The organism is Nostoc favosum CHAB5714 (assembly GCF_020829495.1).
Classification (GTDB): Bacteria; Cyanobacteriota; Cyanobacteriia; order Cyanobacteriales; family Nostocaceae; genus Nostoc; species Nostoc favosum.
Genome location: NZ_JAIVFQ010000048.1, coordinates 1 through 55,041, shown reverse-complemented (window position 1 = coordinate 55,041; position 55,041 = coordinate 1). Strand labels below are relative to the sequence as shown.

General features: G+C 42.0%; 54 protein-coding genes and 2 pseudogenes. 31 read left to right on the top strand and 25 right to left on the bottom strand.

Going from position 1 to position 55,041, the window contains the following annotated elements:
- Positions 1-449: 449 nt before the first annotated feature.
- The 4 genes from LC586_RS24890 to LC586_RS24875 all read right to left on the bottom strand — a co-directional run bounded on the left by LC586_RS24890 (position 450) and on the right by LC586_RS24875 (position 6,051).
- Positions 450-1,427: a hypothetical protein gene (locus LC586_RS24890; RefSeq protein ID WP_229487340.1), complete on the bottom strand. Its 978-nt coding sequence runs from the start codon at positions 1,425-1,427 to the stop codon at positions 450-452.
- A 263-nt stretch (positions 1,428-1,690) separates the two neighbouring features.
- Positions 1,691-2,926 (bottom strand): MFS transporter, encoded by a 1,236-nt coding sequence (locus LC586_RS24885; RefSeq protein ID WP_229487338.1) that lies wholly within the window; start codon positions 2,924-2,926, stop codon positions 1,691-1,693.
- Between the two features lie 810 nt (positions 2,927-3,736).
- The gene (locus LC586_RS24880; RefSeq protein ID WP_229487336.1) at positions 3,737-4,546 is read right to left on the bottom strand and encodes a hypothetical protein; all 810 of its coding nucleotides are present in this window, start codon (positions 4,544-4,546) and stop codon (positions 3,737-3,739) included.
- 272 nt (positions 4,547-4,818) lie between these two features.
- Positions 4,819-6,051 (bottom strand): calcium-binding protein, encoded by a 1,233-nt coding sequence (locus LC586_RS24875; RefSeq protein WP_229487334.1) that lies wholly within the window; start codon positions 6,049-6,051, stop codon positions 4,819-4,821.
- Positions 6,052-6,672: 621 nt separating this feature from the next.
- Between LC586_RS24875 and LC586_RS24870 the strand changes: the two genes are divergently transcribed.
- Both LC586_RS24870 and LC586_RS24865 read left to right on the top strand, forming a co-directional pair.
- The gene (locus LC586_RS24870) at positions 6,673-6,906 is read left to right on the top strand and encodes a hypothetical protein (protein WP_229487332.1); all 234 of its coding nucleotides are present in this window, start codon (positions 6,673-6,675) and stop codon (positions 6,904-6,906) included.
- Entirely contained in the window at positions 6,899-7,177 is a 279-nt protein-coding gene (locus tag LC586_RS24865; RefSeq protein WP_229487330.1) for a hypothetical protein, read from the top strand. Before LC586_RS24870 ends, LC586_RS24865 begins: the two co-directional genes overlap by 8 nt.
- Before the next feature lie 205 nt (positions 7,178-7,382).
- Here the strand turns inward: LC586_RS24865 and LC586_RS24860 are convergent, their stop codons facing one another.
- The 4 genes from LC586_RS24860 to LC586_RS24845 form a co-directional block, all read right to left on the bottom strand.
- Positions 7,383-8,600: a glycosyltransferase family 4 protein gene (locus tag LC586_RS24860; protein WP_229487328.1), complete on the bottom strand. Its 1,218-nt coding sequence runs from the start codon at positions 8,598-8,600 to the stop codon at positions 7,383-7,385.
- 511 nt (positions 8,601-9,111) lie between these two features.
- A complete protein-coding gene (locus tag LC586_RS24855; protein ID WP_229487326.1) occupies positions 9,112-9,744 on the bottom strand; it encodes a response regulator transcription factor in 633 nt (210 codons plus the stop codon).
- Positions 9,741-10,577, bottom strand: coding sequence for a S1C family serine protease (locus LC586_RS24850; RefSeq protein ID WP_229487324.1), 837 nt, complete (start codon positions 10,575-10,577; stop codon positions 9,741-9,743). The genes LC586_RS24855 and LC586_RS24850 overlap by 4 nt, the downstream gene beginning before the upstream one ends.
- Positions 10,578-10,892: 315 nt before the next feature.
- Positions 10,893-11,795, bottom strand: a complete 903-nt coding sequence (locus tag LC586_RS24845; protein WP_229487322.1) for a S1C family serine protease — start codon at positions 11,793-11,795, stop codon at positions 10,893-10,895.
- 287 nt (positions 11,796-12,082) lie between these two features.
- Here LC586_RS24845 and LC586_RS24840 point away from each other — a divergent pair.
- Both LC586_RS24840 and LC586_RS24835 read left to right on the top strand, forming a co-directional pair.
- Positions 12,083-12,646: pseudogene (locus tag LC586_RS24840) on the top strand (uroporphyrinogen-III synthase); the annotation flags it as partial.
- A 145-nt stretch (positions 12,647-12,791) separates the two neighbouring features.
- The gene (locus LC586_RS24835; RefSeq protein WP_229487320.1) at positions 12,792-13,091 is read left to right on the top strand and encodes a 2Fe-2S iron-sulfur cluster-binding protein; all 300 of its coding nucleotides are present in this window, start codon (positions 12,792-12,794) and stop codon (positions 13,089-13,091) included.
- A gap of 228 nt (positions 13,092-13,319) precedes the next feature.
- Here LC586_RS24835 and LC586_RS24830 read toward each other — a convergent pair whose 3' ends face one another.
- Positions 13,320-13,769: an Hsp20/alpha crystallin family protein gene (locus tag LC586_RS24830; RefSeq protein ID WP_229487318.1), complete on the bottom strand. Its 450-nt coding sequence runs from the start codon at positions 13,767-13,769 to the stop codon at positions 13,320-13,322.
- A 456-nt stretch (positions 13,770-14,225) separates the two neighbouring features.
- On the opposite strand from LC586_RS24830, the gene LC586_RS24825 reads away from it, so the two are divergent.
- Positions 14,226-14,549, top strand: a complete 324-nt coding sequence (locus LC586_RS24825) for a DMT family transporter (RefSeq protein WP_229487316.1) — start codon at positions 14,226-14,228, stop codon at positions 14,547-14,549.
- A 554-nt stretch (positions 14,550-15,103) separates the two neighbouring features.
- Here LC586_RS24825 and LC586_RS24820 read toward each other — a convergent pair.
- On the bottom strand, positions 15,104-17,311 hold the full coding sequence (locus LC586_RS24820) for a PAS domain S-box protein (RefSeq protein WP_229487314.1): 2,208 nt from the start codon (positions 17,309-17,311) through the stop codon (positions 15,104-15,106).
- A 524-nt stretch (positions 17,312-17,835) separates the two neighbouring features.
- Between LC586_RS24820 and LC586_RS24815 the strand changes: the two genes are divergently transcribed.
- Genes LC586_RS24815 through LC586_RS24805 form a run of 3 tightly spaced genes read left to right on the top strand, consistent with a single transcriptional unit; the run spans position 17,836 to position 19,952 of the window.
- Positions 17,836-19,179, top strand: coding sequence for an adenylosuccinate synthase (locus tag LC586_RS24815; protein WP_229487313.1), 1,344 nt, complete (start codon positions 17,836-17,838; stop codon positions 19,177-19,179).
- A gap of 3 nt (positions 19,180-19,182) precedes the next feature.
- Complete coding sequence (locus LC586_RS24810) at positions 19,183-19,320, top strand: histidine kinase (protein WP_229487311.1); 138 nt, start codon at positions 19,183-19,185, stop codon at positions 19,318-19,320.
- A 32-nt stretch (positions 19,321-19,352) separates the two neighbouring features.
- Positions 19,353-19,952 (top strand): 50S ribosomal protein L25/general stress protein Ctc, encoded by a 600-nt coding sequence (locus LC586_RS24805; protein WP_229487309.1) that lies wholly within the window; start codon positions 19,353-19,355, stop codon positions 19,950-19,952.
- Positions 19,953-20,174: 222 nt separating this feature from the next.
- On the opposite strand, the pseudogene LC586_RS42755 reads toward LC586_RS24805, so the two are convergent.
- The 3 genes and pseudogenes from LC586_RS42755 to LC586_RS24785 form a co-directional block, all read right to left on the bottom strand.
- A pseudogene (locus LC586_RS42755) lies at positions 20,175-23,264 on the bottom strand (CHAT domain-containing protein).
- Between the two features lie 342 nt (positions 23,265-23,606).
- Positions 23,607-24,200, bottom strand: coding sequence for a hypothetical protein (locus LC586_RS24790; RefSeq protein ID WP_229487303.1), 594 nt, complete (start codon positions 24,198-24,200; stop codon positions 23,607-23,609).
- A gap of 20 nt (positions 24,201-24,220) precedes the next feature.
- Positions 24,221-24,385: a hypothetical protein gene (locus LC586_RS24785; protein ID WP_229487302.1), complete on the bottom strand. Its 165-nt coding sequence runs from the start codon at positions 24,383-24,385 to the stop codon at positions 24,221-24,223.
- Between the two features lie 350 nt (positions 24,386-24,735).
- On the opposite strand from LC586_RS24785, the gene LC586_RS24780 reads away from it, so the two are divergent.
- From LC586_RS24780 to LC586_RS24750, 7 genes are all read left to right on the top strand, one after another.
- Positions 24,736-25,656, top strand: coding sequence for a hypothetical protein (locus tag LC586_RS24780; protein ID WP_229487300.1), 921 nt, complete (start codon positions 24,736-24,738; stop codon positions 25,654-25,656).
- 197 nt (positions 25,657-25,853) lie between these two features.
- Positions 25,854-27,383, top strand: coding sequence for a bifunctional aminoglycoside phosphotransferase/ATP-binding protein (locus LC586_RS24775; RefSeq protein ID WP_229487299.1), 1,530 nt, complete (start codon positions 25,854-25,856; stop codon positions 27,381-27,383).
- A gap of 210 nt (positions 27,384-27,593) precedes the next feature.
- Positions 27,594-28,100 (top strand): hypothetical protein, encoded by a 507-nt coding sequence (locus LC586_RS24770; protein ID WP_229487298.1) that lies wholly within the window; start codon positions 27,594-27,596, stop codon positions 28,098-28,100.
- A 344-nt stretch (positions 28,101-28,444) separates the two neighbouring features.
- Positions 28,445-29,452: a mechanosensitive ion channel family protein gene (locus tag LC586_RS24765; protein WP_229487297.1), complete on the top strand. Its 1,008-nt coding sequence runs from the start codon at positions 28,445-28,447 to the stop codon at positions 29,450-29,452.
- Positions 29,449-30,798 carry a DUF2254 domain-containing protein gene (locus LC586_RS24760; protein ID WP_229487296.1) on the top strand — a complete coding sequence of 450 codons (1,350 nt, stop codon included), beginning with the start codon at positions 29,449-29,451 and terminating at the stop codon, positions 30,796-30,798. Before LC586_RS24765 ends, LC586_RS24760 begins: the two co-directional genes overlap by 4 nt.
- Before the next feature lie 79 nt (positions 30,799-30,877).
- Positions 30,878-31,669, top strand: coding sequence for a YdcF family protein (locus tag LC586_RS24755; protein WP_229487295.1), 792 nt, complete (start codon positions 30,878-30,880; stop codon positions 31,667-31,669).
- 169 nt (positions 31,670-31,838) lie between these two features.
- Positions 31,839-32,060 carry a hypothetical protein gene (locus tag LC586_RS24750; protein WP_118165772.1) on the top strand — a complete coding sequence of 74 codons (222 nt, stop codon included), beginning with the start codon at positions 31,839-31,841 and terminating at the stop codon, positions 32,058-32,060.
- A 5-nt stretch (positions 32,061-32,065) separates the two neighbouring features.
- Here LC586_RS24750 and LC586_RS24745 read toward each other — a convergent pair whose 3' ends face one another.
- The 4 genes from LC586_RS24745 to LC586_RS24730 all read right to left on the bottom strand — a co-directional run bounded on the left by LC586_RS24745 (position 32,066) and on the right by LC586_RS24730 (position 35,044).
- Positions 32,066-32,287: a ferredoxin-thioredoxin reductase variable chain gene (locus LC586_RS24745; protein WP_229487342.1), complete on the bottom strand. Its 222-nt coding sequence runs from the start codon at positions 32,285-32,287 to the stop codon at positions 32,066-32,068.
- Positions 32,288-32,923: 636 nt separating this feature from the next.
- On the bottom strand, positions 32,924-33,460 hold the full coding sequence (pyrR, locus tag LC586_RS24740) for a bifunctional pyr operon transcriptional regulator/uracil phosphoribosyltransferase PyrR (RefSeq protein WP_229487294.1): 537 nt from the start codon (positions 33,458-33,460) through the stop codon (positions 32,924-32,926).
- Between the two features lie 102 nt (positions 33,461-33,562).
- Entirely contained in the window at positions 33,563-34,534 is a 972-nt protein-coding gene (cbiB, locus tag LC586_RS24735) for an adenosylcobinamide-phosphate synthase CbiB (protein ID WP_229487293.1), read from the bottom strand.
- A gap of 69 nt (positions 34,535-34,603) precedes the next feature.
- A complete protein-coding gene (locus LC586_RS24730) occupies positions 34,604-35,044 on the bottom strand; it encodes an Rrf2 family transcriptional regulator (RefSeq protein ID WP_229487292.1) in 441 nt (146 codons plus the stop codon).
- 388 nt (positions 35,045-35,432) lie between these two features.
- Here LC586_RS24730 and LC586_RS24725 point away from each other — a divergent pair, with 388 nt between their 5' ends.
- Entirely contained in the window at positions 35,433-35,846 is a 414-nt protein-coding gene (locus tag LC586_RS24725; RefSeq protein WP_229487291.1) for an AbrB family transcriptional regulator, read from the top strand.
- Between the two features lie 69 nt (positions 35,847-35,915).
- On the opposite strand, the gene LC586_RS24720 is transcribed toward LC586_RS24725, so the two are convergent.
- Positions 35,916-37,820, bottom strand: coding sequence for a chloride channel protein (locus LC586_RS24720; protein ID WP_229487290.1), 1,905 nt, complete (start codon positions 37,818-37,820; stop codon positions 35,916-35,918).
- 316 nt (positions 37,821-38,136) lie between these two features.
- On the opposite strand from LC586_RS24720, the gene LC586_RS24715 reads away from it, so the two are divergent.
- Together LC586_RS24715 and LC586_RS24710 are read left to right on the top strand one after the other, a co-directional pair.
- Positions 38,137-38,316 (top strand): hypothetical protein, encoded by a 180-nt coding sequence (locus LC586_RS24715; protein ID WP_229487289.1) that lies wholly within the window; start codon positions 38,137-38,139, stop codon positions 38,314-38,316.
- Entirely contained in the window at positions 38,313-38,702 is a 390-nt protein-coding gene (locus LC586_RS24710; protein ID WP_229487288.1) for a hypothetical protein, read from the top strand. The genes LC586_RS24715 and LC586_RS24710 overlap by 4 nt, the downstream gene beginning before the upstream one ends.
- A gap of 178 nt (positions 38,703-38,880) precedes the next feature.
- Here the strand turns inward: LC586_RS24710 and LC586_RS24705 are convergent, their stop codons facing one another.
- Positions 38,881-39,285, bottom strand: a complete 405-nt coding sequence (locus LC586_RS24705) for a hypothetical protein (protein ID WP_229487287.1) — start codon at positions 39,283-39,285, stop codon at positions 38,881-38,883.
- Positions 39,266-39,718 (bottom strand): Panacea domain-containing protein, encoded by a 453-nt coding sequence (locus LC586_RS24700; RefSeq protein WP_229487286.1) that lies wholly within the window; start codon positions 39,716-39,718, stop codon positions 39,266-39,268. Before LC586_RS24700 ends, LC586_RS24705 begins: the two co-directional genes overlap by 20 nt.
- 220 nt (positions 39,719-39,938) lie before the next feature.
- Between LC586_RS24700 and LC586_RS24695 the strand changes: the two genes are divergently transcribed.
- Entirely contained in the window at positions 39,939-40,550 is a 612-nt protein-coding gene (locus LC586_RS24695; RefSeq protein ID WP_229487341.1) for a hypothetical protein, read from the top strand.
- Positions 40,551-40,676: 126 nt separating this feature from the next.
- On the opposite strand, the gene LC586_RS24690 is transcribed toward LC586_RS24695, so the two are convergent.
- Complete coding sequence (locus tag LC586_RS24690) at positions 40,677-41,042, bottom strand: Dethiobiotin synthetase (protein WP_229487285.1); 366 nt, start codon at positions 41,040-41,042, stop codon at positions 40,677-40,679.
- 211 nt (positions 41,043-41,253) lie between these two features.
- On the opposite strand from LC586_RS24690, the gene LC586_RS24685 reads away from it, so the two are divergent.
- From LC586_RS24685 to LC586_RS24670, 4 genes are all read left to right on the top strand, one after another.
- Complete coding sequence (locus LC586_RS24685; RefSeq protein ID WP_229487284.1) at positions 41,254-41,490, top strand: hypothetical protein; 237 nt, start codon at positions 41,254-41,256, stop codon at positions 41,488-41,490.
- 557 nt (positions 41,491-42,047) lie between these two features.
- Positions 42,048-42,293, top strand: a complete 246-nt coding sequence (psaC, locus tag LC586_RS24680; protein ID WP_015175986.1) for a photosystem I iron-sulfur center protein PsaC — start codon at positions 42,048-42,050, stop codon at positions 42,291-42,293.
- A gap of 381 nt (positions 42,294-42,674) precedes the next feature.
- On the top strand, positions 42,675-44,564 hold the full coding sequence (glmS, locus tag LC586_RS24675; protein ID WP_229487283.1) for a glutamine--fructose-6-phosphate transaminase (isomerizing): 1,890 nt from the start codon (positions 42,675-42,677) through the stop codon (positions 44,562-44,564).
- Between the two features lie 102 nt (positions 44,565-44,666).
- Positions 44,667-45,242 carry a Uma2 family endonuclease gene (locus tag LC586_RS24670; protein ID WP_229487282.1) on the top strand — a complete coding sequence of 192 codons (576 nt, stop codon included), beginning with the start codon at positions 44,667-44,669 and terminating at the stop codon, positions 45,240-45,242.
- Between the two features lie 268 nt (positions 45,243-45,510).
- Here LC586_RS24670 and LC586_RS24665 read toward each other — a convergent pair whose 3' ends face one another.
- Together LC586_RS24665 and LC586_RS24660 are read right to left on the bottom strand one after the other, a co-directional pair.
- The gene (locus tag LC586_RS24665) at positions 45,511-46,824 is read right to left on the bottom strand and encodes a hypothetical protein (protein ID WP_229487281.1); all 1,314 of its coding nucleotides are present in this window, start codon (positions 46,822-46,824) and stop codon (positions 45,511-45,513) included.
- A gap of 13 nt (positions 46,825-46,837) precedes the next feature.
- On the bottom strand, positions 46,838-47,308 hold the full coding sequence (locus LC586_RS24660; protein ID WP_229487280.1) for a hypothetical protein: 471 nt from the start codon (positions 47,306-47,308) through the stop codon (positions 46,838-46,840).
- Positions 47,309-47,692: 384 nt separating this feature from the next.
- On the opposite strand from LC586_RS24660, the gene LC586_RS24655 reads away from it, so the two are divergent.
- Together LC586_RS24655 and LC586_RS41955 are read left to right on the top strand one after the other, a co-directional pair.
- On the top strand, positions 47,693-50,200 hold the full coding sequence (locus LC586_RS24655) for a caspase family protein (RefSeq protein WP_229487279.1): 2,508 nt from the start codon (positions 47,693-47,695) through the stop codon (positions 50,198-50,200).
- Entirely contained in the window at positions 50,107-50,331 is a 225-nt protein-coding gene (locus LC586_RS41955) for a hypothetical protein (RefSeq protein ID WP_369010540.1), read from the top strand. Before LC586_RS24655 ends, LC586_RS41955 begins: the two co-directional genes overlap by 94 nt.
- Positions 50,332-50,520: 189 nt before the next feature.
- Here the strand turns inward: LC586_RS41955 and LC586_RS24650 are convergent, their stop codons facing one another.
- Positions 50,521-50,703: a hypothetical protein gene (locus LC586_RS24650; protein ID WP_229487278.1), complete on the bottom strand. Its 183-nt coding sequence runs from the start codon at positions 50,701-50,703 to the stop codon at positions 50,521-50,523.
- An 82-nt stretch (positions 50,704-50,785) separates the two neighbouring features.
- On the opposite strand from LC586_RS24650, the gene LC586_RS24645 reads away from it, so the two are divergent.
- The 6 genes from LC586_RS24645 (at position 50,786) to LC586_RS24620 (ending at position 53,301) form a co-directional block, all read left to right on the top strand.
- The gene (locus LC586_RS24645; RefSeq protein ID WP_100897293.1) at positions 50,786-51,022 is read left to right on the top strand and encodes a type II toxin-antitoxin system Phd/YefM family antitoxin; all 237 of its coding nucleotides are present in this window, start codon (positions 50,786-50,788) and stop codon (positions 51,020-51,022) included.
- Positions 51,009-51,389, top strand: a complete 381-nt coding sequence (locus LC586_RS24640) for a type II toxin-antitoxin system VapC family toxin (RefSeq protein WP_229487277.1) — start codon at positions 51,009-51,011, stop codon at positions 51,387-51,389. Before LC586_RS24645 ends, LC586_RS24640 begins: the two co-directional genes overlap by 14 nt.
- Positions 51,370-51,639 carry a hypothetical protein gene (locus LC586_RS24635; RefSeq protein ID WP_229487276.1) on the top strand — a complete coding sequence of 90 codons (270 nt, stop codon included), beginning with the start codon at positions 51,370-51,372 and terminating at the stop codon, positions 51,637-51,639. Before LC586_RS24640 ends, LC586_RS24635 begins: the two co-directional genes overlap by 20 nt.
- 96 nt (positions 51,640-51,735) lie before the next feature.
- Positions 51,736-51,951, top strand: coding sequence for a hypothetical protein (locus LC586_RS24630; RefSeq protein ID WP_229487275.1), 216 nt, complete (start codon positions 51,736-51,738; stop codon positions 51,949-51,951).
- Between the two features lie 6 nt (positions 51,952-51,957).
- Positions 51,958-52,362: a type II toxin-antitoxin system VapC family toxin gene (locus LC586_RS24625; protein ID WP_229487274.1), complete on the top strand. Its 405-nt coding sequence runs from the start codon at positions 51,958-51,960 to the stop codon at positions 52,360-52,362.
- A 558-nt stretch (positions 52,363-52,920) separates the two neighbouring features.
- Positions 52,921-53,301 carry a hypothetical protein gene (locus LC586_RS24620; protein WP_229487273.1) on the top strand — a complete coding sequence of 127 codons (381 nt, stop codon included), beginning with the start codon at positions 52,921-52,923 and terminating at the stop codon, positions 53,299-53,301.
- A gap of 642 nt (positions 53,302-53,943) precedes the next feature.
- Here LC586_RS24620 and prmA read toward each other — a convergent pair.
- Entirely contained in the window at positions 53,944-54,864 is a 921-nt protein-coding gene (gene prmA / locus LC586_RS24615; protein ID WP_229487272.1) for a 50S ribosomal protein L11 methyltransferase, read from the bottom strand.
- Between the last annotated feature and the right edge of the window lie 177 nt (positions 54,865-55,041).

Genomic DNA, 55,041 nt, shown 5'->3' with positions numbered 1-55,041 from the left:
AAGTACCTCAACACGACTTTGAAGTACCTCAACACGACTTTGAAGTACCTCAACACGACTTTGAAGTACCTCAACACGACTTTGAAGTACCTCAACACGACTTTGAAGTACCTCAACACGACTTTGAGGTATCTGTTGCTTATATAGCAGTCCTAAATCATTCGTGAGAATTTGAGATCGTTTTAACCCCCCTGTAGTCCCCCCTTGGTAAGCTACGGTGTATAAACAAGTCGAATTACCCCCCTTAATCCCCCCGATATATTGGGGGGAAACAAGAAATCCAGTTCCCTCCCCTTTCTAAGGGGAGGGTTAGGGTGGGGTAAAACCCAGATTTATCAGCTACTTCCGACTTGTGTGTACACTGTAGCCAAGGCATCGGGGGGACGGCTTAGACATTGAAATCAAAAGTGCGATGCCTGCTCTGGGCTACGCCATCGCCTGATATCATATTACGTCTTGATAGGTAAACGAGAAATTGTCCATAAGATGAGCAGGAAGATTAAGTAAATTACGCCAACTAGCCCAAACTCAATCAGAGGAATATAGGTTACTTCGTAAATTCTGCCCAAGCCGCGTTCAGTCAATCCATAAACGGCCATTACACTCACTAAAAAGGCTCCGTAGATAGTACGTTTAGTCAAGATATTCACAGGTAGACCGTGGAGTTGAGTGAGTACTAAAATGCCAAGAAAACCAAAGAGAAATGTTGGCCACTTGCTTTGTCCTAACATCAAAGATACAACTAAACTATGTAAAACCACCGTAATTTCCAAAGTGAATGTCCACCAACGATTTACATGGCTGCGGTTAAATATCAACGACGATTGGAGCAGAAGCAAGAACATATAGAGAAAACCAATCAAGTGCCCCAAAGTCGCTTCCATTGGATGATACCAAAAGGTGTAGATAGCGGCAAAGGAGAAAAAGTAGCCGTGGTACAGCTTGATAATTTGCAAAAACTGTTGATGGAATGGAACAGAATTGCCAAAAAACAAACCGCGTCGAGGCGTTTCCAAAATTAGTACGAAGACTAGTAGCAGGACAACCGCACCTTGAGAAGCCCAAATTGAGGTATCTTGAGCTAGAGCATCGTACCAAATATAGGTCTGGAGGAAGTGTAAAGCGATGAATACACCATTAATAGCAAGCATGAGGTAATTAATTGGGTGCAAGGCTGATTTGTATTTCAACTGCGATCGCTGCGCCCACCAGATACACCCCCAAATGCTAAACTGATGCCCAAGGTACATACCCCAAGCCGTCGCTCGACTCCAAAAGGTTGGTTGGGGAAGCTTCCAGTAATACCAGTTTAATCCTTGGTCAGGAAGTTTAGTGATGCTTGCAGGAATGCTCCCACCTACCCAAATTGCATAAGTGAGAAGGATGCTTACAAAGATGCCTAAAAACAATACTCGGCGACCTGTCATATTAATTCGTAATTCGTAATTCGTAATAAAAAGGGGGGAATAATTTTCTCAAAGTTCTCCAATTTATCGGAGGATCTAAAGTTTTAGATACATCAGCCATCAATACGCTTGGGTTAAGCCCAAAAAATAAAAATGTGTAGGTTGGGTTGAGGGACGAAACCCAACATTTTCGGCCATTTGTTGGGTAACACTAAAGTTCAACCCAACCTACAATTATCCTTAACCCAAGCGTATTGCATCAGCCATGACTTTTAAAAGATCCTCTAAGACCTAGATTGTAAGGCTAGACGTTCTGTCTTTTGTTCAGATGCGCTTGTAGTCACTCGCAAACTAAGAGTCAAAGCTACCAGCATTACTAAAGAGCCGCTTAAAAAAGGAGCAGAACTCCCAAATTTCATAAAACTAACCCCTGCCCATATTGGCCCACCGATGCGTGCCAACGCAGAGCAAGAACTAGCAATACCTAATATTTGTCCTTGTTCTTCTGGGGCTGTCATTTGGGAAATCAGGCTGTTCAATATTGGTTGGCTAAGACTAATTCCCCATGCTACAAACGTGGTAGCAACCAACACTAAAATTAAGCTTTGTGAAAAGCCAATTAGCAGTAATCCTAAACCTAATCCTAATATCCCCAAAATCAGTAACTTGATTTCACCGAAGTATTTCTTGAGGAATCCGATGAGTCCTCCTTGAATGATTGTGCTGACAATTCCCATGAAGGCAAAAAGATAACTAGTTTGTTGAGGGCCCCAGTTTAATTGCTGCTTTGACCATAAAGCCAATGTAGAGTCCATAGCTGCAACAGCAAAGGTAACAAAAAAGTAGATGCCAACAAGCAAGCCAAACTGTGGACGTTGTGACAGCTGTAGCAAATTCAGCCGTCGCTGACGGTGGCGATGAACTTGAATTTTAGCTTTAGTCTCAGAATTTAGAGATTCTGGAAGTAACATCAAAGCACAAAGCAATGCTAATAAAGATAATCCGGCTGCGAACAACGAGGGTAGATGAAAGTTAGCATTGTTCGGATCAGACCCGATCAGAAGACCGCCAATAGCTGGGCCGAGAATGAAGCCAAGACCAAAAGCTGCTCCGATTATGCCCATGCCACGAGATCGATTAGCTGGCGTGGTAATATCTGCTATGTACGCCTGAGCAGTACTAATATTCCCTGCCATAATCCCGGCAAGACTACGAGCAATAAACAAAATCCATAATGAGTTGGCAAAGCCTAACCCTGCGTATGCAATTACAGAACCTAATAAAGTAAGTAATAAAATCGGACGACGACCGTAGCGATCGCTAAACTTGCCCCATAATGGTGCAAATAAGAACTGCATTAAAGAATAAATAGCTACAAGTAGTGTCGCTTCATTAGGTTTTGCGCCGAATTGTTCAGCATACAAAGGCAGTATCGGCAGGATAATTCCAAAGCCGAGCAAGTCTATAAATACAGTCAAAAATAAGACGAATATAGCCCTGCTATTATTTTTACTCTCCATAGTGCAATTCACTTTTATCAAAATATGTGTAATATCGATTACCAGAGCTTAAGACTCAAGTCTGACCAAGCCTGATTTGATGCAGCTTCTTAGAGAATTGGTATAACTTGGATTAATTTTATGGACATTAGGGAATGCTTGATAATCAAGAGCAATTAAACGCAACCAGTAATCATCTTAAGCAATATGATTGAATTTGAGTGTGGTTGAGCAAAATAGCATGGAACAAACCCACTATAAAAATCAAGCCAATAATACTACTAATAAAAGCAACTATGACTTCGTGCTTCCGTATAGCTTTTTGTATCTTAACGTCTATGATGTGTTCTAATTCTTTGTATGACATTGACTTTAATATTGCTAAAAATAAAAATTATGTTGAGCTTACGTTTGACAGAAGTTTGAGTATGCTCGAAACCTCGAATTTATTCAATGACGAATTATTTCGACGCTCGCTGTGGGAGTGTCAAAATAATTCCTCAGTGATAATACTCGCCTCTGGCGAACAATAAGCTAAGTAATTGTTTACTACAATCACTCTTAGGCGATTTCCGGAAAATAAATTATTTGATATAGGATTTTTATTTGATTGCGTAAAAAAACTCGCCCTCTACTTGAAAAGTCTGATTTCCTACTCCCTGCCTAACGAAAAAGCAAGTTTGCGTACCCCTACGACAATCTTGCTAGCCAGAGCGTCTCGTAGAGAGCGTTTTCCAAACCACCCAATTCAGAGATTTTGGTGTGGGCTGCTGTACCCTCTTCAATTACGAATTAGGTAGCTTGCTTCTCGCTGGAGGTGAGTATTACGAATTAGCAATTATTTGGCCAAGAGCGTTGGCGTAGTTTTAAAACAGCACCTGAAATACCAAAAGCTAATATCGCTAAGGTAAAACTTGGTTCAGGAGCTGCAACAATACTTACCTTATTAATAGCCAAGCCGTATTGTGGAGCAGAACTGCTAAAAACGAGTCGTGAGATGTTTGGAGTGTCACTACGAACCCCCAAGAAGACTGCTGAGTTATCTAATGCTAGCGACGAAGTACTGAGAACTGAGAAACTACCCAACAAGTTATTGCTGCTATCAAAAGCGTTGATAAAAGTTTCAACTTCTAAATTACTAATATCTACAGCTATCTGAGTACCAGCGCCATAAACAGGCTGGGCAAAACTAATGCTCAAAGGGCCTCCGTTACCCTGAGTACGAGGATCAGGAGAACCAGGAGGAAGAGGTTGAAATCCTGTTGGGTTTATACCTCCGAAGAGAATAAAGTCTCCTTGGGCGAAGTTAGTCCGAATGCCAGGTGGAGGTAACGTTTGAAAGATAAACGGTGGAGTAATCTGAGGATTATTAGTTGGAGTTATATTTACATCTAAGCCTAAACCACCTTGGGATGTTGCTAAAAAAGAGTTAGGTAAAAAAACAGAAAAGTCAGGCGCAGAGGGATTGAATACTTTACCTAAACTTCCCCAATCAACTTCATCATTACCTCCTAAAAGAGCGCGTTCATTTACTAAAAACGTAGCTGCTTGAACTGGTAATGAAAGAACCGTTATTATGGCTGTAATTGCTGGTAAATACTTAACAGATAACTTAAATAACTGATTGATCGTAAATGCCACAAGGTTTACTCCTTAATTTTGTAGAATAATATCATCAAAATGGAATAATTCAACACCCAGGATGAGGCAGTGCGTTGCTCTGATCGAGAGAGTTAAAGCAACTGTTGTGTTCAATGGTTAGGTTGCAAAAAAATTTTGAGGTCTAGCTGCTGGTAGCTGATATAATTCATACTTTGATCAGCCCAACCTATTTTTTTTGCAACCTAACTTTTACCCTGATAACAAACTGCAAAAAGCTTTAACTTATGATGGAGTTGGGAATTTTAGGAATTTTACACCAACTGAATACTCACATTGGATGAGAGATTTTCAACGAAGGCAAATTGATTTCCTAAGAAAGACAACTTCCCGCTAGAGGTGTCGTATAAAAAGTCGCTACTATTAGTAGTACCAAACCCTACTTTAGAAACTTGGATTACGTCGCCCTGAGCAAAATTGTAATCTTTGATGATGTCAAGACCCTCCTTAGCAGTGTTGAAGATAAACTTATCTGCACCAAAGCCACCTGTGAGAACATCGTTACCTTCTCCACCGATGATGGTGTCATTACCTAAGCCACCGATGATGGTGTCATTGCCTAAGCCACCGACTAATCGGTTATCTTGGCTATCCCCAGTAATGCTGTCACTTTCATTTGTACCGATCAGATTGTCAAAGTTCACTACATTGAATGTTAATGTTCCCAAACCAGGAACGTTACTGGCAGAGATCGTTTGGGCTTCTAGGTTAGCGGTGGCAGATACGCCAGACAAAGATTGAGACGCATCTATGGTATTGTCGGCAACACTAGCATCAGCAATAACTGTTTCTACTTTAAAGACTTGATCTGTTCCAAATCCATCAGCTTTGATAATTGTCCCTACACCTGAGAGGGTGATGGCTTTACCTAGTTTGCTGTAGTCTGCTTTATCAAAGCCATCCCCGCCATTGATGCTGTCGTTACCGCGACTGCCATTGAAGGTGTCATCGCCTGCACCACCTATCAACGTGTCATTGCCCAGTCCACCATCAATCACGTCATTGCCACCTCTACCATCAATTAGGTCATCACCAGCCAGACCAGTTAATTGATTATTTTGACTATCGCCCTTAATGCTGTCAGCCTCATTTGTGCCAACGACATTGGCAATGTTGGCTATTTTGAATGTTAATGTTCCCAAACCAGGAACATTATTGACAGAGATAGTTTGGGCTTCTAGGTCAGCGGTGATAGATACCCCAGACAAAGATTGAGACACATCGATGGTGTTATTAGCATCTTCACCATCGATTACGTTATTTTCCTGCTCAAGGAAGATATTACCATTGTCTCCATCAAAAATATTACCACTATTGATTACGTTGTTTCCCTGGTTAAGCAAGATATTGCCATTGCTTCCATCAAAAATATTACCACTATTGATTACGTTGTTTCCCTGGTTAAGCAAGATATTGCCATTGCTTCCATCAAAAATATTACCACCAACGATGGAGACAGAATTTTCAGGAGTTAGAACCGTGAGCATAATATATACCTTTGTAGTTTTACAGATCAAATGTATTTGACCGTTGTAATACTTGCATGATAAAAGCCCTTAAATTATAAAATTCTGATGAAATCATCTTAAACATAATTAATGTTCTTTTATATATCTGATCAACGAAAGATGCATAGGGATTTAAATTTCCCAAAAATGCGTTCTTACATCGAAAATCTTGAGAATTAATAACATTAGGGATTATATACTTTAGGCTTTACGCATTGACAATAAATATCAAATATGGATTAAGGTTAAAAACCATATCTTTCGTAAGGGCTAAGCATTGCTGTGCCCCTACAGCATGGTCTATTTGCGATCGCAGATAATTCAGAAAAGCCTGAAAACTTCCTATGCATTTGTATAGTACCTAAGTCACGCGCTTGTCTTATTTACGACACACTGCGCAAAGAAAGACACCCAAAGGGGTACGCCAACGTCTTCTGGTGCATCTGCTCGCATCTCAGACTTATTTGCCTAATTTCGGATACATTACCGCAAATGCGCTGATACTTTGTTTTCGCCTCTTCATAAAATCCGCAAAAACACCGTTACGCTATTTGAACTTGTGATCAAAACTTAGAGCATCCAGTTTATTAGGGCGTGTTTATGACCAACCCTGTAAAGACGGTTATCCAAGTCAATCTGGAGATGGCTCTAGAAGTAGCTCAAGAATTGGAGCAAGCTCCATACACTCAACTCGGTGCTTATTGTTTGGAGATTTTGCGGGAGATAGGATGTGCTGGTACTGAACTCCCACTTAACTTACAAACTCGCAATCAGCAGCTAAACTTTATCACAGGCTTTGCGTCTTATGCTTTTGGAGAGGTACAAAATGTATAAAGCATTAATTGAAGATATATTTTCTGATCCAGAAGAGGCAGAAGAAACTATTCCTGCTACAGATAAAGATTTGTTAATTTTAACAGAAAAATTTTTAGGATTTGAAATTCCTTCAAAGGTTTTCTTACAAGCTATAGCCATTGCTGATTACGATGGTGCAGCTGCTTTCCGCTACGTTAATAATTATTTGACTACTCTCAAAAATAAAAATAAGCGTAAGCATAAGAAATTACTTGTGTTAGGTGCTTCAACTAAATACGACAATAATTGATGTGTTTCTTTACAAGCTAACCCTGAACCAATCCGATTTAGATAAGATAATTTGTATAGCCGATGTAGAGACTTTGCATTACAACGTCTCTACACACATTTGTCCCACACCGACAAGAAAGAAGAATTAGAATTTATCTAGAAGCTAGTGGTGGGATCTCTATTAAATCAAGCATTTTTATGTGTGTGCTAATTACAAATTAGTATTAATCTTTTTTAAGACACACTTGTTCATAACTTTTACCAGCAATATCCCAAGTGAATTCTGTTTCTACCAGTTGTCTGCCGTTGTGAGACAATTGTGAACGCTGATGTGGATGCTCAAATAGTTGACTAATAGCGGTGACGTACTCTGCCGGTTTGTTTGCTCGTAATGCCCGTAATGGATGACTAGCACCATCTACGGCTAATCCTTCTAAGCCGCGATCGCTAGCCACTATAGGTACACCAGATGCCATTGCCTCTAAAGTTTTATTTTTAATGCCAAACCCAGTCCGCATCGGTACAACGCAGATGGTGGCTTGATGTAAATATTTTACCATCGAAGGCACACGCCCAATCACATTAATTCCTGGTTTTTGCTCAAGTGCTAAAACTTCTGACACCGGATGAGAACCGACAATATCGAAAGTTGTATCAGGATACAATTTTTGGATTTCTGGCAAAACTTCGTTGCTGAAAAAGCAGACAGCATCAATGTTTGCCAAATTATCCATTGCACCAATGAAAATTAAATTGTGTCCACCTGGATCGGTGGTACGGTTGGGGAAAGAAACTAAATCTACACCATTGGGAATAACTGTAATTTCACTATTGGGGTTAAACTCTTGTAGTTGAATTTTATCTTCTTCTGTTGTCGCAACAATTGCCGAAAATTTAGCACAGTAGCTTTGCTCATAACGCCGCAAAAGTGGCAGATTAATTTTGTCTCTGAGAGAATTTTCGGAAATGCCCGTTGATAGTTGGTTGCGACAAGTAGCGTAAACTGAACTATGAATATTAACTATAGTTTTTAGTTGTTTGGGAAAATGCGAACGTACATAAATTTCATTGACGCTATGTTCGCAGGTAATTACATCGCATTTCCCCGCTTCCACCCAGTTATCAACCCATGTTTGCATCTCAACTGAGTAGCGGTTGAGTACGCTTGGTGGTGTTCCCTGTTGCAAAAATTTACTAAATCGCTGTATTTTATTCAATATTCCGGTGGTTGCAGAATCTGGCGGGCGTTCAAAAATGGCTAGATGATCCACACAATCGCGTAATTCTGCTACTTCTGCGTCTGTAACATCGCCCTCGCGTTGAGTCACCAGGGTAATACTATGGCGTTGACTAAGGTATTTAAGTAAATTAAATGTCCTGACTTGGGTTCCCCCGCGCGTTGGTGGGTAGGGAAAGGTGGAAGAGAGCATTAAGATGTTCATATAAGTGATGAATCAAATGTGATATATACAGCATCACCTCATTGGAGATGTATGTCATTACTTGATATGAATAGACCTCTCTCCTTAAAGGAGCTACGGTGTACACACAAGTTCTGTCCCCATACGTTTCAACTCTTTTACCCACATTTTTGTCAGAGTTAAACTGTCACACTTACTGACATCCCGCCCAGAACTAAAGTTCAGGGCTAATAGCTTAAGTCCACTTAAGTGGACTGAATAATCAATTTAGTCCACTTAAGTGGACTTCAGCTATGAGACTCGGAATTCATTCCGAGGCGGGATAGAAACGCAGTGCGAGATATTAATAAAGATATGGCTGCGACAAGACTTGTGTGTACACCGTAGCCTAAAACGAGAGAGGCTTTGATGCTACTCCGCTTCCCTTGCAGGCAAGGAAGGGGCTGGGGGTTGGGTATTTTTTTATAGTTTACTCAACTGAAAATCTCTGTATGCAAGAGGTCTATTGCATTCAACCGATAATCACTAAAGATCACAGCATAATCAAACCTAGTCTGACACCCACAGCAACAGCCTCAGTGCGGCTGGAGACACTGAGCTTTTGAAAAATGGATGAGAGATGAAATTTGACGGTATGCTCTGAAATGTGCAAGCTTTTAGCGATCGCTTTATTCCCCATCCCAGAACCAAGCATACCTAAAACCTCTATCTCGCGTGGTGTCAAGGTTTGTACAGGATTCGCCACCACTTTCTCCCGGATAGACAGTAATTCTACAGCATCCGGGTGCAGCACCACCAAACCAAAAGCGATCGCTTCCACAGCAGCAACAATTTCTGATTCTGTGCTAGTACTGGGCAATATCCCCCGGATACCAGAACGTAACCCCGTCTCTAAGTCGATACTGTCGAGTTCCTCAACAATGACGATCATTCCTAATGGGTATTGCTGTTCTTGAATAACCAGCAATTTTTCCCACACCGATTGTTGAACATTGCCACTCAAATCTACCAGCACCACATCTGGTTGTAATTGCCCAACTTCCCTTGCCAATATATCCAAATCGGATGCACTACCTACAACCGTCAGCCGAGGATTGGTAGTTACCACAGCTGATAACCCTGCCCGTACTACAGGGGAAGTGGCAACTACCATCACTCGGATCATGTCGCCTCCACAGCAGTTTTACCAGCTTGCACCTCAACATAAATCACGAATTGCTTCCCACCGCGTAGGAGTTGTAGCGGTACAGATCCTTTACTGTCATACAGATATTTAGTTAAATCATTGATGCTAGTGAATAATCGCCCCGAAACTCCAATTAAAACATCGCCGATTTGTACACCAGCAGTTTCTGCAGCACTGTTAGGTAAAATTGACAACACTAATAAACCCAAGCTACGCCTACTTAAAAGCACAGGTTGCAGTGTAACTCCCAGTTGCGGACGACTATTTCCCTGTAAAAAACGCTCAACGGTGTTGCTGGGAACTGCCACAGCCAAACCATTAACAATCATCGTATTAATTCCCACAACAAGGCCTTGACAGTCGGCAAGTGGCCCCCCAGAGTTTCCAGGATACAGCTGCAAATCAGCCATAACAGCTCGTGGATTATTTGCATAGATAATTCCAGTTGTCACAGCACCACTGTCAGCAAAGGGATTACCCACCGCCAAAACTAATTCACCCACTCGTAGCGCCTCAGAATTACCAATGGTTGCAGCAGTTAAATTAGTGGCGACAATTTTCAGTGCTGCTAAATCCTGCTGTGGATCAAATTGTGTCCGCACCGCATCAAATACCCTTCCGTCTGCCAATTCCACAGTTGCGCGGTTGCTGGTTGCGACATGGGCATTAGTAATAATTAGTCCGTCAGATTGCCAAATTACACCGGAACCGACTCCCAGAGAGCCGCTTTTCACTTTGACAGTGCGATCGCGTAGTTTAGCAGCTACCTCTGTTAATTCAGTAGCGATGTTAGTTAATGTTGTGTTTGCCATGTTATACAATTTTTCCCCATGTCAAAATAGAATCTGTTGGCTGACAATAGTTTTTAGTCGAAGTTTCGAGTTCAGAAGCTCAACGTTCGAGTAAAAAGGTGGAAGTTCCGAGTTCAGAAGCTGAACGTCCGAGTAAAAAGGTGGAAGTTCCGAGTTCAGAAGCTCAACGTTCGAGCAAAAAGGCTGAAGTTCCGAGTTCAGAAGCTCAACGTTCGAGTAAAAAGGTCGAAGTTTCGAGTTCAGAAGCTCAACGTTCGAGTTCCAAGCTCGGCCTCCCAACTTCCAAATTACGAATTACGAATTACGAATTACGAATTACAAAGGTCGTTCGCCAACTGCGATCGCTAACTCAACTAACACTCCACCCCGGACAACTTGCACATTGACAGTTTTACCAATGCGATCGCTACTATTGAGCAACGCCAGTACATCACCTGTATCACCCACAGTTACGCCATCGAACGTTACCAAAACATCGCCAAGCAGCACACCTGCATTGTCAGCAGGCCCAGAAGACTCAACATTAACGACAATTACCCCAGTTGCAGAAGTTAAATTGAGAGCAGTTTTTAGGTTATTTGGTAAGCGTACAGGTTGCATTCCCACACCCAAGTAGCCTTTTGAAATGCGTCCTTTTGCTACTAATTGGTTAACCACGCGATCGACTGTAGCAGTGGGAATAGTCAGAGCAGTACCACGTCGCCCCGATGTATTCATGCCTACAACAAAACCAGCAGCATCTACGAGCGGCCCACCTGCAAAACCAGAGTAAAGGGTGATGTCTGGGCGGATGAATTGGTCAATATTCCCGCCATTCATACTCCGCCAAGCACCGCTAACCACACTCACCGCACCCATCGCCGCCCTTAAGTCACCTTCGCTACCTCTTGCCAGTCCTAACACGAGATGACCAACTTTGAGCGTTTTAGCATCGCCAACTTTTGCCACAGGAATTTCTAGATTTTCTAGTTTAAAAACAGCGATATCAGTGCTAGAGTCATGACCAATGAGTGTTACTGGTGCAGTACTACCATTTGATAAAGTGATGGTGATGTCGTCATAGCGCTGGAGTGACTCATCAGAGGTAACAATGATGCCATTACGCCAGTGAATACCACTTGGGGAAACACGATTACCCGCATTTACCGCAACCACAGCACTTCCAGCTTGTTCTACGGTGTCAGCTAAATTGTTGGATAAAGCCAGTAATGAAGACATAAGATTTTTCTGCAAACGTTCTTAGATGTTCATATCGTCCCGTTTTATCAACCCAGATGGCATCGGAAAAATGGGGAGAATTCATCCTAGAAAAATGGCTAGGATTTATATAGCAATCCTGAATCATTGGTGAGGAAAAAGCTCCGTGACTTCTCAAATAATTCGCGGTTCTGCGGGTTGCAATTCTCACAAATCAAATAGGATTGCTCAATACCAGCATTTTTTCAATCTTCTGCTTCGTTGCCATCCCGCCTTGGAATAAATTCCGAGGCTAATAGCTAAACTCCTCTCAGCTACGAAAATGCCAATTATGTGCTTTAGGGAAAGACGCAGAAAGCTTATTATCTTTTTCTGGAAAAGTGGATTTAATTCCAACAGAATCTAGCCCAGCCGGAATTGTAGCTGAATTAGCGAAACTTCCGCAAATTCACGAGAAGAAAGTACTGATACCTGCTCCAGAAGTTGTTGGTTTGCCTGAGCCTGATATTGTACCTAATTTGATTACGGATTTGCAGCAATTGGGCATAGAAGTAACTCGCGTACCCACATATATTACACAGGGCTTAAACACAAGTATCTACAGTATTGAATTAAATCTGATTCGTCAAGGAATGATCGATGTAATTGCCTTTAGTAGCACGGCGGAAGTAGAAAGCTTTTTAACAATGGTCAACTCCCAAAGCGATTATGAAAACTGTATAATTGCATGTTTCGGCCCTTATACAACTGCTAATGCACGAAAGTTGGGTGTGAATGTTTCCATCGTGGCTAAGGATTATAGTTCATTTGAGGGATTTGCTGAAGCGATGTCTACGACGGGCTACGCCTACGCAAGATTTTTTCCTGTGTAAATTTGGTCTGAAGCTTTTGGTACATGTAAACTAGCCCCACTAATCGCTTGAGAATCTAAAACAGTCAACCACAATCAACTCTAGACTAGCAGCACATAAACCCGTAGTATCGAATATGGAGTTTATATGAGTTAGGAATTGTTACATGGCAACTTATAAGGTTACATTACGTACCCCAGACGGCGAAAAAGTAATTGACGTTCCTGATGATGAGTACATTCTAGAGATCGCTAACGAGGAATATGAGCTTGATTTGCCCTATTCTTGTAACGCTGGTTCTTGCTCTACCTGCACCGGTAAGCTGATTTCAGGTACAGTTGACCAATCAGATCAGAACTTCTTAGACAACGATCAAATGGACGAAGGATTTGTCCTCACCTGCGTTGCCAAGCCCACTTCTGATTGCGTCATCGAAACCGAGCAAGAAGAAGCGCTTAATGGTTAACTAAGAAATATGGATTTAATAAAGAGCAAGTTTCGTAGGGTGCGTTAAAATATTCCTCCTAGCGCACCTAAAATCTGAGGTGGTGTATAACACACTGTAAAAGATTTAAAATTTTGCACTTTCCTAATAAATCTGTATAGGCTGAGTAATTCACGCAAAAAAGCGCTCCCCTTTTGGAGAGCGCTTTTTATTTAGTTTAATAGATAGCGAGCAGATATAAAGCTGAAATTAGCCAGATGATGCTAGATTAACTTTGACAACTTTATTCTTTTCTTCTTCAGCTTTGGGTAGCGTCAGGTTCAAGATGCCATCTTTATAATCTGCCGTAACATTGGTATTTTGAATCCGAGCAGGTAAAGGAATTACACGTTGGAATTTACCATAGTGGAATTCGCTTTTGATTACACCTTTATCTTCAGATTTTGCTTCAGACTTCCGCTCACCGCTCAGGTATACAGCTTTTTCTGTAACTTGCAAATCCAAGTCTTTAGCTTCAATTCCCGGAAGTTCTAGCAACAGAAGAATTGCATCTTCAGTTTCTTTTAACTCAGCAGCCGGAACTCTGGATAAACCTCTATCCAAAAATGCAGTTGGCAAAGTATCTTCATCAAATAAGCGATTGATTTGACGTTGTATGGTGTTAAATTCTTGCCAGGGGTTCAAACGTACTAATGTCATATCTCTACCTCGGATAATCACTATCTTTATTGCCTAAGTAATTGAGGATTTGATTCCTTGCTTTGTTCTTATAGTATTTAAAAATAAAAGTGGGGTAAATTCGGTTTTTATCACCTGAGTGATGATGATTCCCGATCCAGAAACTACGTGAAGGGACAAGACCGCGCTGGCTCCCCTTAAAAAAGGGGAAACCGGAATCAAAGTCCCCCAATTTATCGGGGAGCCACTGCGGTCTTGGGGTCTCCCCAAGTGAAGCAAGTGGCGTGCATTTAGAGGGATCTAAAACTTTTGATACCGACAAGAGGACTTTTCAAACATCTTCTTAAAGCTTGCAACGCTAGCGTATCCTACAAATTTTTAGTAGATTCATGCGAATAATGATAATAATTCGACCTGTTTTATTTTTTTATTTGGATAAGATAATAAGAGATTCCTCACAAACTGCTGATAACAGATATGTCAACAAGTTGGATTTACCTTATCGCCGCAATCCTCTTTGAAGTTTCAGGCACAACTTGCATGAAGTTATCGCAAGGATTTACTAAAATAGGCCCTTCCATATTAATAGCTGTCTTTTATGGACTTTGTTTTACTTTTTTGACCCTTGCTCTCAAGAAACTTGAAGTGAGTGTAGCTTATTCTGTTTGGGCTGGATTAGGAACTGTCTTAATTGCTATTATTGGTATTCTTTGGTTTCGTGAATCTGTCACACTTATCAAACTCATTTCCATCGCCTTAATAATCATGGGGGTTATTGGCATAAATGCAAGTGGGGGATAGAAATTAGGCGGCTCATCTATCATCAGGTTTACCAATCCAATAACGCAGGTAGTGATTTTTTTACAAGAGACAAATAACGAGTTATTTCTCGATTAAGACTTACGCATCAAGTACGAAATGTAGGGGCAATACCCTGCGGGAAGCCGCTTTGTGTCTACATGAATTGCCCCTACAATAAATCAAGACTTTCACTGGCTTTTTGCGTAAGTCCTATCGATAATCCTGCATTATTACCATTGGCATCATTAACGCAGACAAATATGTAATATCATGTCCGCCAAATTACCCATAATAAAAGAACCCCACCCCCAACCCCTCCCCTCTCGAAGAGCGGGGAGTAATATCATGTCCGCATAATTAGTTATGCTAACCACAGTCATTACACCCCACCCCCAACCCCTCCCCGCAAGCAGGAGGGGAGACAAAGCGACGATTGTCGGGGTGGGGTTCTTAGGGTTTAATAAGTAATCAAGCGGACATAATATAAAAGCTGCGCTTTGGCTCTTTGGGGTTTTGGGTATTATGCTTAATTGCCCGGACATCATATAAATCAATTAGCCATCTCCTGTAACTGATTCTAGTTCTGGAGACAGCAAATGTGTGTCTCTGAATGTTGAGGCAGGCAAGTACACTGTAAATTGAGTCCCTCTGCCTACCTGACTGTAAACATTGGCAAAACCACCGTGATTTTTAATGATACTCAACGCCGTGGAAAGTCCTAAACCTGTACCTTTGCCTACCTCTTTGGTAGTGAAAAATGGTTCAAAAATTCGTTGCTGGACTTCCGCCGACATCCCCATGCCGGTATCCGTCACCACGATCGCAATATAAGAACCCACTTTAGCATCAATATTTATCTGGGCAGAATGTTCACCAATCACCAGATTTTCCGCCGCAATTCTCAATATACCGCCATTGGGCATAGCATCGCGGGCATTAACTACTAAATTTATCAACACCTGATGTAGTTGAGTTGCGTCTCCACGGACATACCACAGATTTTTAGGGATATCTGTTTGGCAAATGATGGATTTGGGGAATGTTTGAGTGATAATTTGCTCAATTTCTGCCATCAAAGGCTGAATTTGGACAATTGTCTGTTTACCTTCGATGCCCCGTGCAAAAGATAACACTTGCTTGAGCAAATTAGCGCCGCGTTTAACATTATTTTCTAAAGTTTGCAGTATTTGTTGACTCTGCGAATCGGGCAATTTCTTCTGCAATATTTGAACTGACATTAAAATTGGAGATAGTATATTGTTCAGGTCATGGACTATACCGCCAGCTAATGTACCGATACTCTCCAAACGTTGCGATCGCAGAAGTTGAGCTTCCAGTTGTTTCTGCTGCGTAATCTCGGTGTTCACACTCAAAATGGATTTAGGTTGTCCATTATCATCTCGGATCAGTATCCACCGACTTTCAACGATAATTACTTTCCCTTCCCTTGTCAGTTGATGCAACTCACCCCGCCACTCACCCGTATTCATCACCCTCAAGTAAGCATCTTCTAGCTGTGGTGAAATGTCTTTATACAAAAGTTGCAAAACATTCTTACCGACAATTTCCTCGCTCTTCCAGCCGTACAGACGTTCAGCACCTTGATTCCAAAACAATATTTGGTTGTGGATATTTCGCACCAGAATCGCATCACTTGATACATCCAGCAGCAACCCTTGTTCACGGATTTTCTGTTCTGCCTGTTTTTGCTGGGTTATATCTCGCATCAGTGCCAAATGGATGAACGTGCCATCAGATTCAGATTCGTTACCTAGTGGTACGGCATGAGTTTCCATGTAGCGACGAGTACCTTTAAATCCCACGATTTCAAACTCCAAAGTCCCCTTATTACCTTGGCAGACACTTTTATGCAAGTTGGCAAAGGCTGCTCTATAATCTGGTACAATTACGGCATCAATTGGTTTACCAATCAATACATCAGCACTTTCCACTTCCATTATTGCCAGCCCATAGGCATTAATTTCTAAAAGGGTTCCATCCCTGGCAATTAACTGGATGCATTCTGGTTCTGCATCTATCATGGCTCGTAAACGATTTTCGCTTTGGCGTAAAGCCAGTTCCGTCTGCTGAAGTTGCCTGATATAACGCCACAACAAGTCATAGAGCAGCACCACCAGCACTAAATCCACAACAGCAGCGATAAAAAATGTAACTATTGCCTTTTGGGAACTTGCTTGCGACTGCTGCATTCCCTGCTGTAATAAATTTTGCTCTACCTCTAAAGAGTCGTGAATAAGCTGTTGGATTTCTTTGCCGGGTTGCTTGTTTTTGTCAGATAAGATTCGCTGCCGAACTGCTTCAAATCCCTGGTTTTGTCTGAGGGAAATCTCTTGTTGCAGGATGTTGAGCCTGTTGCTAATTTTCGGCTCCAGCAAAGAAATCCACTGCCGCTTTTGATGGTTATCAGCAGTTAAATTGCTGAGAATCTGAATATTCCTATTAGTTTGTTGATAAGCTGCAAGATAGGTTTTTAGCTCATCTGCATCTGCTGTAATTAGGTAATTACGTTGTGCAGTTTCAGTGTCTTTGAGCGTAGATTGGATACTTTCAAGTTGAGTAACCACTTTATAGGAGGATGTCACCCATTGCTGGTTGTGAATCAGCTTAACAGTGTTGCTATATGAGACTACAGCATTAGTAAATACAACTGCCAATGCTAGGATGAATATTGCTTTCAGCTTTTGGACTCGATACCCTTTTTTGATCATGCGATCGCCCTTCCTGCCGCAGATGCCCTCCATCAGTTAAAATTAAACATTAAAAACAAATACTGAGAATATTTTAATGATTGTGACAGCACGGGTAACAAAATACAATCTCTTCAAGTTGTAAATATCTGGATTTTTTAGGATGATTATTTATACATAATAGTCAGAAATAAATCCGCTAATCTTTAATATAAATTCATTTCTAGCAGTAGTATAGCCAATGCAGTTCGGATCAGATAAGTTGCCTATCCATAATGTTTGTAGAGACGCTACATTGCAACGCCTCTATGTTCGGAATTGTAATTAAGCGCACAGTAGCCGTAAATCCAAAACAAAACCAGGTAATATATCTTCTCCAGACAAGTTAGTACCGCAAGCCGGAAGTCACGCATTCACGCATTCACGCATAATTATATTCCGAGCTTCTTGCACCATTTGAAATGATATGTTTATCTTTGCGCCCGATGTACTAGGTAGTTCTAAAATCAGCTTGACATGATTCCAGTAATATGTTAATAATTATAGTTTGTGGAAACTTTACTTCTTAATTTAAGCTCTTGGCTAACGTCATTGTCATAGGTGCCCAATGGGGCGATGAAGGAAAAGGTAAAATAACTGACTTACTCAGCCGTTCCGCAGATGTTGTGGTTCGTTACCAAGGGGGCGTCAATGCTGGCCACACAATTGTAGTTAAAGGTCAGACCTTTAAGCTGCACTTGATTCCTTCTGGTATTTTGTATCCAAATACCGATTGCATTATCGGCTGTGGAACAGTCATCGATCCACAGATTTTGATTGCAGAACTCGACCAATTAAAAGAACTAAATATTTCCACTGACCACCTGCTGATATCTGAGACAGCCCACGTAACAATGCCTTATCATCGCTTGATTGACCAGGCATCGGAAGAACGACGGGGAAGCCATAAGATCGGCACAACAGGTCGGGGCATTGGGCCGACTTATGCTGATAAATCTGAACGTACAGGCATTCGGGTTTTAGACTTGATGAACCCGGATGGACTACGTGAGCAGTTGGAGTGGACGATTAATTATAAAAACGTCATTTTAGAAAAGCTTTACAACTTGCCGCCTCTAGATGCACAAGAGGTGATTGAACAGTATTTGGGATATGCAGAACGGTTGCGCCCTTACGTTATTGATACATCGTTAAAAATATACGATGCGATTCAGCGACGGCGGAATATTTTGTTTGAAGGCGCACAAGGTACGCTCCTTGACTTAGATCATGGAACTTATCCTTATGTCACCTCCTCTAATCCTGTGGCCGGGGGGGCTTGCGTTGGTACAGGGGTAGGGCCGACAATGATTGACCGAGTAATTGGAGTGTCGAAAGCCTATACGACACGGGTGGGAGAAGGGCCATTTCCCACCGAATTGGATGGAGAATTGGGAGAAATGTTGTGCTCGCGCGGTGCCGAATTTGGCACAACTACCGGACGCAAACGGCGCTGCGGCTGGTTTGATGCCGTCATCGGTCGCTATGCCGTGCGGATAAACGGCATGGATTGTATGGCTCTCACTAAACTAGATGTCCTCGATGAATTAGAGGAAATCCAAGTTTGTGTCGCATATAACATAGATGGCCAACGCAGCGAACACTTCCCCACAAGTTCTCGTCAATTTGCTAGATGTCGCCCCATCTACAAAACCTTACCAGGATGGAAAGTGTCAACAACCGACTGCCGCACCCTGGAAGACTTGCCACCGCAAGCACTGGACTATCTAAAATTCCTCGCTGAATTAATGGAAGTCCCGATCGCGATCGTCTCACTAGGAGCAAGCCGCGATCAAACCATAATCGTAGAAGACCCCATCCACGGGCCCAAACGTGCTTTATTGCAGGCCGACGGCACACCTGCAACCTTGCTCAGTGCGTAGGGAATGGGAGATGAGGGAGATGAGGGAGATGAGGGAGACGCGGGGACACGGGGACGCAAAGACGCAAAGAATAATCAATGCCCAATGCCCAATGCCCAATGCCCAATGCCCAATGCCCAATGCCCAATGACAAATGACTAATGACTAATGACTAATGACAAAGGACAACTTCTATGGCTATTACAGTCGAATCTCAAAAACGTCCAGAAGGGAGCAAGCCAAGAGCTTTGCGCCGTGCTGGACTGATACCTGCCAATTTGTATGGTCATAAGGGTACAGAATCCATTTCTTTGACCATTGAAGCCAAAACTGTTGAGCGTTTGCTCAAAAGAGCTTCCGTCAATAACACCTTGATTGAGTTGAATATTGCTGATGTACCTTGGCGCGGCAAAACCCTGCTGCGGGAACTTCAGATCCATCCAGCCAAAGGTACGCCTTACCACCTCAGCTTTTTCGCAGTTGCAGGCCACGGCGACACAACTGTAGAAGTTCGGTTGCGTTTTGTGGGAACTGCTGTTGGTGTTAAACAAGAGGGTGGCGTGTTAGACACCGTAATCTCTGAATTACAAGTGAGTTGTGCGCCAGAAAACATCCCAGATGTCATCGAAATCGATGTCTCTAATCTGCAAATTGGAGACAGCTTGAGTATTAGTGATATAGCCTTTCCTGAAGGTGTAACACCTCTAGCGGAATCAGAGCGACTTGTTGTGAGCGTTTTGCCACCACAAATTAGCGCTGAAGATGCTGGGACAGAAACTGAAGCAGCTTCTTAAGCTAGGTAAACTGTGTAATAATTTTTGATGACACCAGGGGGAAACTCCTGGTTTTTTTGTATTTAGAAAACAGTAGGTTGGGTTGAGGAACGAAACCCAACATTTTCGGTGGTTTGTTGGGTTTAACTTCGTTCAACCCAACCTACGCAGTTTATGGTTTTTGACTCACCATGATAGCGGTGCGTTATGGCTTTAGCCTAACGCACTTAATTACGAATTACTTTAACGTGCATCCCCAATCAGCACAAATGGCGACCAATAATAAGGATGGCGATGGTCTTTAATTAGCTTCAACTTAGCTTGTTGCAAAGCTTCCCCTTTCGTCATCCCCTGCTTGAGATTTTGATAAAAATCAACCATCAATTGCTGAGTTGCTTCATCATCAACCGCCCACAAACTTGCCATCACAGCTTTAGCACCAGCACGCTCAAATATATAAGCAACTCCTGCAATTCCTACGCTATTAAAATTAGTGACTACAGCAGTTTGACAGGCACTGAGAGTAATCAGTTGTGTGCCTTGTAGTCCTAAAAGAGCAGCATTGGCAATGTCTAAGGGGTTGTCAGCAAATAGTAATCTATTATTTTTTAAATCCACTTTTTTGCAGTCTTCAGTTTGAAAACAGCCGTGAGTTGCTAAATGCAAAAAGTCAAAGCGTAATGCTTGGGATCTAAACTTTTCTAGGGTAGCTTCATTGTGAATATAAACTTCACTATCTGGCAGTATTTCCTTAATCTGTCTGACTTCCGCCTCTGCACCTGGGAGATTTTGCGGGTCACGAGGTACTGGATTACCAAATGCTAAAACAGCTTGTGGTTTGCGGGGTATGGCATTTTGCACATTTGGAGATTTTAGGGAATTATTGGAAATGCGAGTGAGATAGTTGACAGGATATTTCTCGATCAGAAATTGGCCGGTTTTACTGTCGTAAAGAGTCTCAAAAGGTAAATGGCGCAGTTGACCAGTAGCAATAATACTTAGTTCTTTGGGTGATAAAGCTTGAATTTTGTCTTCGATGGGACGAATGAGAATATCATAGAGTTTGTCACCTGTTTCAGTGAAGTCAGCATCACCATCGTTTTGTACCTGTTTTAGGTAATCGGTAATAAGTTTATTAAATTCAGTGGTATTAATAGATTTTTTAATAACACTCAATTGACCTTTTGTAAAAATAAAAATTGCGACGTTATTAGGCATATTTATCACATTAGTCAGCAAGACAGGTTGAACTACAACCGTTCCTGCGGGTATGGAGGATGTCAGGTTTTTAATATCTGCGGGTGTAGTTTCAAATAGTTCTGCCACTTCAGGAAAACGGCGAGAGATATTTTCGGCTTCTGAATAAACTCGTGCTTCTAATTGCCGAATTTGTTGAGTTAATGCTTCAGAAAACTTTTCTTGCAGTTGTTGTCGCAGGGATTCCAATTGTTGATTTTTTTTACTCCAGTTATCAAGAGCTTTCTGTGCTTCTGGGTTGGTAACTTTGGCATTAATGAGACGAGTATAATCAGCAAGGTCGGCTGTGGTGAATAGGTTAACCCATTCAAAGGCTTGAGCGTATTTTTTTTGATTAATAAGGACATCGACTAAAGCAGTAGCATATACATCCTTTTCCTGTAAAAACTTTTGGCGATTTTCCCGTTGCAAACTCCGGCGCATTTCTAAGCTGATTTGGAGAGATTGCTTCAAATTAGTAATGGCTTGGGTTGGTCGATTTGTACTTTGGAATAGTACACCAATATTACCCAAGGTGAGAGCTTCAACAGAGCGATCGCCCACAGCACGCCTAAGGGGCAGAGCTTGGTTGTAAAAATCGAGTGCTTTTTACTTTTCTCCTAAAGCGTCGTAGACTCGACCGATGTTATTGAGTGTAGTCGCAACACCAGAGCGATCGCCCACAGCACGCCAAAGGGGCAGAGCTTGGTTGTAAAATTCGAGTGCTTTTTGCTTTTCTCCTAAATCAAAGTAGACTCGACCGATGTTATTGAGTGTAGTCGCAACACCAGAGCGATCGCCCACAGCCCGCCAAAGGGGCAGAGCTTGGTTGTAAAAATCGAGTGCTTTTTGCTTTTCTCCTAAAGCGTCGTAGACTCCACCGATGTTATTGAGTGTGCTAGCCTCACCAGAGCGATCGCCCACAGCCCGAATAAGGGGCAGAGCTTGGTTGAGGTAATCGAGTGCTTTTTGCTTTTCTCCTAAATCGGAGTAGACTAGACCGATGTTATTGAGTGTAGTCGCAACACCTGTGCGATCGCCCACAGCCCGCCAAAGGGGCAGAGCTTGGTTGTAAAAATCGAGTGCTTTTTGCTTTTGTCCTAAAGCGTTGTAGACTGCACCGATGTTATTGAGTGTGCCAGCCTCACCAGAGCGATCGCCCACAGCCCGAATAAGGGGCAGAGCTTGGTTGTAAAAATCGAGTGCTTTTTGCTTTTCTCCTAAATCGGAGTAGACTAGACCGATGTTATTGAGTGTAGTCGCAACACCTGTGCGATCGCCCACAGCACGTCTTAGGGGCAGAGCTTGGTTGTAAAAATCGAGTGCTTTTTGCTTTTCTCCTAAATCAAAGTAGACTGCACCAATGTTATTGAGTGTAGTCGCCTCACCTGTGCGATCGCCCACAGCACGTTTTAGGGGCAGAGCTTGGTTGTAAAAATCGAGTGCTTTTTGCTTTTCTCCTAAATCGGAGTAGACTGCACCGATGTTATTGAGTGTAGTCGCAACACCAGAGCGATCGCCCACAGCACGTTTTAGGAGCAGAGCTTGGTTGTAAAAATCGAGTGCTTTTTGCTTTTCTCCTAAATCGGAGTAGACTCCACCGATGTTATTGAGGGTGGCGGCTTCACCAGAGCGATCGCCCACAGCACGTCTTAGAGGCAGAGCTTGGTTGTAAAAATCGAGTGCTTTTTGCTTTTCTCCTAAATCGTCGTAGACTTTACCGATGTTATTGAGTGTAGCCGCAACACCAGAGCGATCGCCCACAGCACGTTTTAGGGGCAGAGCTTGGTTGTAAAAATCGAGTGCTTTTTGCTTTTCTCCTAAAGCGTCGTAGTTAAACCCAAGCCCAACCAGTGCAGTTCCTTCTAGTTTTTGGTCTTTGAGTTGTCGTGCAATGGTTAAAGCCTGCTGTAATATTTGTATTGCCTGTTGGTGTTCCTGTTGTTGTGTCAGTTTTCTCCCTTGCTCTAGCAGTCTTTCTGCTTCTTGCGCTTGGGAGTTTTGAGTTTGTCCCCAGGTGGGTTGAGCCATTAGCATTACTGTTAAAGGCGTTAGATAAACGCCCACAGCCAAAAGACTGGTGAGAATTTTTTTCATAGAATAGCGCAGAGGTAGCTGTTTTCAATTAGGTCTAGAAGCTGTCGTTACCAACATCGTGATCTTTGTGATGAACATTGCAATGTTTCTTATTAATATCGTGATGTTTGTGATGAACATTGCAATGTTTCTTATTAATATCGTGATGTTTGTGATGAACATTGCAATGTTTCTTATTAATATCGTGATGTTTGTGATGAACATCGTGATATTTGTTATTAACATCGCAATGTTCCTTATTAATATTGCGATGTTTGTTATTAACCAGAAGTGTCTGTCGTTAAGAACGTCAAAATGGTTAGGGGTATAGATGTACGCCCCTAGAGATGAAATAATTGACGCTCAATAAGGTTTTGTCAGAATAGTGACCGTTCGTTGTTGCGAATTGAACTGGATTTCATCTACCACATATTGCCGATTTCTAGCCACTGATTGAATACCCTGCAACTGTGCTGTGGAAACTACAGGTGGTTTCAGTTTCACCACTGCTTGACCTTGAGTAGAATTTTTTACAGTAAAATTATTTATAGGTATACCACTCCAAGTTACAGCCTTACCTGTAGGACGTTCTCCCCCACCCCGGATAATTGGACTTCTATTACTTCTGTAAGCCAATGCCTCTTTCTTGAAAACTACTCTTGCAATTTGGCTCAGAGGAATCGTGGTAGTTTTGTCATTACGCTGAATTGATAGTGCTTGCCCTTGGGCATCAATTCCTATTACTCGACCACTGCTTGACTCACCCTTTTTAAAGAAGACCTCTGCTAACTCTGGTAACGCTACTGCAAGTTCTAATTCATCCGCTTTGATTTGTGTCTGTGTTAACAAGAAATTTCCTGTCTTAACATCCTGGCTAATTACAGTTTGGATGTTTCCTGCTAGCGCTGCTGCCATTACTAGGATTGCCACAACCCATCCCTGGAAAAAAGCTTTCATGGCTTTAACAGTATATTTGACTATTTTAACTTTCTCATTAAACTTCCAAAGCGGATACCAAATTTACGTAAAATTACTAAAAGAAACTGATTATTCACCTGTAGTTTTGTAGGGTGTGTTATGCCGTAGGCTAACGCACCATCCGAAATTTTCGGTGCGTTACGCTTCGCGGTAAGCTGTTCCACAAATAACCTTGCATATATTGGGCGGGCGAGACGCCATACGTGTCAACTTAACGTAAAAGTCATGTCCCGCAAGGAACTGAAGTTCCTTGCTAATAGCAAAAGTCATCTGAAGATGACTAAATATACCCAAAATCTTTAGTCTACTTCAGTAGACTTTAGCTGAAAGCCAAAGAACTTCAGTTCAGGGCGGGTGAGTCAGCCAACAGTTAAGCCATTTCTAGCTTAAGTTGACACCAATGGCGAGACGCCCACCCCACAATAAATGTACAATTTCAGATTATGCAAACTAGATGTGGTTTAGCTTAACGCACCCTACATTCTACATTCCCCTCATCTCCCCCATCTCCCATATGACCCAAGCCCCAAACCCCAACCAAGAAACCAATATTTTAGGTAAATTCACCAGTGTACTTGGCTTGCTGGGTGCGGCGCTTTTCTTTGCAGGCTGGATTTACCGTTGGTCATATTTCTACTTTTTTCAACTAGAAGTCAATACCCTCGATTTACCTGCACAGTCTTTTTTAATAGTTCCCCTGCAAATATTTCTCGGAGATGGCTGGGCAATATGCAAAAGTGCGATCGCTTTTTTTGTCGCTGCGATGCCTACGGCGGCAAGCTACGCTATTCAGGCAACGTTATGGTTAATTAAGATTATCAGTGATACAGTTGTCTCTGCAAGTCAATTACTATTGAGTCGCATCATCTCTGCTACCCAACACAAACGCTCATGGACAGCTAAACAGCTTAAATCTTTGGCTGAATTTAGTTCTGGGCAACTGCGCTCAGTTGATTTTCTGCGATCGCTAGTCAATGAGATAGTCATAGTATCCTGGGTATTAATTGTGATATTTTGGTTAGCTCGTTGGCAAGGCATTGCAGATGCACAACGAGACGCTGGTCAAAAATCCACTTTGCCTGTTGTAGCTTTAATTACACCTGAAGAAAAGTTTGCTGTGGGACGCAAACTTGATGATATATTTGCAGATCCATCTTTAAAAGGTTATCGCATTATTGGCGTTGGCGTAGCCCGCCGGAGGCATCGAGGTCTATTCAATGACTTGCGAGGCAGAGAAGATAATGATATTAGCAATCCACAGCAGCCGAGAGTCTGGCGCTTACTCTTAGAACGTGGCGGCTGGATTTATTTATTTAGAGCATTACCCCCTCAGGCAAAACCTGATGAGATCCCATCGGTGTTGGCAATTCAAGAAAGTGACAAGGGACATGTCATTATTCGCAGTCCAGAAGCTTCCAAAACGAGTTCTCCTTGATATGCTGATATCTTGCACCATTCTCAATTGACCAATGACCAATGACGGTCTTCACGGAAAATAGCGCAATATGTAAGCGCATTAGCTTATCAGCACTCAATTGGTAAACTGTGTAATAATTTTTGATGACACCAGGGGGAAACTCCTGGTTTTTTTGTATTTGAACCGCAGAGGCGCAGAGAGCGCAGAGGACAGAGATGACAGAAGCAACTCTTCCAGCTTTAATTCAGCAAATGTTGCAGCCTGAATTTTATCCCCATTCGGTAACAGAACCTATTCAATTAATTCAAACCCACATTTCTTATGTGCTGCTGACTGGGGATTACGTCTATAAGGTGAAAAAACCGATGAATTTTGGTTTTTTGGACTTTTCTACCTTAGAGAAGCGGCAGCATTTTTGTCAGGAAGAGTTACGGTTAAATCAACGGGGAGCAGGTGAACTGTATTTAGAAGTTTTGCCCATAACTTTGTTAGGGGAGCAATACCAGTTAGGGGGAACGGTCGAGGCTGTAGAATACGTGCTGAAGATGCGCCAGTTTCCGCAAGAGTCGCTATTAAGTACACTTTTTGAGCAGGGTAAGTTAAATGAGACGCACCTAGATGAGTTAGGACGGGTGGTGGCTCAATATCATGCCGAAGCACAAACGAATGATTATATTCGCAGTTTTGGTGAAGTGCCAAAAGTCCGGGCTGCATTTGATGAGAATTATCAGCAAACTGAAAAGTATATTGGTGGCCCCCAAACACAGGCGCAATTTACAGAAACAAAGCAATATACAGATAAGTTTTTTACCGAACGTCCAGAATTATTCGCTAGCAGAATTCACAACAACTATATTCGTGAATGTCACGGAGATTTACACCTAAGAAATATTGCGCTGTGGCACGATAAAATTTTGCTGTTCGATTGCATTGAGTTTAATGAACCGTTTCGCTTTGTCGATGTGATGTACGATGTGGCATTCACGGTGATGGATTTGGAAGCGCGACAGCGTAAAGACTTGGGTAATGCGTTTTTGAATGCCTATATAGAGCAAACTGGAGACTGGGAAGGCTTACAGGTGCTACCCTTGTATTTAAGCCGTCAGGCTTATGTTCGTGCGAAGGTAACTTCATTTTTGCTAGATGATCCGAGTGTACCCGCGACGGTAAAGGAAGAAGCGACAAAAACTGCTGCTGAGTATTACAAACAGGCTTGGGACTACACTAAACCAAAGCTGGGAGAAGTAATTTTGATGTCGGGGTTGTCGGGTTCTGGTAAAAGTACCACAGCAAGGCATTTAGCGCGTCAAATGGGAGCGATTCACCTGCGTTCTGATGCGGTGCGGAAACATTTAGGGGGAATTTCCCTGTGGGAAAAAGGCGGCGATGATTTGTATACCCCTGAGATGACCGAAAAAACCTACACACGGCTGTTGGAATTGGGAATTATCCTAGCTAAACAGGGTTTTTCGGTGATTTTGGATGCCAAGTACGATCGCCAGCAGTTGCGGCAAGAAGCGATCGCTCAAGCTACAAAGCACCAACTTTCCCTTCAGATTATCCAATGCACAGCACCGCTAGAAGTTATAAAAGAGCGTTTGAACAACCGCACTGGTGATATCGCTGATGCCACCGCCGATTTATTAGCCTCACAAATCAAACAAGCTGAACCTTTCACTGAAGAGGAACAACCTTACGTAAAGATTTTGGATACAACCCAACCACAGCAGGCACAATTAAAATAATTCGTAATTCGTAATTCGTAATTCGTAATTCGTAATTTGTAATTGAATCGAAAATTAGGAGTTACGTTAGCGTAGCGTTAGCGAGTCAGACGATCCTACGGACGCTCGTTCCTCTCTACGAGACGCACTCGCGTTCGCTACCGCAACGCTTACGCTAACCCAACGCTTACCAGCGTCATTAGTAATTAGTTAATAGCCTTTTTTTACTTTATGGCAGACAAAAAGAGCGACCTTTTTAGTATTTCTCCCAGCTTTTTTTCTCAGTTGTTATTTGGGGCATTTTTAATATTTATATTAATAATGACCGGTTCCTCACCAGCCCTGAGCATCTTCTTAGGAATCATGGGCGGTTTCATCCTCAGCTGGATCACAAATGTAACTGATAATAGCCCCCAGGCGTCAACTGTCGCCTCCTCTGATGGTGTCGATACAGGGCTAAAATACTGGTTATTTTTCATGCTTGGCTTTGTATATTTGGGGTATCCAGCACCCATGAGTGTCTTGCTAGGTGGAATAGGCGCTTTAGCTGGAGGCTGGATTACTGCTTGGTGGGGAAGTAAGGAAGAAACTAGAACTCAGTTGCAAGTTGAAGAATCAGAAGAGGGCGAAATTGAACCAACGAACGACAGGATCAACAAACGGCAAACAAGAAGAACCGCCCGTCGTTACCGTCGCACCCCTGGAAGTACTATCAATTTCAGGTTTTGGGAAAAGTAATACCCCTCTTCTGTCACTCTCCGAAAAGTTTTGCCATTTCTGAAATCTAGAGCTTTTGTATACGAAGCGATGGCTTTGCCTGCCGCAGGCATCGCAAGATTTTTTTCTAATAACAAATACAATAACCAAGTTTTTGTAATAGGATAGCTTGTATTGATTGACTGATAAAGCTTCTAGAGATTGCCCTCCCGGAAAGTGACAGAAGAGGGATAAGCTGTTAGGCATAAAACTAGTACATTTACCTGATGACTGTTGACCGTTGACTGATGACCGATAACCGTCAACCGTCAACCGTCAACTGTCAACGATTATAAATATTAATTGGTGAGGAAAGAGGAAACTTCATGAATGCAGAAATCTCCACAGCTTGGGACAAGGTTCAAAGCATGATTAACGGGTTCATAGCTTTGCTACCGAACATTGTCTTAGCGTTAATTGTCTTCATCTTCTTTTTGTTTATTTCTAGCAGAATTAAGGCACTAGTTAAGCGGTTAACTCGCAACCGTCGCTCCGCCCGTAATCTGGGATTAGTACTAGGAAGGTTAGCCCAAGGGCTAACAATTTTGATTGGGTTGTTTATCGCCCTTTCCATTGTGATTCCTACATTTCAAGCCGGTGATTTGGTGCAACTATTGGGAATTAGCGGTGTTGCAATTGGTTTTGCCTTCCGTGATATTTTGCAAAATTTCTTAGCTGGGATTTTAATTCTGCTGACTGAACCTTTCCAAATTGATGACCAAATTGTTTTTAAAGGCTTTGAGGGAACTGTTGAAAATATCGAGACACGGGCAACAACAATTAGAACCTATGACGGTCGGCGGATTGTGATTCCTAACTCGGAATTATTTATCAATTCTGTCACGGTGAATACTGCCTTTGAAAACCGCCGATTAGAGTACGATGTGGGCATTGGCTACGGCGACGACATTGACGTTGCCAAGCAGTTAATGCTAGACGCAATGCATAGTGTAAATGAAGTTTTAAAAGATCCGGCTCCTGATGTACTGGTAATGGAACTTGCCGAAAGCACTGTTAACATCCGTGTGCGTTGGTGGGTTCATCCACCACGACGGGCAGATAATCTTATTTCGCGGGATAAAGTGATTACTGCAATTAAGAAAACACTCGTTGCAAACGGCATTGATTTGCCTTTCCCAACTCAACAAATTCTATTTCATGACCAGACAGAAGAGACAGATGGAAACCGCTTTCGTCAGCGTGAAGGTTGGCCATCTGGTAAAGGTGAAGTACCAAAACCCCGCCGTATCAGCGATTCGCTTAGATTAGTTGCTCAAGAGCGCTTCTCAGAAGATGGTAACAGCAAGGTAAATTCTCAAATCAACGAAAAATGAGAAATGTCAAGGTAAGCAAGCTTTGGGATCAACTCCACTCCAGCTACTGGTTCATACCAGCAGTTATGGCGGTGATAGCTACTGTTTTAGCTTTCACAATGCTTTATCTTGACCGCACAAGCAAGGTAGAAATTGATTATTGGTGGGTTTACAATGGTGGAGCAGATGGGGCGCGATCGCTGTTAGGATCGGTTGCAGGTTCGATGATTAGCGTTGCTGCTACAGCCTTTTCAATTACAATTGTGGCACTTCAGTTGGCGGCTTCCAATTTTGGGCCGCGGCTTCTGCGTAATTTTATGCACGATACGGGTAATCAAATTGTACTTGGCACATTTATTAGTACATTTATTTACTGCTTGCTCGTACTGCGGACAATTCATGGAGAGGGAGATGGATACGAAAAGTATGTGCCACAACTTGCGGTTACAGTCGGCACTTTACTCGCAATTATTAGCATTGGTGTTTTGATTTATTTTATCCATCATGCTTCAACCATAATTCAGGCATCTAATGTAATCCAAAATGTTAGTGCAGATTTACATTCAGCAATTGAAAGGCTATTCCCCAAAAAAATTGGGCGTAATGAACCAGAAGATAGCCTTGGAGTTGAAGAAATCCCGATGTTTTTTGAGGAGGAAGCTCTACCAATTCGAGCTAGTGGAACTGGTTATTTACAAGCAATTGATGATGAAGAATTGATGAAAATTGCTTGTAAGCATAATTTGCTAATACGCCTTAAGGTTAAACCGGGAAAATTTTTGGTTCAAGGTAGCGATTTAGTCTTGCTTTTTCCTGGAGAGAGAGTGAATCTAAAACTTGCAAAAAAAATTAACGATGCCTTTATTCTGGGTAAAGAACGTACAGAGCAACAGGATATAGAATTTCCAATTGATCAATTAGTAGAAATTGCTTTGCGTGCCATTTCCCCTGGAATAAATGATCCATTTACTGCAATTCGCTGTATTGACCGAATTAGCGCAGGGCTGTGCCACTTAGCTCAAAGAGATTTCCCTTCGCCTTACCGCTACGATAACAATAACAAGTTGCGCTTCATTGCCGAAGGAGCAGATTTTAAAGGATTGGTTGACCGTGCTTTTAACCAAATTCGGCAGTATGGAAAGTCGGATGCAGGAGTAACTATTCGTTTGTTAGAAGCTATAGCTGTAATTGCTACTTACACCAACAATTCTAAATATCAAGCAAGCCTGCGCCATCATGCTGACATGATTTTACAAGATAGCCGTGAGGGACTTTCTCAAGAACAAGACTACAAAGATGTAGAAGAGAGGTATTACCAGGTTATTAAAAATATAAATAATGATGATACTAATAAAAGTTGGGATTAACCAGAAAAATTAAGAGGCTGGGGGCTGGAAAAGAATTATTTTAATCTTAATCCTTAATCTCTGTTCCCCATTCCCCAATATGTTTTTATATCTCTCCAAATTACTGCCACTATTTTTTTATCCACTAGGATTAGCCTGCGTGAGTTTGGTAGTAGCATTAGTAACATTATGGAAACGACCGCGCACTGCGGCGATCGCAATTGCCTTTGCTTTGACTTTATTGCTATTTTGTAGTAATGCTTGGATCGCTAAATCATTAGTGCGATCGCTAGAATGGCAAAATCTTCCACCCGCCCAAATACCAGTTGCAGAAGCGATTGTGGTTTTGGGTGGCGCAACCAAATCAGCTTTTCCCCCCAGACCTACCGTCGATTTGAGTGAATCAGGCGAACGCGTAATTTATGCCGCACAACTGTATCGCCAAAAAAGAGCGCCCATAATCATTCTTAGCGGGGGGCGTATCGATTGGCGTGGTAGTGGTTCCTCAGAGTCGGCAGATATGGCAACGATATTGACATCTATTGGTATTCCATATGAGGCAATTATCCAAGAACCTGAATCTCTAAATACTTATCAAAATGCTGTAAATGTCCGCAAAATTTTGGAGTCTCGTGGCATTAATCAGGTATTATTAGTTACTTCTGCTATGCACATGCCGCGATCGCTTAAGATTTTCCAACGTCAAGGAATTAATGCCATTCCTGCACCCACTGACTTTATTGTTAGTGAGGGTGAACTGCAAGAACTCGGCAACACTCCCAAAGCCGCTATACTGAATTTATTACCTGATACAGACAACTTGCACCAATTTACCAGCGCTTTAAAAGAGTACATTGGTTCTTTAGTTTATCGTTTACGCGGTTGGCTCTAATAAAGTTAGGAGTTATGAGTTAGGAGTTGTTAATTATGAGTTATGAGTTGTTAATTATGAAATGTAGTAATTGCCTAAACTTCTAACTTCTAACTCCCAACTCCCAACTCCCAACTCCCAACTCCCAACTCCTAACTCCTAACTCCTAACTCCTAACTTTATTAACTTTATGTCTAAAAATTTACCTTATATTATGCCATCCCCTCAACCCCAAGTTGAGGAAGCATTTGCCGCTTACCAAACAACCCATCAGTTTTACCACGAAGTTCGTTCACGGTCAGAGTTTCAGCGTTATTGTGAATGGTATTATACTACAGCAGAACAGAACCGCCAAGAGCTTAAAAGAATGCGCGGCGAACTGAATATTTTTCAGTGGTTTCGCCGCCGATAAGTGATTTAGATGACTTCTAACTCACTTTCACGTAAGTGGGCTTTAAACTTTTTACTAAACTGGACTAAAATCGGCAAATTAGCGCTTACGGGTCTGTCTCGCCATTGGGTGGCAATACCTACTACATCGCCTTCAGTGCCTTTGATGTCAAAAGGCTGATTCCGATGTTCAGGATGATGATACACTACTACCGAATCTTTAACGCGGACGCGATCGCCAACTTTCATAACAACATTTACACCTAGCATTTTCTTTTCCACAAGTATCTGCTACAAAATATATGATTAAATCGCTTTAAATTTGATTTAATCAGCTATTTCTTGACGCTTCATCGGGGTGCAACGGTGCATTTAACCCTCTGCGTCCAGGCACGTTTTAGCAATCCGTGCATACTTTTTTAAGTTTTTTGCCGCGTTAATACCTATCGCTCTTACCCTCTGTGTTTACCCCAAAAGTAGGGAAATGAAAGGAAATAAGCCGACATCAGATGTGCTTAGTACTGTGGCACGAGATATAACCTTTTTATCTTCACTCTCAGATGTTCCCCAGGTCAACTCTCTCACTAATTTTCGTGCATAGCAGACGCGCTACTATTATCGAATACACGCGCGACCTTACTTCCATTCCTCTCTCTGTTGGTGTCAGCCTGCTGTTAGGCAAGCAAAGAGGGCTTGGAATCTTACTCCCCTTCCCTATAAGGGAAGCCAGGGTGGTTTCATACAAAGAAAGAAAAAACTTTGTGCAGTTGGTTGGAGAGGGTGCGTTGTGCTTGAGGAATGTAAATGTCTGAAAATCGTATTCAGAACCCGGAACCCAAACCAAAAGCTTTATAGTTCTGCCTCCAAATGACAAATGACAAATGATTAATCTGCAATCAACTCTACTGCATCTCGTCCATCGCAATTTTGTAAGTAAACTTTGACAATTTCTTCTTTAGCAGTAGGTAACTTTTTGCCAATAAAATCTGGGTGGATTGGTAATTCTCGATGGCCTCTATCTACCAATACAGCTAAACGAATCACCTCTGGTCTACCGTAGTCGTTGACTGCGTTCAAAGCAGCACGAATCGTCCGTCCTTTGAAAATCACATCATCCACCAGTACAACCGTTTTCCCCGTAAGGTCAAAAGGAATTTCGCTTTTCGCTGGAGTCCGCAATCCAATTTTGTCAAGGTCATCTCGATAAAATGTAATGTCCAAAGCGCCGACTGACACGGCTACACCTTCCAGGGTCTCAATCTGACGCGCCAACAATTCGGCTAATAACGCACCTCTGGTATAAATACCAAGAAGCACCAGTTGAGACAAATCACGCGTCCTTTCCACAATTTGAGAGGCAAGGCGAGTTAAGGTACGACGAATTTCTTCGGATGAGAGAATTTCAACTATTTTGGCAGACATAGTGAGTGATAAGTTAGGAGTGATGAGTTAGGAGTTAGGAGTTTTTATTCTTAACTCCTGTACAGACGCGATTAATCGCGTCTCCTAACTTTATATTTATCATTACCTATTTGGAAATATTAAGAATATTGCGATCGCTATCCCTAACCATACCAAAAAACAATATCGGGTCAACTGCAAAGCATTCTGAATAGAAGTTGCACTAATGGGATAAATAGCGTCTCCTAGCAGTGGTTTGTACTTAGCTACCCCGCGATACCAATTTGTACCCCCCATTTGTACACCCAAAAAAGCAGCATAGGCGCACTCACTCCAGCCAGAATTAGGACTAGGATCGTTTATTGCATCCCGACGACAAATTCGCCAAACATGCATCGGTTTACCCGATAACAGCGCCAAAGTCACGACTGTTAACCGACAAGGTAGCCAAGTCAAACAATCTTCCAACCGCGCACAGAACCATCCCAAATAAGTATAGGGTGCTTCTCGATAGCCCACCATTGAATCAAGGGTACTGCTGGCTTTATATGCTAAAGCCAAAGGAGTTGGCCCCACAACTGGCACAAAGACACCAACAATTGCATAAAAAAGCGGAGCCATCACCCCATCAGTGGCATTTTCTGCAACCGTTTCTAAAACGGCTCGGGAAATTTCTGCTTGTGAGAGGTTTTGGGTATCTCGACCAACGTAATTACTTAAAATCTTCCGAGCTTTCTCCAAATCTCCTGCTGTTAAAGGTTCTAAAACAGCTAATGCTGCGGCTCGTAAACTTCTGCCAGCAAAACAACTAGCCAAAAGAATGCTATCTATTGCAATTCCCAACAAGGGATGAAGCAATTTGGCACTTTGAATAATCAAAAAGCCAACAAGTCCACTACCAATTATCAGGATAATACCTAGTAAAATTCCAGCTAGGCGTTGCGTTAGAGAATTTTGACACAATTGGAGAGAAAATTTGGTCAGGCGAGAAATTACCCACCCCATAACTTGCACTGGATGAGGCCAATTCCAAGGATCGCCAATTAAGTAATCTAAAAGTGCAGCAATAATTAAGATATAGATGCTATTGGTCATAAGTTACGAGTCAAAGGTCAATATTTGGACTATTGACCGGAGGCGGAGCGTCTCCGGCTCCGCTTTTGACTAAACCACAAAACTAGCTTCTTCTCCAAGGGCAGCTTGCCAGCTACGAGCATCATAATAAAGGTCTGCCAAAGTAATACTGTACAAAGCTTCTTTGAGCTTTTGGTTGAGTCTCTGCCATAGGCTAAATGTTACCCAATCTTCAGCTTGTGTAGGTGCTGGGGTGTGATGGGGTAAATGGCTAGTCTCGCCAACAGCTTCTAAAATTTGTCCTATAGATATTTGTGCAGGCTCTCTTGCCAATTGATATCCGCCGATGCTACCACGAATTGATTTAACTATTGACGCACGACGCATTTCTATTAGTAGTTTTTCGAGGTAAGGAGCTGGGATATCTTGGCGTTTAGCGATCGCTCTGGCAGATACAGGCCCATATTTTGGCTGTAAACTCAAATCTAGCAACGCCTTTACACTATAGTGTCCTCTGGTAGTTAGTTTCATTTTGGCAAGCTTTGTTATTTGTCCTTAGTTACTTGTCATTTGGAAATGCCAATGACTAAGGATCAGTTTTGCTTATCATTGCGTGACTCAGTTATCATCCTCAGCAACTAGACAAATTTTTGAGCATTAGTTTAGAAAACTTCAAACTTGTATATAGTCTAGCAGTGATTCACTAACTATATCTATATATATAGTTATCAGCATTGCCAGCATTCTCTAAAATAGATTGTCTTGGCAATATTGGTAATCGGATAACAATTGTGCATCTGAGTGTAATATACTTGGCTAGGTTGAGATAAAAACTAAAGGATTATGTTCCTGTTAGCTCAACGTCAGCTAAAATAAAATCGATTCCAACACTTCAAACATTCATTTTCGACCTAAGTTGATGCCTAAACAGAAAAAAATTGAACCCCTGCTTGGTGAAGAACTGCTCAAAAAAGTCAAAGAACTAGAGAGCGAGAGCAAAGAAGACAAAGCCAAAAAGTGCGGCTACTATACCGTTACCAAAAATGGTATAGAGCGCGTCAATATGATGAAGTTCTTAAATGCCCTAATTGATGCCGAAGGCATTCAGTTGGACAGTACACCCAGTGCTAATGGGCGTGGTGGACGTAGTGCTAGCTATAGAATTAGTGTGCAATCGAATGGTAACTTACTTATAGGTTCAGCTTATACAAAACAGATGAATCTGAAACCAGGAGATGAGTTTCTGATCACTTTAGGCAAAAAGCACATTCGTCTGAAACAGGTAGACCCAGAAGATCGGGAAGATGATGAAGTCATAGACGCTACAGCTTAATAAATGGTCATTAGTCAATTGTCATTTGTCCTTTGTGAAAACCAATGACCAATGACCAATGACCAATGACTAATGACTAATGACTATATCTGTGGTCGGTAAGAGTGGTAAATAGTGGCGAAGTGCTTTGCGCGTAACTGCTAAATTGCAGGTTAACGCAATTTGCTCTCTTTCTAGTAAACCCAAAATGCGATCGGGTTTGTCTCGTGCTACCACTGGTAATTGATGCAAACCTCGAAGACTCATGCGGTCTAAAGCCTCAGATAATAGTTCATCTTGCCATGCATAAAGGATTTCAGTAGTACAAATGTCTATGAGAGTTTGATTGGATAAATTATCTGGAATTTCAGTTGCCGAATTTGAGTAAGTTTGCCAAAGAGCAAGGGCACGGTTAATATCTTCCAGAGAAAGTATACCAATTAATTGCTCTGCTTCATCAATTACTAAAGCACTGCGGATGCGATCGCGGATCATTTCCACAGCTGCATCTAACACTCCAAGAGTTGCAGGTAACTTTTTTGGGCAGGGATACATGGCATCTTCTACCAAAATTTGCTGCACAATTTCCGCTTGTTCATCTTTCAATTCAGAAAGACCAATTTGTTGTAAGTTAGAGTTAGAGTTAAAAGTTGGTTTAATTCTTTCCACTAGCCAAACACTCAAACCCACAGCTGCCATCAACGGTAAAACAATGCGATAGTCGCGGGTTAATTCAAACAGCATTAAAATAGACGTTAACGGCGCTCTAACACTACCAGCCAGTACTGCTGCCATTCCTACCATTGCGTAAGCTGGGGGAGCCGCCATCTGATCGGAAATAGCCGGAAATGCTACAGCCAAAATTTTGGCGTAAGCTGATCCAAAAGAAGCACCTAAAAACATTGCTGGTGCAAACAAACCGCCGATGAAACCACTACCCGTACTAATTGCAGTCATCAATAACTTTACTACCAACAGCACCACCAACAGGTAGAGTGGAAACTCCACATCCTGAAGCATTGCTTCTACAGTTTCATAACCGACGCCCAGAATTTGCGGGAAGTGCAAAGCAACTGCGCCAATCATCACACCGCCAATAATTGGATGAATCGGCTCAGGAATTCGTCCCAAAAAGGTAAAACCTGGAACTTTCCCAGCAAAGCAAGCTTTTGCTCCCCGAATTGATTCTGTATAAGTGACAGAAACTAGGCTGGCCCCTAAACCCAAGCCAAGGTAAAGGGGTAATTCTAAGGGACTGCGAACTTGGTAAACAGGTAAATCAAAAGCAGGTTGTGCCCCCAAACCAATTTGGGCAATTAATGCTGCTACCACTGCCGCTAACAGCACCACACTCACAGCAGAAGTAGCAAAAGATGTTGCACCCATCACCACTTCTAGGGCAAAAAATACTCCAGCGATGGGAGCATTAAATCCAGCCGCAAGTCCAGCCGCCGCGCCAGCACCTAAAAGCAAACGTTGTCGTTCTTGAGATACATTCAGAATCACAGAGAACAACATCCCAAAATTTGCGCCAATTTCTACACTCGGCCCCTCTGGGCCCAAAGAAGCACCGCTCCCCAAAGAAACAGATGCAGCCAGCATTTTCGTAACTGGTCGTAGTGGTTGCCTAATCTCTGTTCCCTGAGAAGCGGCGATAAGAGATGAAAGTCCAGGGCCAAAATCTTGAGTGCGCCAGCGCATCAAGCCAACGATTAATCCGCCAAGGGTGGGAACGCAGGCTAAAGTCCAAGCACCCCAGACGCCAATTTGACCCATTAAATTTTCCAGCATCAACTGGTGAATCAACTGGATTAAATAGTGAAAAGTGACTATACCCATACCCGTACCACCGCCAATGAGCATGGCTAAAAACAAGACAACGGTTTCTGGGGATGGTTGAAAACGATTAATTAGTTGGGCTAAACGAGCGGAAGGTGTAGGAAAGGCAGGTTGTTCCGTTACCTTCCTCAGTTGAGTGGGAGGCAGGAGAGTCATTGAGAGGCGGGGTAAATGTAAGAAAAAATTTAAATTTTTATCTGTTACTTATCATTGTGAGCCATTATTTAGCAACCAGACAAGTAGACTTTATTTGCTTGATTTACAAAGATTTAGTAAAAAATGTCATTGTGCAAAATTTTGTGGGGAGAATAGTTAAATGGGAGACAATTATTATTTAAGGGTCAGCGATGCCTAGGTTGGACGTAGCTACGGCTAGTGTGGTGCAAGTGAGCGCCAACGCTATTTTTTCTAGAGACAAAAAGTTTTTGTGGGCTGGGTGGACGCACCCGCAAACAAAAACTTGGAGTCATCCTTGCCTAAATCTAGCTATACTCGTGTTGCGACCATTGAGCCATCCTTGGTAGTAATACAATATATGTATGATTTATGGCTGATGTCAGACCATACTTGGAAGTCTGCTAAGTATCGATCGGAATTCAGTATAGCTATTGTTATAGAGCGAGTAAATGGACTAGGCGGACGAGGTAAATGAATATACACACCTTTGATAATCATTATGTTACTTGCCCAATTTGCCAAAGAAATGCTACGCCCAAACCAATTAAAACGCGCATGGGCTTGTTTTGCTGTCCCTATTGCCAGGAACGGCTAGTAGTTTGTCAAAGCGGTCATTATGTCCGCGATCCATTTACTTGGAGACAATTAATGGTTGCTTCGTCGCTACGTCGTCAAAGCCGACCTTTAGCTAGGATTATCAGAGATTTTGTCTTGCTGAAGCGTCCTATGGTGGCCTTGGCTGTAGGAAGTGCCATTTTCTTTAGTGCGATCGCCTTAACTCAACAAAGGACAAACTACGATGATCACCAAGGGGTTCCCACAACAGAGAAAGTAAATAAACCAGGAAACAACTCTCAGTAAATGGATTACTTTGGTATAAATCAAATATTACTTTGATTTTTGCAATATATTATAACTAAATACTTCTATGAAACCGTGTCTTATTCACCCCAAATAGGACACGGTTTTACATTATGTTCGGTTAAATGTCTTTGACGCTTGAACTAGCGATCGCATGAGATACTGGAAACACCGCTATCTATGATAACCTCAAGCAGCCTAAGACCAAACTGCGATCGTTAAAAGGTTTAGAACAGGTGTTTGATGAGATGGAAAACTGATATGGTATATCAACTAATTGTTCTTCATTTGGCAAATCAAATGCCCTCTCGCTGGTATCTTCCCACTTGATGGGATGACATCTGAGCTTACTGCTACGATTTACTAATAACTCTTGAGCCGTTAGGCTAGATAGAGCTTTTAACCGATCAAGCAAGGTCAGCCAGTAGATTACTTCTTTTTCCCTACAAGAAAACTTGCTGCGATCGTCTTGATAATATTTAAACGAAAAGCTGATGCCTTGAAGTGGCTTCAGCTTTGTTGGTCTAATACCTGATGTGCCCTCTTTGGTAATTTCAGTCTTCTTAATCCTTTTCTTCGGCACGAGATCCGTAGTACTCCTTCATCCACTGTTTCTGAATAATTTCGTTAGAAGGTTCATCAGGTGGTACATTTCCTCTAGCCAAATTCCAGGGTGCTTCGGCATGAGTCATCTGTTCTAGTTCATAAGCATCGCAGGCAAAGTACTCTTGTGCAACCTCATCTAGAAACTCTTGAACCTTTTGGGGTAATTCCGGGTTAGCATCCTCTAAAATTGGTTGCCATCCAAAAAGCTTATACTTCTGGTACAACGCAGGTATCACAGGCCCATGTATCCAGGCTTGAAAATCCTCTTGGAATAGAGGAGTGTCATAGAGTGCAAGATGCCAAGCCTGAGCATAGTACACAAGCTTTTGCAGCTTTAGATTACTGATACAAGAGCCTGTTTCATTTGCTAACCAAATAAAGTAATCTGCTACTTTAAAACATGACAACACTACAACCACCCCCTTCAATCTGCTAGATAATAGCTAGCCTTCATTCGTTCTCATACATCAGCTTACAGAGTTATCACAGCAAGAGCTAGGAAGAATTTATCTACTTCTTATAGTTTAATGTCTTAAGTTGGGTTGACGCTTGAAATAATCTTGCTAAAAAACGGGAAGACTATGGTTACTCTCTAATGGGGAAATTTCCATGAAAGTCCTCAACAGCAAAATGCTCAAAAAATCTCTGCTTAACTGTTTGATTTTGCCTTTTTCTCTAGTGCCCTGGCTGTGTGTGGGAACGCTTTTTGATTCCCATGCCAATGCTTTACCCGGGCAAAGTACAGAGGAAGTAGGCACTTGGATTAAAGCACATCCCACACTCCGCCCCAGGATTGGGGAGCAATTATTTGTGCAAAAGACTGATACTGCTGCTCAACGATTCACTTTTCAAGCGTCGGTATTGCCTCCCGGTAGGGTGGAGTTTTCCAAAGACCGTAGCAGAATTCGCAGTGAGCGCATTTCTATGTATGATGCCATTAACGGCATGACATTTGCGCGTCTTCAGGAATCTTTGCGGGTAATTTATGGCTTAGAGATTTATCAAGACTACGATCGCGCCCAAGTCGTGTATCAGTATCCTAACGAAAAGGTAGTTAACTCGGCGCGTCTTGCCAAAACTCCAATTCGGGAAGCTTTAAAGGGAGAATTACGAGTAGGCGATCGCTATGTATACTGGGTGGAAATTGCCCAACCCAAAACTGGCAAAGCTTTTACCGGTCAAATGACGATTTTACTCAAAACTGACCTAGACAAGTTAGAAAGTGAACTGCAAATTCGGTAATGGGCATTGGGCATTAGTCATTAGTCATTAGTCATTAGTCATTAGTCATTAATTATTCTTCCCCTGCCTCCCCTGCTCCCCCTGCTCTCTCATCCCTTCTCGTTTAAAGATTACTGAATTGGTGTTCTACTTTCCCAACCCTATAGGAGCGAGGGTTTGCCATGTACCCGAAAAGATACTTTCAGATGCTAAGGAAATTCGTAGCAAATCTTCTTTCAGTAGTGGCGGCCAATCAACCCCGGCTTTACGCCCTGCCGCAAATAGCTGCTGCGCCTTAATGCTTAACTGATAAAGGGTCAAAGCCAGCTCTCGGTCTAGGCTCTTTGCATCTTTAAGGGCTTCAAACACCACTTTCAATGCCAACAAAATTGAGGTGATCTGACCGGGTACCGGTGGTTTCCCCTGTTTCATACGCGTCAACAGCGCATCTGGGTTTTCCTCGGTTGTGATTGTCTGATCTATGAGGAGTTTCCGAGCTGTTTCGTAATTCATGTAGCCAGTTTAGCGTACATTTTGCTTGAGCAGGAATACTTAATTAAAAACTCATCAAACTGGCTTTTGGTTATTTATAGCAATCTCTTATGATTTGTGAAAAGATAAACTTGGGGAAAATCAGGGGGGATTTGCGATGCTCTATACTTTTGCAGATAGACTGAATATAATATCTTTGAAAAATACGTCCCGCTTAGAATCAGAAAGCTATATGATATCACCAAATTTACTAGAAATTGAGCGCTCCGTCCGTGCCTTGTCTGTGGAAGAACAACTTTGGCTACTAGAAAGTATTGCTCGACAAATCCGAGAAAGCGAGTATACAAAAGATAAATTGGCTGATGCCAAAAATTCGGAAGAACAACTGGAAGTGATGGTTCATGAGGCAAAGATTCCAATAGAAATTGCTGCTATAACTGATGAGTTTGCAATTTCAGAAATTCTTTGATATGGAAAAGTAGAAATTATAAGTTTGCCAGATTTAAAAAGTCAAATATCAGCTTTTATATATCTCTCGTTCCCCTGCTCTGACTGGGAATGCTTAATGGGGGGCTGTCGCCTCTTAACTTGCGGCAGAAGTCAGAGGTACGAGAGGCTGCGCCAACGCTCGCAATGACTGTAATTAATTTTGCGTAGTTACTTACCATAGATAATTTCTGTATCTAGTACGCCACGGCGGAAATAGAGCAACCATTTAAAATTCCTAAAAAGCCCATGACTTTTGACTTTTGCCTTGCGGTACTAGTCTTTTAGATTGACTTTTGTTTCATTTGTCTTTACGATTCAACCCCACTATGGTATATCAATGGGGTAAATACGCTCCTATGATGTTGCTAATTAATAAAGCAATAGGGACGATCGCGCAAAACCACTTATCAAGGGTGCTCATTACATTGTTTGAAGTTATGTAGCCTTTTGATTACGGCCTATCAACCACTGCGGTAAACTATGCGTTGATTATGATTCTTTCGCAGAGAAGAACACTCGAAAGGAGCGGTTTTTTCAATGTCTCATTCCGTAAAAATCTACGATACCTGCATTGGCTGCACCCAATGCGTCCGCGCTTGCCCTACTGATGTACTAGAGATGGTTCCTTGGGATGGCTGTAAAGCTGCTCAAATTGCCTCTTCACCCCGTACAGAAGACTGCGTGGGCTGTAAGCGCTGCGAAACCGCTTGTCCCACCGACTTTTTGAGCATCCGGGTTTACCTGGGCGCTGAAACAACTCGCAGTATGGGTCTGGCTTACTAAAAAGCTCAGTGCTAAGTCACCGAACTTCTGATCGCAATGCAGGTCTACTGCCCAACCGTTCTTTCAGAACTGTTGCCTTGTGTTCCTTGGACACAAGGGAGAGGCGCAAGCCTTTGCTTTGCTCAGAGTTCTCGCTGAGTTCTGGGTCTTGAGTCCTGAGGCAAAAGAAGTAAATCAAAAAAACAATTTCTTGATTCTTCACTCAGCACTCAGAACTCAGACCTCAGTGTTCAAAACTTTTAAAGTTTCTTAATAGAAAACATCTTTAGCAATACCTAGTGGTAGAGGGAGTAATTTACTCCCTTTTTTCTTTGCAAAACGTCGAGTTTGTGCTAAGAACTATACTGGATTTAATCATCCTGAAAAAAAGTGGTGTGAACAATGTGCGGAATCGTTGGATATATAGGCACTCAAGCGGCGACAGACATTTTATTGGCTGGGCTGGAAAAACTAGAGTACAGGGGCTACGATTCGGCTGGAATCGCCACTGTTTGGGAAGGTGAGGTTAATTGTGTGCGGGCAAAGGGCAAACTGCATAACCTGCGTTCTAAACTGGAACAAATAGAAACCCCTGCCCAGATTGGTATTGGTCACACACGCTGGGCAACTCATGGTAAACCAGAAGAGTACAACGCCCATCCCCACATGGATACGGCAAAGCGAGTGGCGGTGGTGCAAAATGGCATTATCGAAAATTACCGCGAGTTACGCGAGGAACTCAAAGGAAAAGGACACCAGTTTCTTTCTGAAACCGATACAGAAGTAATTCCCCATCTCATAGCCGAATTTTTAAAGAATCTTCCCCCCTCATCTCCCTTATCTTCCTCATCCCCCTTCTTAGAGGCAATTCGCCAAGCCGTTAACCACTTGCACGGGGCGTTTGCACTTGCAGTTATTTCTGCTGACTACCCCGATGAATTGATTGTTGTCCGCCAGCAAGCGCCTTTGGTAATTGGTTTTGGGCAAGGGGAGTTCTTTTGTGCATCTGACACGCCTGCGATCGTTGCCTACACCCGTGCAGTGCTACCTTTGGAAAATGGCGAAATTGCCCGCCTCACTCCTTTGGGCGTTGAGATTTACAATTTTGCTGGCGACAGGTTGAAAAAACAACCCCGGCTGCTCAACTTTAATCCTGCAATGGTAGAAAAGCAGGGATTCAAACACTTCATGCTCAAAGAAATCCATGAGCAACCAGGGGTAGTAAGAGCGAGTTTAGACGCTTATTTTAATCCAGTCGAATCTACCGAATCACCAATCAACCTTGGTTTACCTGCGGATTTATACACTGATTTAGAACAAATTCAGATCGTCGCCTGTGGTACAAGTTGGCACGCAGCATTAATCGGAAAATATTTACTCGAACAACTAGCAGGAATTTCAACTCAGGTACATTACGCTTCTGAGTATCGCTATGCACCATCACCCGTAACGGCTAACACGTTGATCGTTGGTGTTACCCAATCAGGTGAAACTGCCGATACCCTAGCAGCTTTGGCGATGGAAAAAGAACGTCGCCAAGGGAAAGAACCTAAATATCAAGCGCGACTACTGGGCATTACCAATCGCCCCGAAAGCAGCCTTGGTCATCTAGTGCCGCATATCATCAGTACTCTAGCGGGAATTGAAATTGGGGTAGCGGCGACAAAAACTTTTACCGCCCAACTGATGGCGTTTTATGCTTTGGCATTGGATTTAGCAGCTTTTCGTCAGACAGTTTCAAAAGATATTTTAGAGAAAATTATTAATGGGTTGCGGCAAATTCCTAAAGAAATTGAGGCAACTTTAGAAAGTCAGGAACGTTTAACCGAACAGCTAGCCCACGAATTCGCCGAAACTCAAGATTTCATTTTTATAGGTAGAGGAATTAACTTTCCTATTGCTTTGGAAGGGGCGTTGAAATTAAAAGAAATCAGCTACATTCACGCCGAAGGGTATCCGGCTGGAGAGATGAAACATGGCCCGATCGCACTTTTAGATGCGAAAGTACCAGTAGTTGCGATCGCAATACCTGGTAGTGTGTACGAAAAAGTTATTTCCAATGCCCAAGAAGCCAAAGCCAGAGATTCTCGGTTAATTGGCGTGACTCCCGTCAACGATGGCGAAGCTGGGGAAATCTTTAACGATCTTCTTCCTGTCTCTCATGTGGAAGAATTACTTTCTCCGATTCTGACAGTAGTTCCTTTGCAACTATTGGCTTATCATATTGCCGCCCGTCGCGGTTTGGATGTCGATCAGCCAAGAAATTTGGCCAAGTCTGTAACTGTGGAATAGTCTATTAATAGAGGTAGTAGCGTCTGTGCGCTACTACAAGCCAATGTGTTTATGATTTTTTGAGGACTACCTCAAAAAAACCCTTTATTTAAATGTTGCACGATGACACAGACAACTACAGAGCGTTTATACTCTTTTGAAGAATATCTCGCTTATAACGATGGTACTGATAGCCGTTATGAATTGGTGGATGGGAAACTAGAACGCATGAATCCACCAACTTTTAGACATTTACTGCTCGCTAAATTCCTTGAACAGACATTTGACACAGAAATCAATCGCTTGAGTTTACCTTGGCTATGCTTTAGAGAGGCGGGGGTAAGAACCGGATGGCGAAAGTCAAGATTACCTGATGTTTATGTTGTAAAGGCTGAACAGGTGATGGAATTCCTTGATGAGTCTGCTGTTTGTCAGTCTGCGCCGATATTAGTAGTGGAAGTTGTCAGTCTTGATTCGGTTAAACGCGATTATCGCCACAAACGTTCTGAATATGCAGCGTTGGAGATTCCTGAATATTGGATTGTAGACCCAATCAAGTCAAAAATTACGATTTTATTGTTGGAAGATGGATTGTACGAGGAAAAAGAGTTTAGCGGGAGTCAGCAAATTGTGTCTGCAACTTTCCCGGAAATTGCACTTACAGTTGAACAAGTGTTAGCTGTGGGTAATGTTGGTTAGGAAACAATACAGTTCAGATAAGCCCAAAACCCTATGTAGAGACGCGATTTATCGCGTCTTGAAAGACCAATTATCTATACCAATAACCCTTAACCCAAGCTAGAAAATACCGATGCTTAGGTTAAGCTGCGCCTACGCAATACCTCGTAGTGTTTACGAAAAAGTTATTTTAGTCGATCAGCCAAGGAATTCGACAAGTGAGGATATTACATTATCTCACGATAGCCGTTCGCGCTAGCCTCTCCAAAGGAGAAGGCTTAAGCTTCGCTTATCGCAATCGTTTTCTCAGCCACCAAACCATAAAACTAACAATAATTCCAACTATTAAACTCGCACTTAAAGGATAGTTGCAAAAAAAGTCAACTTTCTTAAAAATATCTTTACAATCTTTTGCCGTCTCTCTTACCAGAGATACGGTTGCTATACCAGCACCCGCAACAGCCACAAGCTCTTGGAAGTTACGCTCTCGTTCAGATTTTTCGACTTCTATGCGACTGCGAGTAGCGTTAATTGTATCTTCTAAAAGTTGCAAGCCAAGCTGCATATTTTCGATATCTTTGGTAATTTGTGGTAAATATTTTTTGTTGGCTAGTTCGCTAAATTTTTCTAAAAAATCTAACTGATTATTTTGACCTGCTTTTTCTTTAATCAAAGCCAAGCGTATTTGATAATTAGATAAATTAATTTCAATAATTTGTTTTTGGAAAGAGAGGTTGAGTAAGTCGATTGTGTATTGCTGGAGAATGTTATCAACGTTATTTAAAATTTTGCGAGAAGTTGTAATATTCTGCTTTTCTTGCCGAGAATTACTTTGATTGGTAATTTTTCTATTTTCTTCAATCTGTTTATAATGATTGAGCAGAGATTCTTTGACTAAACGACTTTGCCAATAAGCCCACGAAATCTTACTTCGATAACAAAATAACCCCATCCAATCTTTATAAAATTCCGCAGCTTTTTCTGCGCTCTCTCGATGAGGATAAATAGAAATAATCACATGATGTTCGTGATTATTTGAATGAGTGGTTACTTTTTCTCGACTCTGATTTATATTTCCTGAGCGCCCTACTTCAAAAACTTTTCCACCTAAAAAATTACCTTTTTCTGGTTGCCAATAAGTATCTTTAAATAAAGCATAATAGCAATCTTTGGCAATATCTTCAGGATTTTGAGACGAGTTTTCTGGTAGCCAACCAGAAAGCAACCAGGTTTTTCCAATTGTTGCCAGTTCTTTATTTAGTTTTTGTTCGATTTCAGTTTTTAAGATTGCAAAAGACTTAGCTGGTTGAGTTTCGGTTTGATTATTAATAGAAGAATCAATTTGTAAGCCATAAGTGTCATTTAATCTAACAGCATAATAGTATCCTTCTAAAGTTTTATTCTGGGAAATAAAGTTAATTTGAGTAGGATGGGTAATCTCTAAATACTCGGTTTCAATGTCAGGATCGTTAAATTGAGTATCAGAAGGTAATTGATCTAAAAAAGCTGCTTTGTTTTTTTGTGTTTCTGCATCAGTTGTGTTTAAAGAAGTTTTTAAAGCATATAAAAACAAATCGAGTGTAGGATAGATTAAATCGCTCATCACAAGGGAAAAACTAATTTGATTGATTGGATTGAGATAAAAATTGTTTCCATTTTTCTAAAAATGTGGCTTGTTTAACTGTTTCTTCTGGTTGAGAAGAACTACCAACAATGACTACAACATTATTGAGTTGGGTTTCGTAGCCTGTGGCTTCATTTTTTGGTTTAAAGCCTCTAGTTATTGGAGCCTTTTCAGGAGTATTGAGTCTACTAATTTCTGCCTCAGTAGGAAGTAAATCACCAGGAATTTCTTCGAGATTATCTAATTGAGATTTATAAAATTGATAAGACTGATTTAAGTCAGGATTAGGGGTAATTATTTCTAATAAACGTCCTTTAATATAGTCTTCCCAAGCTTTGGGTTGGGTGTCTAATTGCTTGGCAACTTCTTTTAAATTATGTTTCTCTTGTTCTCCAAGGGCGGTTTTTAAGTCTTGAAGCGCCAAGAGAAAAGCGATGATAGTATTGTCAGCCTTTGTATTCATAGGTTTTTATACCAAACTCACTACGACTAGTATATAGCGGTTCTCGGTTGAGTGAAGTATAAGAACCCCACCCCCAACCCCCTCCCCGCTCTTCGAGAGGGGGCTAAGATGTCATTAAGAAAGGCTATAAACATAATTTAAGTGAGATGATTACAGCAGATATTTGATGTTCCGTTTTGATTTTTTATGTCTAGAAAGAATATTTTAGTAAAGAAAATGTTGTTTTTTATACTTTAAAATTTGGTAAATTAATGTAGTTTATTGCACGGTATTGTAGTGATTTTTGGTATAAATTAAAGAATGCTGTGAATTATGGATTGAAGCTGTGGACAGATTTTGGCTACATTTCAACAAAAAGTTCTAATGGTTAGTTAGGTAGGGCAAATGGCATCGGAATGGGCTGCTCAAGTTATTGGAATTAATTATTACCCAGAGTACACCACCCTAAAGCCGCTAACAGCAGCAGCAGAGGATGCTGAGAAAATTGCCGAACAATTAGAACAATACGGTTATAGACCTTTTCGCGCTCAGTGTTTACCTACAACTTTAAACCAAAAGGGAGAAAGTAAAATCGATCGCCAAGGGGCGGTAAAGGTGCAAGAATTGAGAGAAGCGATCGCTAATCTTTTCAATCCTCCTCGTCCTAACCCCACCCCAGAAACAGCGTTATTCTTCTTTTCAGGACATGGGTGGTGCAAAACTGTGGCGGGTAAAGAAGAAGTATTTCTAGCTACCAGTGATGTCCTACCTGATGCAGAAGTTTATGGTATTCCCTTAAGTTGGTTGGGTGAGCAGTTGCAAAGAAGTCAGGCTAAACGAGTCGTTGTTTGGCTAGATTGCTGCTATAGCGGTGAATTGTTGAACTTTATTCCCACAGATAAAGACTACTGTTTAATTACTGCAACCCGTTCCTACGAAACTGGATTAGAAATTCCCCACACGCAGGGGTTGTTGACGCAGGCGTTACTCGCAGGATTGAACCCAGAAAATGACGCAGATGGGATTATCAATAGCCACAAATTGGCAGATTTCATTATCAGCCGAATGCCGAATACAGTCCAGCGTCCGTTAATTGCCAATTCTCTACGAGCAATTCTACTGACAACTAAGTTTTCGCAAAAAAGCTTTCAGGATAAGTGTCCTTATCGTTCTCTGTCGTATTTTAGCGAGACAAAGGAAGATGCTGAGGTTTTTTATGGGCGGAGTGCGCTGACTCAGGAGTTGATTAAACAGGTAAGAGATAAGCATCGCCTAATTGCTGTGTTAGGAGGTTCCGGTAGTGGAAAATCATCGATGTTACGGGCTGGGTTACTCTACCAGCTGAAGCTAGGACAAGAAATTCCAGGAAGCGATCGCTGGACTTATATTACTCCGTTTACGCCTAAAGAATCTCCTGTTAACAGTTTACAGGAGGCTTTTGCAATCTCCTTGCCTAATCTTTTGCTTCCAGGGACAACATCAACCCCACCCCCAACCCCTCCCCGTTCACGGGGAGGGGAGCGTTTGCGTAAGCAAATGCGGGGTGGGGTTCCGACTGTATTGCAACGAAGTGAGAACCGCTATATTGCCTATGTTATCGGCGAGGAGTTAAAAGCATTAAACACACCAGTCATCTTGATTATCGACCAGTTTGAAGAATGCTTTACTATGTGCGATGACAGCCAGCGCCAAGAATTCTTTGACTGTTTGCGGGAATTAATTGACTGTACAGATAACCTCTATATTTTCATTGGGATGCGATCGGATTTTCGGGGGAGATGGCGAGAATATCCCGAATTTGCAGGTAGAATCCATAAACCTTACATCAACATCGAACACCTCAACCGTCAGGAAATTGAAGAAGCCATTACTAAACCCGCTGATTGGGTTGGATTAGGCATAGACGGCAGGTTAAAACAGCAACTAATTAATGATGTTGAGGATTATCCCGGAAGTTTGCCCTTGCTGCAATATACGTTGACTGAATTGTGGCGTGAGTCGAGAAATCAAGGCGATGACGTTCTCAGCCTCAAAACTTATGAGGATTTAGGCGGGGTTGAAGGAACGCTACAAAAACGCGCCGATGCAGTCTACGAAATTCTTTCATCAACAGAAAAAACTGTGGCGCGGCGGATTTTTCTAGAATTGACGCAAATCGGAGAAACCACAGATGTCAGGCGGCGCGTGCGTTTACGCGAATTGGTTAATTCCCATCATTCCCTGGAACTTTTGCAACAGGTGAGCGAGAAGTTAGCCGATAAAGATGCACGATTAATTACAAAGACGGATGAGCAAGATTCACAGGATGTAATTTTAGATGTTGTCCACGAAGCCTTAATCCGCCACTGGCAAATGTTGCGGGATTGGAAAGAGGAATATAAGGTGGGGATAGCCATTGAGCGACAGATTGAAGCGGAAGCCCAAGAATGGGAGAAGAATGAGAAAAAGCCAGGGTTTCTTAGAAAAGATGACAGATTAGCAGTAGCAGAGGCATATTTAACTAGATTTGGCGATTGGCAAATGCTGAATGGTATAGCCGAGGAGTACATTCAGGAGAGTCAAGGATTGCGAAATCGGCTTGAGCGAGAAGAGAAAGAACGCCAACAAGAAAAGTTGGCAGCAGCACGGCGGCAAAATCGAGTTGTCACCATGTTTAGTATTGGGTTAGCTGGATTTGCCGTCTTTGCTGGGTATCAATGGAGGCAAGCAGAAATTAATCAAATTAGAGCTTTTAGAGAATCATCAGAAGCATTTTTGGTTTCAAATCAAGATTTAGATGCCTTAATCAACAGTCTACAAGCGGCAATAAAACTCAATCAATCACCACTTTTAGTCCCAATGGTCAATTATTGGCTACAGCCGGAGATGGCAACACAGTCCGCCTGTGGAACTTGCAAGGTCAACAATTGGTAAAATTGAAAGGGCAAATTGAATCTTTTGAGGATCTAATTCAACGGGGTTGTAATTGGGTGCGGGATTATTTGAAGAATAATCCAGAGGTTGAGAAGAGCAATAAGGATCTGTGCAACGGCATTGGCAACTGATAAATAAAGCTTTATATAGCAATTTACTGAGGCTGTGATACAAGGTTAAAGCATTTTACTTAGTCTGCAAACCCACATTACAATCAAATCTCAATGTGACCGATCGCACTCTCTGCGATGGCATTGGTACTAAGAGCAATTAGCTTTGCAGCCAGAAATCAATTACTGCTACTGCGATGCCTGCGGTGGTCACTGAGCTTTGTCGAAGTGCGGGCGTAGCCATCGCGTTTTGGCTTTGACTGGGGAGCGATCGTCACCCCGCAAGCTTGCTTCCTGTAGGCTAGAAGAAGTTTTTATGATGCGCGGTGACAAAATGGCGATCGCACGCATCCACAGAACTAGAGAATTTGAGGCATTGTTGCTATATTCCATAACAATCTTTAAGGTAACGGAAGAATTTTTGCTATGATATCTAAGCTCATAAACAATGTGAATGTAAAACTTTAAGAAAGCAATGAAAAAGGTGACACTAACGGAATTAAGTAATAATATTGAACGTCTACTAGATGAGGTACTAGAAACAGGTATTCCACTAGAAATTAACAAAAATGGCAAGTTATTAAAAATTGTTCCTCTAGAAAAAAAAGATAAGCTTCAAAATTTGACATTTAAATCTGATGCTATTCAAGGAAATCCAGATGATTTAGTTAATATCAGTTGGGAACAGGAGATTAATATTGATTTATCTTGACACTCATGTAGTAGCATGGCTCTATGCTGGCTTGACAGATAAATTAACTGATATTGCTAAAACTTTAATTAATGATAATGACGTTTATATTTCGCCAATTGTGAGATTAGAGTTACAGTACTTATATGAAATAAAACGTCTTAAAGATAAACCAGATGTGATTATTCTTAATCTGTCCGAGCAAATTGGTTTAAAGATATGTAATCAAAACTTTAATGATATTATCAGTACTAGCTTAACTATTACTTGGACTCGCGATCCTTTTGATCGGATTATTACGGCCAATGCTCTATTAAATAATAATATATTACTGAGCAAAGATGAAAATATTCTGAATAACTATCTGTATGCAAAATGGCGTGATTAAAAGTTACATTAATCGCCAAAATATAACGCAATGCACAACAGCAATGACTGCGGTGGGCTGCGCCTACGCAAATTTTATTTACATTTTCATGATGCGCCGTTACAACATAACGATGCCTGCGGCGGGCTGCGCCTACGCACTCTCTGCGATGGCATTGGTACTAAGAGCAATTAGCTTTGCAGGCAAAAATCAATTACTGCTACTGCAATGCCTGCGGTGGTCACTGAGCTTTGTCGAAGTGCGAGCGTAGCCATCGCACTTTTGGGATTCCGGGGCAATCGCTTGCAAAAATCAAACAATGCACTTCTTAAAACAGGCGATAAAATTCATGTAGGAGGTAAGCTATATGTTAAAAACAATTCAAGGAATTTATAAAAACGGCAAAATTGAATTAGCTGAAACACCAGAGGGGATCACTGAAAGTTTAGTGTTCGTCACCTTTCTAGAAACTAAACCCAGCCAATGGCCAGAAATAATCATGCAACATCCAGGTGTAACAGAAAGTATTATCTTTGAATCATATCGAGATGAACTGATACCACCGAACGAAATAGAACTTTAATTATGTATGGGCTATCTACTGGATACTTGCGTCATTAGTGATTTTGTCAAAGGAGAAGAAAACACCCTCAAGCGAATAAAATTAATCTCTCCTACTGAAATTTTTGTTTCATCTCTAACAGTTATGGAGATTAAATATGGATTAGCTATAAACCCACAACGCGCTGTTAAAATCCAATCAATTATTGAAATATTATTAGGTTCAATTACTATTTTAGCTTTTGATTCAAAAGAAGCAGAACAAGCAGCCCACATCAGAAGCTTTCTTAAATTAGCTGGTTCACCTATTGGTGCTTACGATGTACTTATAGCAGCCACCGCAGTAATCAATAATCACATTGTGGTGACATCCAATGTCCGAGAATTTCAAAGAGTACCGAACTTGCAAATCGAAAATTGGCGTTCTGTGTGAATAGCTGACTCTTTTCTTAACTTATCCTCGGTAAGCTTCTCCAGCTTCTCCAGCTTGCCTAAATGTATCAATCTTAAAGTGAAATGGTATTACCTTAAGAGTAGCAGCTTCCGCCTCGACGTTTCCGTGTTTCGCGTAGCCTGTAGCAGCTTCCGCCTTAAGAGTAGCAGCTTCCGCCTCGACGTTTCCGTGTTACGCGCAGTCTGTAGCAGCTTCCGCCTTAAGAGTAGGAACTTCCGCCTCGACGTTTCCGTGTTACGCGCAGTCTGTAGCAGCTTCCGCCTCGACGTTTCCGTGTTACGCGCAGTCTGTAGCAGCTTCCGCCAAGACGTTATGAGAAACAGACTTGTGTTACAGCATCTTCTCTTAAATGGAATACGCTTTTGGGGCACAGCAGTGCTGTGCCCCTACAATAAATGTGATTTTAATTGGCAAAAAATGTTGTAAGGTACTTAAATTTTAGGCTTTTTTAGAAAAATCAACAATTTCACGTATGACAACTTCTTCAACAATTGTCCATTATAGAGTTATCAGTAATTTAGAAAGTGAGTATTAATTATGGCAAGGTCAAAACGCAACTCACGTACTCTTGGCAAAGCTGAAGTACGTTTAGCAAGCATTAAATCTATTAGTCCAACTCTCGATGTCGGAGAGAGCTTAACAGTAAAAGATTATACTGAAAAAATCGAAAGCCTCCGAAAATCTCTAGAAGCATACAATACCACCCTCTCTACTATTGATGTCTTACTAACCCAGATCGTTGAAAATGAACAAGATTTGGCAGACTATTCTGAGAAAATTTTGCGTGGTATTGCTTATAAATATGGTAATAATAGCCATGAGTATCAGATGGCTGGAGGTATTCGTAAAAGCGATGTCTACGACGGGCTACGCCTACGCAAGCGTGCTGTGCGTCAAAGCATGGTTTTGTCGAAGTAATACCATTTTGGTTGGATTGCTGTCTGCGTCTAGGTTTGTCAATCCATCGAGGCTTTGTGTGGGGCGCGATGTCTACGACGGGCTGCGCCTACGCATTCTAAATGCAAAGCTGAATCAACAGCTTGAGTTTGCGAGGGATGCGATCCAATAACGCGATGTGCAACTTAATATTTTGACCTCACTTCCATTCCTCTCTCCTAAAAGGAGAGAGGCTTTGAATTTTCCCCCTTCCCTCATAGGGAAGGGGGTTGGGGGGTTAGGTTCGAGTAAAAGTTGCACACGGCGTCAATACGGTTCAGATAAGCTTTTATTCTCCCCCCCCTGCATCCCCTGCTCAAGAACAGCCTGCCTCAACGGATAAATTTCTTAACCCAAGCGTATTGGGATGCGATCGCCATTGAATCTTGTAGCAAATAGTTCCAAACCCTGTACAACTTTTTTAAACTTCTACACCTTGCTTCGTTGCTATCCCGCCTCGGAATAAATTCCAAGGCTTATAGCTAAAGTCCTCTAAAGCGGACTGAGCATATAATTTTAGTCCACGCTTAGTGGACTTCGGCTATCAGCCTTGCACTTCAGTGCAGGGCGGGATGTCGGTTAGCACGATATGACTATTACAAAAGTGTGAGTAATCCTACTGAGTTAAGAACGCCGTACATTCAAGCAACACCATTCTTTTCGTTTCCACAGGGTAGCAACAACCCAACCATTTTCTTCTAAGGCGTCAGCAACAGCTTTAGATTGTTCTAGTAAAATACCACTGAAGATTGCCCAAGTCTCAGGTTTAGCGATCGCACTCATTTCTGGAACCAATTCAATAATTACATGAGCCAAAATATTGCAAACGATCCCATCTACTGGTTTCTCAACTAGTTTTGTCAAAACGTCTACACTTCCTAGTGCAGGTAGTAAACGTTCTGGACTAATATCGTTTAAGGCACCATTACTAATAGTTGATTGCACTGCTAAAGGGTCATTATCTACTGCATAGACTTTCTCTGCTCCCAGTAGCAGCGCCCCAATGGAAAGGATACCAGAACCACAGCCAATATCCGCAATTACCAGATGTTCATGTTTGCCACTATTACCCACAAACGACTGAGAAACTCCACTTAGCCGCATTTCCAGGGATTCCAAACATAGTTGAGTGGTGGCATGATTGCCCGTACCAAATGCTACACCAGGGTCAAGACGAATCACTAACCGTTCGGTTGTTTCTGGTAATGGTAGCCAGGCGGGGTTGATTAGGAAGCGATCGCCTATTTCCTGCGGATGCCAATATTGTTTCCAGCTAGTCGCCCAATCTTCCTCATCAATTAATTGCCATTGCAGTGAGGGAGATGAAACTCCTACACAGAGAGCATCTTGACGCAGCCACAGCGATAGCGCTGCTAAATCTAGCAGCTGCGTTTGAATTGTCGATAAATAAGCCCTGACTAAAGATGAATTTCCTTTGTTTTCACTAGCTGTGCCACGACAGCCAAAATTTTCCAGTCGCCAAAAGATCGAATCTTCTAGGTCTGGCTCACATAAAATCTGTAATTCCCACCAGGTGTTTGCCATCTTTTAGTGCTGAGTTTAACAGAGTTAGGAGTTAGGAGTTAGGAGTTAGGAGTAGCCCTGTCAAGGTGACTTTTTTGCAGTCGCTAAAAGTTTGGCAGTGGAAACATGTGGATGCTGAGGGTCATACTTTGGAGGATCTTTCTTCTTCTTTGGAGCACGGGTATGTTTGAGAAAAGA

What these genes read in the sequence shown, in the direction of transcription:
- LC586_RS24890 (WP_229487340.1), bottom strand. Translation starts at nt 1,427, where the DNA reads ATGACAGGTCGCCGAGTATTGTTTTTAGGCATCTTTGTAAGCATCCTT.
- LC586_RS24885 (WP_229487338.1), bottom strand. Translation starts at nt 2,926, where the DNA reads ATGGAGAGTAAAAATAATAGCAGGGCTATATTCGTCTTATTTTTGACT.
- LC586_RS24875 (WP_229487334.1), bottom strand. Translation starts at nt 6,051, where the DNA reads ATGCTCACGGTTCTAACTCCTGAAAATTCTGTCTCCATCGTTGGTGGT.
- LC586_RS24870 (WP_229487332.1), top strand. Translation starts at nt 6,673, where the DNA reads ATGACCAACCCTGTAAAGACGGTTATCCAAGTCAATCTGGAGATGGCT.
- LC586_RS24865 (WP_229487330.1), top strand. Translation starts at nt 6,899, where the DNA reads ATGTATAAAGCATTAATTGAAGATATATTTTCTGATCCAGAAGAGGCA.
- LC586_RS24860 (WP_229487328.1), bottom strand. Translation starts at nt 8,600, where the DNA reads ATGAACATCTTAATGCTCTCTTCCACCTTTCCCTACCCACCAACGCGC.
- LC586_RS24855 (WP_229487326.1), bottom strand. Translation starts at nt 9,744, where the DNA reads ATGATCCGAGTGATGGTAGTTGCCACTTCCCCTGTAGTACGGGCAGGG.
- LC586_RS24850 (WP_229487324.1), bottom strand. Translation starts at nt 10,577, where the DNA reads ATGGCAAACACAACATTAACTAACATCGCTACTGAATTAACAGAGGTA.
- LC586_RS24845 (WP_229487322.1), bottom strand. Translation starts at nt 11,795, where the DNA reads ATGTCTTCATTACTGGCTTTATCCAACAATTTAGCTGACACCGTAGAA.
- LC586_RS24835 (WP_229487320.1), top strand. Translation starts at nt 12,792, where the DNA reads ATGGCAACTTATAAGGTTACATTACGTACCCCAGACGGCGAAAAAGTA.
- LC586_RS24830 (WP_229487318.1), bottom strand. Translation starts at nt 13,769, where the DNA reads ATGACATTAGTACGTTTGAACCCCTGGCAAGAATTTAACACCATACAA.
- LC586_RS24825 (WP_229487316.1), top strand. Translation starts at nt 14,226, where the DNA reads ATGTCAACAAGTTGGATTTACCTTATCGCCGCAATCCTCTTTGAAGTT.
- LC586_RS24820 (WP_229487314.1), bottom strand. Translation starts at nt 17,311, where the DNA reads ATGGAGGGCATCTGCGGCAGGAAGGGCGATCGCATGATCAAAAAAGGG.
- LC586_RS24810 (WP_229487311.1), top strand. Translation starts at nt 19,183, where the DNA reads ATGGGAGATGAGGGAGATGAGGGAGATGAGGGAGACGCGGGGACACGG.
- LC586_RS24805 (WP_229487309.1), top strand. Translation starts at nt 19,353, where the DNA reads ATGGCTATTACAGTCGAATCTCAAAAACGTCCAGAAGGGAGCAAGCCA.
- LC586_RS24790 (WP_229487303.1), bottom strand. Translation starts at nt 24,200, where the DNA reads ATGAAAGCTTTTTTCCAGGGATGGGTTGTGGCAATCCTAGTAATGGCA.
- LC586_RS24780 (WP_229487300.1), top strand. Translation starts at nt 24,736, where the DNA reads ATGACCCAAGCCCCAAACCCCAACCAAGAAACCAATATTTTAGGTAAA.
- LC586_RS24775 (WP_229487299.1), top strand. Translation starts at nt 25,854, where the DNA reads ATGACAGAAGCAACTCTTCCAGCTTTAATTCAGCAAATGTTGCAGCCT.
- LC586_RS24770 (WP_229487298.1), top strand. Translation starts at nt 27,594, where the DNA reads ATGGCAGACAAAAAGAGCGACCTTTTTAGTATTTCTCCCAGCTTTTTT.
- LC586_RS24765 (WP_229487297.1), top strand. Translation starts at nt 28,445, where the DNA reads ATGAATGCAGAAATCTCCACAGCTTGGGACAAGGTTCAAAGCATGATT.
- LC586_RS24760 (WP_229487296.1), top strand. Translation starts at nt 29,449, where the DNA reads ATGAGAAATGTCAAGGTAAGCAAGCTTTGGGATCAACTCCACTCCAGC.
- LC586_RS24755 (WP_229487295.1), top strand. Translation starts at nt 30,878, where the DNA reads ATGTTTTTATATCTCTCCAAATTACTGCCACTATTTTTTTATCCACTA.
- LC586_RS24750 (WP_118165772.1), top strand. Translation starts at nt 31,839, where the DNA reads ATGTCTAAAAATTTACCTTATATTATGCCATCCCCTCAACCCCAAGTT.
- LC586_RS24745 (WP_229487342.1), bottom strand. Translation starts at nt 32,287, where the DNA reads ATGAAAGTTGGCGATCGCGTCCGCGTTAAAGATTCGGTAGTAGTGTAT.
- pyrR (WP_229487294.1), bottom strand. Translation starts at nt 33,460, where the DNA reads ATGTCTGCCAAAATAGTTGAAATTCTCTCATCCGAAGAAATTCGTCGT.
- cbiB (WP_229487293.1), bottom strand. Translation starts at nt 34,534, where the DNA reads ATGACCAATAGCATCTATATCTTAATTATTGCTGCACTTTTAGATTAC.
- LC586_RS24730 (WP_229487292.1), bottom strand. Translation starts at nt 35,044, where the DNA reads ATGAAACTAACTACCAGAGGACACTATAGTGTAAAGGCGTTGCTAGAT.
- LC586_RS24725 (WP_229487291.1), top strand. Translation starts at nt 35,433, where the DNA reads ATGCCTAAACAGAAAAAAATTGAACCCCTGCTTGGTGAAGAACTGCTC.
- LC586_RS24720 (WP_229487290.1), bottom strand. Translation starts at nt 37,820, where the DNA reads ATGACTCTCCTGCCTCCCACTCAACTGAGGAAGGTAACGGAACAACCT.
- LC586_RS24710 (WP_229487288.1), top strand. Translation starts at nt 38,313, where the DNA reads ATGAATATACACACCTTTGATAATCATTATGTTACTTGCCCAATTTGC.
- LC586_RS24695 (WP_229487341.1), top strand. Translation starts at nt 39,939, where the DNA reads ATGCTCAAAAAATCTCTGCTTAACTGTTTGATTTTGCCTTTTTCTCTA.
- LC586_RS24690 (WP_229487285.1), bottom strand. Translation starts at nt 41,042, where the DNA reads ATGAATTACGAAACAGCTCGGAAACTCCTCATAGATCAGACAATCACA.
- LC586_RS24685 (WP_229487284.1), top strand. Translation starts at nt 41,254, where the DNA reads ATGATATCACCAAATTTACTAGAAATTGAGCGCTCCGTCCGTGCCTTG.
- psaC (WP_015175986.1), top strand. Translation starts at nt 42,048, where the DNA reads ATGTCTCATTCCGTAAAAATCTACGATACCTGCATTGGCTGCACCCAA.
- glmS (WP_229487283.1), top strand. Translation starts at nt 42,675, where the DNA reads ATGTGCGGAATCGTTGGATATATAGGCACTCAAGCGGCGACAGACATT.
- LC586_RS24670 (WP_229487282.1), top strand. Translation starts at nt 44,667, where the DNA reads ATGACACAGACAACTACAGAGCGTTTATACTCTTTTGAAGAATATCTC.
- LC586_RS24665 (WP_229487281.1), bottom strand. Translation starts at nt 46,824, where the DNA reads ATGAGCGATTTAATCTATCCTACACTCGATTTGTTTTTATATGCTTTA.
- LC586_RS24660 (WP_229487280.1), bottom strand. Translation starts at nt 47,308, where the DNA reads ATGAATACAAAGGCTGACAATACTATCATCGCTTTTCTCTTGGCGCTT.
- LC586_RS24655 (WP_229487279.1), top strand. Translation starts at nt 47,693, where the DNA reads ATGGCATCGGAATGGGCTGCTCAAGTTATTGGAATTAATTATTACCCA.
- LC586_RS24650 (WP_229487278.1), bottom strand. Translation starts at nt 50,703, where the DNA reads ATGGAATATAGCAACAATGCCTCAAATTCTCTAGTTCTGTGGATGCGT.
- LC586_RS24645 (WP_100897293.1), top strand. Translation starts at nt 50,786, where the DNA reads ATGAAAAAGGTGACACTAACGGAATTAAGTAATAATATTGAACGTCTA.
- LC586_RS24635 (WP_229487276.1), top strand. Translation starts at nt 51,370, where the DNA reads ATGCAAAATGGCGTGATTAAAAGTTACATTAATCGCCAAAATATAACG.
- LC586_RS24630 (WP_229487275.1), top strand. Translation starts at nt 51,736, where the DNA reads ATGTTAAAAACAATTCAAGGAATTTATAAAAACGGCAAAATTGAATTA.
- LC586_RS24625 (WP_229487274.1), top strand. Translation starts at nt 51,958, where the DNA reads ATGGGCTATCTACTGGATACTTGCGTCATTAGTGATTTTGTCAAAGGA.
- LC586_RS24620 (WP_229487273.1), top strand. Translation starts at nt 52,921, where the DNA reads ATGGCAAGGTCAAAACGCAACTCACGTACTCTTGGCAAAGCTGAAGTA.
- prmA (WP_229487272.1), bottom strand. Translation starts at nt 54,864, where the DNA reads ATGGCAAACACCTGGTGGGAATTACAGATTTTATGTGAGCCAGACCTA.